Raw genomic sequence first — 57,369 nt, 5'->3', positions numbered from 1 at the left:
TCGACAAGATCTTCATCGGTTCGTGCACGAACGCGCGCATCGAAGATATCCGCGCGGCCGCCTACGTCGTGAAGAAGCTGAACCGCCGCATTGCATCGAACGTGCGGCTCGCGATGGTCGTGCCGGGCTCGGGCCTCGTGAAGGCGCAGGCCGAGCGCGAAGGCCTCGACAAGGTGTTCACCGACGCGGGCTTCGAATGGCGCGAGCCGGGCTGCTCGATGTGCCTCGCGATGAACGCCGACCGGCTCGAGCCGGGCGAGCGCTGCGCGTCGACGTCGAACCGCAACTTCGAAGGCCGGCAAGGCGCGGGCGGTCGCACGCACCTGGTGAGCCCCGCGATGGCGGCGGCGGCGGCGATCGAAGGCCATTTCGTCGACATTCGCCAGCTGGGGTAACGCGTGACGGCATCGAAGCTCATCGCGCGGCTGGTGGCCGCGCTGGCGCTCGCGGGGCTGGGCTTCGGCCTCGCGGGCTGCAATACCGTCCGAGGCTTCGGCCAGGACGTCAACGCCGCCGGCAATGCGCTGCAGCGCGCCGCGGACTGACGCCCACCGAGAATTTGTCGATGTGCGCCGGCTGAATGCCGGCCCTCCAACCGGATAGACGGATCATGGAAAAATTCACTGTACATACCGGCGTCGTGGCGCCGCTCGATCGCGAGAACGTCGACACCGACGCGATCATCCCGAAGCAGTTCCTGAAGTCGATCAAGCGCACGGGCTTCGGTCCGAACGCGTTCGACGAATGGCGTTACCTCGACCACGGCGAGCCGGGCCAGGACAACTCGAAGCGCCCGCTGAACCCGGACTTCGTGCTGAACCAGCCGCGCTACCAGGGCGCATCGGTGCTGCTGGCACGCAAGAACTTCGGCTGCGGCAGCTCGCGCGAGCACGCGCCGTGGGCGCTGCAGCAGTACGGCTTCCGCGCGATCATCGCGCCGAGCTTCGCCGACATCTTCTTCAACAACTGCTACAAGAACGGGCTGTTGCCGATCGTGCTGACCGAGCAGCAGGTCGATCACCTGTTCAACGACACGTATGCGTTCAACGGCTATCAGCTGACGATCGACCTCGATGCGCAGGTCGTGCGCACGGGCGACGGCCGCGAGTATGCGTTCGACATCACCGCGTTCCGCAAGTACTGCCTGCTGAACGGTTTCGACGACATCGGCCTGACGCTGCGTCACGCGGACAAGATCCGCCAGTTCGAAGCCGAGCGGCTCGCGAAGCAGCCGTGGCTCAACAACAAGCTGGTCGGCTGAGATTGCCTCCGGGCGGGCGCGCGTGACGTGCGCCCGCCGACCTGCCACCCATACCTATCCAGTCAGGAATAACGCATGAACATTGCAGTGCTGCCCGGCGACGGCATCGGTCCGGAAATCGTCAACGAAGCGGTCAAGGTGCTGAACGCCCTCGACGAGAAGTTCGAGCTCGAGCAGGCGCCGGTCGGCGGCGCGGGCTACGAGGCGAGCGGTCATCCGCTGCCGGACGCGACGCTGAAACTCGCGAAGGAAGCGGACGCGATCCTGTTCGGCTCGGTCGGCGACTGGAAGTACGACTCGCTCGAGCGCGCGCTGCGCCCCGAGCAGGCGATCCTCGGGCTGCGCAAGCATCTCGAGCTGTTCGCGAACTTCCGCCCCGCGATCTGCTATCCGCAGCTCGTCGATGCGTCGCCGCTGAAGCCGGAACTGGTCGCGGGCCTCGACATCCTGATCGTGCGCGAACTGAACGGCGACATCTACTTCGGCCAGCCGCGCGGCGTGCGCGCGGCACCGGACGGCCCGTTCGCCGGCGCGCGCGAAGGCTTCGACACGATGCGCTACTCGGAACCGGAAGTGCGCCGCATCGCACACGTCGCGTTCCAGGCCGCGCAAAAGCGCGCGAAGAAGCTGCTGTCGGTCGACAAGTCGAACGTGCTGGAGACGTCGCAGTTCTGGCGCGACATCATGATCGACGTGTCGAAGGAATACGCGGACGTCGAGCTGTCGCACATGTACGTCGACAACGCGGCGATGCAGCTCGCGAAGGCGCCGAAGCAGTTCGACGTGATCGTGACCGGCAACATGTTCGGCGACATCCTGTCGGATGAAGCGTCGATGCTGACGGGCTCGATCGGCATGCTGCCGTCGGCGTCGCTCGACAAGAACAACAAGGGTCTGTACGAGCCGTCGCACGGTTCGGCGCCGGACATCGCGGGCAAGGGCATCGCGAATCCGCTGGCGACGATCCTGTCGGCCGCGATGCTGCTGCGCTATTCGCTGAATCGCGCGGAGCAGGCCGATCGCATCGAGCGCGCCGTGAAAACGGTGCTCGAACAAGGCTATCGCACCGGCGACATCGCGACGCCGGGCTGCCAGCAGGTCGGCACGGCGGCGATGGGCGACGCGGTGGTCGCCGCGCTGTAAGCGCGCAGCAAGGCAACAGGCAGTCAAGATGGAAAAGGGCGCGAACCGGCCGCGAAATCGGCCGGTTCGCGCGCGGTTGGCCGTTGTGCGGGCAACCGGCTTTGTGTAGACTCGAACGATGGCGCTGATTTCCCTGATCTCCCCGGTCCTGAAACTCCACGGCAACACTGCCCGTGCGGGTGTGCGCGCCATCGTCATCACGAAAACCATTACCACGAAAACGATCATTAAACGCTGATCGCCGTCGTGCCCGCCTGTTTCCCCGCGCGGTCACGCGGGGACGGAAATGGCGGGGAAGCTCCATTCAAGCAAAGGGTTAGTCATGAACGTAGGTCTCGTAGGTTGGCGCGGCATGGTCGGCAGCGTGCTGATGCAGCGCATGCAGGAAGAAGGTGATTTCGACCTGATCGAACCGGTGTTTTTCAGCACCAGCAACACGGGCGGCAAGGCGCCGTCGTTCGCGAAAAACGAGACTACGCTCAAGGACGCGACCAACGTCGACGAGCTGAAGAAGTGCGACGTGATCATCACGTGCCAGGGCGGCGACTACACGAACGACGTGTTCCCGAAGCTGCGCGCGGCCGGCTGGAACGGCTACTGGATCGATGCAGCCTCGTCGCTGCGGATGAACGACGACGCGGTCATCATCCTCGATCCGGTCAACCTCGACGTGATCAAGGACGCGCTCGTCAAGGGCACGAAGAACTTCGTCGGCGGCAACTGCACGGTCAGCCTGATGCTGATGGCGCTCGGCGGCCTGTTCCGCGAGAACCTCGTCGACTGGATGACGGCGATGACCTACCAGGCCGCATCGGGCGCGGGCGCGCAGAACATGCGTGAACTGCTGTCGCAGATGGGCACGCTGCACGGTTCGGTGCAGGAACAACTCGCCGATCCGGCTTCCGCGATTCTCGACATCGACCGCCGCGTGCTCGCGACGATGAACAGCGACGCGATGCCGACGAGCCACTTCGGCGTGCCGCTCGCCGGCTCGCTGATCCCGTGGATCGACAAGGATCTCGGCAACGGGATGTCCAAGGAAGAGTGGAAGGGCGGCGCGGAAACCAACAAGATCCTCGGCAAGCCGGCCATGGGCGAGCCGGGTTCGATCCCGGTCGACGGCCTGTGCGTGCGGATCGGCGCGATGCGCTGCCACTCGCAGGCGCTGACGATCAAGCTGAAGAAGGACGTCCCGCTCGACGAAATCAACGGCATCCTCGCGTCGGCGAACGACTGGGTGAAGGTCGTGCCGAACGAGCGCGAAGCGTCGATGCGCGACCTGTCGCCGGCGAAGATCACCGGCACGCTGACGGTGCCGGTCGGTCGCCTGCGCAAGCTCGCGATGGGTGGCGAATACCTGTCGGCGTTCACGGTCGGCGACCAGCTGCTGTGGGGCGCAGCCGAGCCGCTGCGCCGCATGCTGCGCATCCTGCTCGACAAGTAAATCGGGCCGCGCCGCGCGCAGTGCGCGCGTGACGCGAAACGCCTGCCAGCCCTTCGCGGGGCGGCAGGCGTTTTTTTTGTCCGGCGTCAGGTCTTGTGCGGACCGCCCATTGCGCGGAAGTCCCGAACCGCTCGCGCGGCCGGGGCTTTTCCTGCATCGCCATCCTTTGGCACGAGGAATCGATGCGACGCGAAGTACAAGAAGGGGCCGAATTCGTTCCGGAACTCGATGTCGTCGTCCGTTTTTTCATCGATTGATGCCCCTCTTTTGACAAAACCGGCGCGTGCGATTCAGTGCCCGGATCGGCGATGCCTTTGCGCGATTCGCGCACCGACGGCCCGACGCGGTCGGCCGTAAGGTCGCGGCGCAGGCGTGGACGGCCGCATCCGCAGGCGACGAATTCGGCCGGAACGCGATCGTGTGAAGTAAACTATGCGGTTACGACGCGCAGAGCCGCCCAAAGCGTCGCGTTCTGCGCGACGCTTTTGCATTTCTGCGGCGACTTTATTGACGCTTCCCTACGCGAATCCGAGCCGCGCCCGCGCGCGGCGATAGAGCCTACGATGTCCCGAATTTCCTTGTTTCCGCGTCAGTCCCGTCTGGCGCGCGCCGTGCGTGGCGCGCTGGCGATCCTGGCGCTCGGCGCGGCCGCTTCGGCCTGGGCGGCCGGTTCCGGCGAGCTGCCGGCGTCCGCCGCCGGCGGTGCCGCGCCGCTCAACGTGACGGTCCAGCCGGGCCAATCGTTGAACGACCTCGCGAAAGCCGCGACGCAATCGCACGATCCGGGCGTGCTCGCGCGCGCCGGCCGCGCGCTGTTCGACGCCAATCCGCAGGCGTTCATGAAGCACGACCCGAGCCGCCTGAAAGTCGGCGCGACGCTGACGGTGCCGGCGCTCGATGCGACCGGCGCGGCGCTCGTGCCGGCTGCTGCGTCGGGGGCATCGGCTGCGTCCGCGCCGGTTGCCGTGTCGAGCACGGCGGCGGTCACGCAGCATGGCGCGTCGGCGCCGCATCCTGGGTCGGCCGTGCAAACCGCGCCGGCCGTATCGGCCGCGCATACGGCGCCGGTCAGCGGGGCGAGCGTCACGGTCGCAGCCGGGGCAGCGGCAGGCGCGTCGGCTTCGAGCGGCGCGTCCGCCGCGCACGGCGCGTCGACGGTCGAATCCGTCCAGTCGCCAGCGGCTGCGGCCGGCGCAAGCGGGCCGCACGTGTGGAACGGCGCGATCCAGTCCGCACCGTCGTCCGCGAGCGAAGCCGTGATGCAGTCCGGACCGGGCGGTGCAGCTCAAGGGATGCACGAACCGTCTGCAGCAGCGCCCGTCGCGGGTGCGTCGCAGCCGCGGCCGTCGAGCCTGCAGCAATTGCTCGCGCTGAAGAACCGCGTGCTGATGGAACTGCAGAAGCACGGGATCGGGAAGCCGGCCGCCACGAACAACGTTGCAACGGCGCCGGCGCCCGCTGCGCCGCGTCCCGCTGCGAACGGCACGAACGGCACGAATGATGCGGGGGCGTCAGCTGCCGCGTCGTCGTCGGCTGCGAGCGAAGCGGCGTCCGGCGTGGCCGCGAGTGCGGTGCAGCCGGCATCGGCGCTCGTGCAGCCGGCCGTGCCGGCGGCGACCGCTGTGCCTGCACGCGGTTCGGAACAGATCGACTGGCGTCCGGCCGCAGCGGCCGGCGCCGCCGTGGTCGTGCTGGCGGCCTGTTTTGCGTGGCGCAAGCGCCGGAAAGCGCGGCCGACCGACGAAACCGCACCGGCATCCGGCGGGACGGCTGTTGCCGACGACGATGCATCTTCGTCGCCGGTCGCATCCACCGAGCCAGTGCCGCCGATTCTCCCCGAGACGCCGTTGGCCCGCGACGCGGCCGCCGATCTGAGTCTGGTCACGGCCGCCGCCGCAGCGGCGGAGACGTTCGAGACGCACGAACCCGAAATCCCGTCGCCGTCGGAAACGGCGAAGCCGCACGACGTTCAGGCGGAAGCATCGGCCGCGCGCATCGCACCCGACAGCGACGCAACGCCGGCCCCGCACGACGAGAAGCCTGTCGCGGAACCGGCCGCGGACGAGCCGCTCATCACGCCCGCCGCACCCGCGACGAACGACGCGCAGCACGCAGCGCTGATGCAGAACGCGATCAGCGCGCTCAACAGCCTCGACATGCCGCTGCCGCCACGTACGGCCGATGAGCCGTCCGCACGGGAAGGGCAAGCCGAAGGCGAGCGAATCGCAACTAACGGTCAATCCGCCACACACCCGCCAGTTGGCGCGACCGATCCGTCCCCGGAACATCCGGCCGACCATGACGACGAGTTCGACTGGGATCCGGACGCGGCAACGCCTGCCTCTCACACGGGCGGTGCCGCCGCGCCGTCGTCGCTGCCGCCGCTCGGCGTCGCGCAGTTCGGCGCGCTGAAGCTGGATTTCGATCTCGACCTGCCGTCCGCGCCGGGTGCCGTGCTGCCCGCGCTGACGCCGGAAGAACTCGCCCGCATCGCCCGCAACAAGCTGGATCTCGCGTCGGAGTACGTGCAACTGGGCGATCTGTCCGGCGCGCGCACGCTGCTGCAGGAAGTGGTCGACGCGAACGACGCCGCCACGCGTGACGATGCGCGTGCGCTGCTCGCGAAACTCGCGGAAGAGGCGTGATGCGGATCGCGCTCGGGATTCAGTACGACGGCGCCGCGTTCTGCGGCTGGCAGGCGCAGCCGCACGGCAAGACCGTGCAGGATGCGCTCGAGCGCGCACTCGGCGCGTTCGCATGTGTGCCGCTGCACACGACGGTCGCGGGGCGGACCGACACGGGCGTGCACGGGCTCGGACAGGTCGTGCATTTCGATACGGAGCTCGATCGCGCGGATTTCTCGTGGGTGCGCGGCACCAACGCATTTCTGCCGCCGACCGTGTCCGTGCAGTGGGCGAAGCCGATGCCGGACGCGTTCCACGCGCGTTTCTCGGCGTTCGAACGCACGTACTACTATGCGCTGTACGTGCATCCCGTGCGCTCGCCGATGCTGGCCGGCCGCGCGGGCTGGATCCACACGCCGCTCGACGACGACGCGATGCGCGCGGCCGCCGCGCATCTGATCGGCGAGCACGACTTCTCGTCGTTCCGGTCGTCGGAATGCCAGTCGAAGACGCCGGTCAAACACCTGTACCAGATCGACGTGCGGCGCGCGGGCCACTTCATTCATTTCCGCTTCCGCGCGAACGCGTTCCTGCACCACATGGTGCGCAACCTGATGGGCTGCCTCGTCGCGGTGGGGCGCGGCCGCTATCCGGCCGACTGGCTCGCCGACGTGCTGGCCGGGCGCGATCGCAATCTCGCGGCGCCCACGTTCATGGCCGACGGGCTGTACCTTGCCCATGTCGGCTACCCGGCGGAATTCGCCGTCCCGCCCGCGCAGCTCGGCAGCGTGCCGTGGAGCAGCGTCTGGGCCGATCTGGATCCACAACCATGACGGATCACGCCGTGTCTTCTTCGACCTCCGCCGCGGCCGGCCTCGCGCCGCGCACGCGCATCAAGCTGTGCGGCCTGTCGCGCCCCGAGGACGTGCTGCATGCCGCCGCGCTCGGCGCCGACGCGATCGGCCTGGTGTTCTATCCGAAGAGCCCGCGCGCGGTGTCGATCGCGCAGGCGGCCGAACTCGCGAGCCTCGCGCCGCCGTTCGTGTCGGTGGTCGGGCTGTTCGTGAACGCGACCGAAGCCGAGATCGAGGCGGTCGTGCGCGACGTGCCGCTCACGATGCTGCAACTGCACGGCGACGAGACGCCCGAGCAGTGCGACGCCCTCGGCCGCGCGGCGCGCCTGCCGTGGTTGCGCGCGGTGCGCGTCGGCCCCTCGACGCAGCCGGCCGATTTGGTAGAATCGGCTCTTCATTATTCGAAAGCGCGCGGCCTCCTGTTCGACACCCTGGTGCCGGACTACGGTGGTAGCGGCAAGGTCTTCGATTGGTCTCTTATTCCCGCAGAGCTCGCGCATCGGGCCGTTTTGAGTGGTGGCTTGAACGCGCAAAACGTCGGTGATGCGATCCGCCAGTTGCGTCCGTTTGCTGTCGATGTCTCGAGTGGCATCGAAGTGGAGGGCGCGAAGGGCGTGAAGGATCATGCCCGAATGGCGGCGTTCGTACGCGCGGTGCGCGAAGCGGACGCCGGGTGATGCAAGAAGGTGCGGCCCCGACAGCGGGCGCACCGACCGATCGAGAGTGACACCATGTACAACCTTCCTGATGATCGCGGCCACTTCGGCCCGTATGGCGGCGTGTTCGTCGCCGAAACGCTGATTCACGCGCTGGACGAACTGCGCACGGCGTATGAAAAATTCCGGAACGACCCCGATTTCGTCGCCGAGTACGAGCGCGAACTGAAGTACTTCGTCGGCCGTCCGTCGCCGATCTATCACGCGCAGCGCTGGAGCGAGACGCTCGGCGGCGCACAGATCTACCTGAAGCGCGAGGACCTGAACCACACCGGCGCGCACAAGATCAACAACGTGATCGGCCAGGCACTGCTCGCGAAGCGGATGGGCAAGAAGCGCGTGATCGCCGAGACCGGCGCCGGCCAGCACGGCGTCGCGACCGCGACGATCTGCGCGCGCTTCGGCATGGAGTGCATCGTCTACATGGGCGCCGAGGACGTGCGCCGCCAGGCAGCGAACGTCTACCGGATGAAGCTGCTCGGCGCGACGGTCGTGCCGGTCGAATCGGGTTCGCGCACGCTGAAGGACGCGCTGAACGAAGCGATGCGCGACTGGGTCACGAACATCGAGAGCACGTTCTACATCATCGGCACGGTCGCGGGCCCGCACCCGTATCCGGCGATGGTGCGCGACTTCCAGCGCGTGATCGGCGACGAGTGCAAGGTGCAGATGCCGGAACTCGCCGGCCGGCAGCCGGACGCGGTGATTGCGTGCGTCGGCGGCGGCTCGAACGCGATGGGCATCTTCTATCCGTACATCGACGATGCTTCGGTGCAGCTGATCGGCGTCGAAGCGGCCGGCGACGGCCTCGACACCGGCCGTCACGCGGCGTCGCTGATCGCCGGCAGCCCCGGCGTGCTGCACGGCAACCGCACGTACCTGCTGCAGGACGACAACGGCCAGATCATCGAGACGCATTCGGTGTCGGCCGGCCTCGACTATCCGGGTGTCGGCCCCGAGCACGCATGGCTGAAGGACAGCGGCCGCGCGCAATACGTGCCGATCACCGACGACGAGGCGCTGAAGGCGTTCCACGACTGCTGCCGGATCGAGGGGATCATCCCCGCGCTCGAGTCGAGCCACGCGATCGCGTACGGCGTGAAGCTCGCGCCGACGTTGCCGAAGGACAAGATCCTGCTCGTCAACCTGTCGGGCCGCGGCGACAAGGACATGCACACGGTCGCCGAGCGATCGGGCATCGCGCTCTGACCCCGACTGATGCGTGACCTGATCGAACAACCGGGCGGCGGCGCCGCGAGCGAAGCGGAGGCGGGGCAGCCTGCCGTCGCCGTGCCGCGCGCACGGCCGTCCGGGATCGAGCTGCACAACCGCGATTTCATGACCGAAGCCGCGCGCCTGCCGGATGCGTCGATCGACCTGATCGTCGCCGATCCGCCGTACGGGCTCGGCAAGGACTACGGCAACGACTCGGACAAGCGTTCGGGCGACGATTTCCTCGCGTGGACGCGCGAGTGGCTCGAGCTCGCGATTCCGAAGCTCAAGCCGAGCGGGTCGATGTACATCTTCTGCACGTGGCAGTACGCGCCGGAAATCTTCAGCTTCCTGAAGACGAGGCTCACGATGGTCAACGAGATCATCTGGGACCGGCGCGTGCCGAGCATGGGCGGCACGACGCGCCGTTTCACGTCGGTGCACGACAACATCGGCTTTTTCGCGGTTTCCAAAGCGTATTACTTCGATCTCGATCCGGTCCGCATCCCGTACGACGCCGACACGAAGAAGGCCCGCTCGCGCAAGCTGTTCGAAGGCAGCAAGTGGCTGGAGATGGGCTACAACCCGAAGGACGTCTGGTCGGTCTCGCGCCTGCATCGGCAGCACGCGGAGCGCGTCGATCATCCGACCCAGAAGCCGCTGGAAATCATCGAGCGGATGGTGCTCGCAAGCTGCCCGCCGGGCGGCCGCGTGCTCGATCCGTTCATGGGCAGCGGCACGACCGCGGTGGCCTGCGCACGGCAGGGGCGCGACTTCGTCGGCTACGAGATCAACGAAAGTTATTGCGCGATCGCGCACGAGCGCGTGAGCGCGCTCGTCGTGCCGGCGTGCGCGTGAGTCGCGCCGCCGAGTCGCCGATCGCATCAAGGAAAATTGCCATGTCCTCCCGTATCCAGCAGACCTTCGCCGCACTCGCCGAACAAGGCCGCAAGGGCCTGATCCCGTTCATCACGGCCGGCGACCCCGATCCCGCGAAGACCGTCGAATTCATGCACGCGCTCGCCGAAGGCGGCGCCGACGTGATCGAGCTCGGCGTGCCGTTCTCGGACCCGATGGCCGACGGCCCCGTGATCCAGCGCTCGTCGGAACGCGCGCTCGCGCGCGGCGTCACGCTGAAGAGCGTGCTCGCCGACGTGAAGCGCTTCCGCGAGACCGACCCGAAAACCCCCGTCGTGCTGATGGGCTATGCGAACCCGATCGAGCGGATGGGCGTCGACGCGTTCGCGGCCGAAGCGCAGGCGGCCGGCGTCGACGGCGTGCTCGTCGTCGACTATCCGCCCGAGGAAGCGGGCGTGTTCGCCGAGAAAATGCGTGCCGCGCAGATCGATCCGATCTTCCTGCTCGCGCCGACGTCGACCGACGAACGCATCGCCGACGTGGGCAAGATCGCGAGCGGCTACGTGTACTACGTGTCGCTCAAGGGCGTGACCGGCGCCGGAAATCTGGATGTTTCGAGCATTGCGGGTAAAATCCCGGCCATCAAGTCGCGCGTGCCGGTTCCGGTGGGCGTCGGCTTCGGCATCCGCGACGCCGAAACGGCGCGCGCGGTGGCCGAAGTGTCGGACGCCGTCGTGATCGGCAGCCGCCTGGTGCAGCTGCTCGAGAGCGCCGCGCCGGAGGGCGCCGCCGCCGCGCTGAAGACGTTCATCGCCGAGCTGCGCGCCGCCCTGGACGGCGCCGGCAACACGGCGCGATAAACACAACACAGGAAGCGGGAACGGGCCGGTCGGCCCGCCCCGCCACGGAACAGGAAACCATACGATGAGCTGGCTCGACAAACTGTTGCCGCCGAAGATCAAGCAGACCGACCCGAAAAGCCGCAAGGGCATTCCGGAAGGCCTGTGGGTCAAGTGCCCGTCCTGCGAGGCCGTGCTGTACCGCAACGACGTGGACGCGAACCTGCACGTGTGCCCGAAGTGCGATCACCACATGCGCATCGGCGCTCGCGAGCGCCTCGACGGGCTGCTGGATCCGGAAGGCCGCTATGAAATCGGCCAGGAAATCGTGCCGGTCGACTCGCTGAAGTTCAAGGACAGCCGCAAGTACCCCGACCGTCTGAAGGAAGCGATGGACGAGACGGGCGAGACCGACGCGATGGTCGTGATGGGCGGCGCGATCCACACGCTGCCCGTCGTCGCGGCCTGCTTCGAGTTCTCGTTCATGGGCGGCTCGATGGGCTCGGTCGTCGGCGAGCGCTTCGCGCGCGGCGCGCAGAACGCGCTGGAGCAGCAGGTGCCGTTCATCTGCTTTACCGCTTCGGGCGGCGCCCGGATGCAGGAAAGCCTGCTGTCGCTGATGCAGATGGCCAAGACCACCGCGATGCTGACCAAGCTGGCCGAAGCCAAGCTGCCGTTCATCTCGGTGCTGACCGACCCGACGATGGGCGGCGTGTCGGCGAGCTTCGCGTTCCTCGGCGACGTCGTGATCGCCGAGCCGAAGGCGCTGATCGGCTTCGCCGGCCCGCGCGTGATCGAGCAGACGGTTCGCGAAAAGCTGCCGGAGGGCTTCCAGCGCGCGGAATTCCTGCTGAAGACGGGCGCGATCGACATGATCGTCGACCGCCGCAAGATGCGCGACGAGATCGCGCAACTGCTCGCGCTGCTGCAGCGACAGCCGGCCGACGCGCTGGCCTGATTGGCGCGGCGTTGTGAACTGCGCGCGTCGCCCGGCTGAACCGCCGGGCGGCGCGTTTCGTTTTTTGGCGTAGTGGCGGTACCGATTCAGATTTGATCCGATGAGCACTTTTCCCACTCTCGACGCGTGGCTTTCGCATCTCGAACGCGCGCACCCGGTCGGCATCGACATGGGCCTCACCCGCATCGGGCAGGTCAAGGCGGCGCTGCAGCTCGAATTCGCGTGCCCCGTGATCACGGTCGGCGGCACGAACGGCAAGGGTTCGACCTGCGCGTTCCTCGAGGCGATCCTCGTTCACGCGGGCTACAAGGTCGGCTGCCACACTTCGCCGCACCTGCTCGAATTCGGCGAGCGTGCGCGCGTGAACGGCCAGCAGGTCAGCGACGCCGAGCTGCTGCCGCACTTCGAAGCCGTCGAAGCGGCGCGCACGTCGCTGCCGGAGCCGGTGTCGCTCACGTACTTCGAATTCACGACGCTCGCGATCCTGCACCTGTTCGCGTCGCGCGGGCTCGATGCGGTGATCCTCGAAGTCGGCCTCGGCGGCCGGCTCGATGCGGTCAACATCATCGATGCCGATTGCGCGATCGTCACGAGCATCGACATCGACCATACCGAATACCTCGGCGACACGCGCGAGAAGATCGCGTTCGAGAAGGCGGGGATCTTCCGCGCGGGCAAGCCGGCGATCTGCGGCGATCCCGCGGTGCCGAACACGCTGGTCGACCATGCCGAAGCGATCGGCGCCGACCTGTGGCTGGTCGGCCGCGATTTCCGCTACGAAGCGCAGCCGGGCGCGGAGCGCCAGCAATGGAGCTACCTCGGCCGCGAGAAGCGCTATCCGGCGCTCGCTTACCCGGCGCTGCGCGGTGCGAACCAGCTGATCAATGCATCGGCCGCGCTGGCCGCGCTCGAGGCGCTGCGCCCGGTGCTGCCGGTGTCCGCGCAGGACATCCGGCTCGGGCTCGCGAACGTCGAGCTGCCGGGGCGCTTCCAGGTGCTGCCCGGCAAGCCGGCGATCGTGCTGGACGTCGCGCACAACCCGCATGCGGCGGCCGTGCTCGAGCAGAATCTGGGCAACATGGGCTTCTTCCCGTACACGTACGCGGTGTTCGGTGCGATGCACGACAAGGACATCGACGGCGTGCTGCGGCACCTGAAGGGCGAGATCGACCACTGGTGCGTGACCGACCTGCCGCTGCCGCGCGCGGCGAGCGCGGAGCAGCTCGAAGCCGCGCTGCGCAAGGCCGGCGTGGAGGACGGGGCCGATTCGAGCGTGACGCGGTACGCGTCGCCCGCCGAAGCGTTTCGCGATGCACTAAAAAGAGCATCCGAGAATGATAGAATCGTGGTTTTCGGCAGTTTCCATACGGTGGCGGGTGTGATGGCCTACCGGAAATCGCAGCAACACTGACTGAAGGGCAGTTTCGGACTCAGCCATTCATGGGAATTTTCTCGTTCGGCAAGAAAGACGACGACGCGCCCCCGCGGCGCGGCGGTCGTACCGGGGCCTCCCGGAACGTGCGCACGGAGCGCACTGAACGCGTCGAGCGGCGCACGCGCCGCACCGAGCGTCCGGAATCGGACGCGCTGCTCCTCGATCCGACCCTTCCTGAAAAGCAACGCGCCCGCCGGCGCCTCGTCGGCGCGATCGCGCTCGTCGTCGCCGCGGTGATCGTGCTGCCGATGGTGCTCGATTCGCACCCGAAGCCGGTGACGGACGACATCGCGATCGACATTCCGAACCGGCCCGCACATCAGGCGGTCGCGCCGCGTGACGACGACGCGTCCGACGTGCAGGCGGGCGTCGCGCACGACGAGCCGCCGGCCTCCGACGCCGCGGTGGCGGCCGTTCCGGCCCCCGCGGAGAAGGACACGGCCAAGCCGGCCGCGAAGCCCGAACCCTCGACGACCACGGCGAGCGTGACGCCGCCGAAGCCCGCTGCGAAGCCGGCCGCGCCCGCACTCGCGGCGAAGCCGGCGCCCGCGGCGGTCGCGAACGCCGACGCCGCGGCCGACAGCGGCGACGCTTCGTCGCCGGCCTCGCCGGCCGGTGCGCGCTTCGCGGTGCAGCTCGGCTCGTTCAAGGACGACGCAACGGCCCGTTCGTGGGCCACCAAGTTGAAATCGGCGGGCGTGCCCGCATATGTCGAGCATCGCAAGCAGGCGGACGGCAGCACGGCTAGCCAGCTGCGTGCCGGCCCGTTTGCGGATCGCGCGGCGGCGTCCGCCGCGATCGCGAAGGTGCGCGAAGCCGGACTCACGCAGTAACGTGCGATGCTGACGGCTTTCGACTACGCTGTATTGGCGGTGATCGCGTTGTCTGCGCTGCGTGGCGCGTGGCGCGGTTTCGTCTCCGAGATTTTCGGGCTGATCGGCTGGATCGCGGCGATCGCGATCGCCGCCCGCTATGTCGGACTGGTCGTGCCGTATATCCCGGCGAACTGGCCGGGCGGCGCGCTGACGCAGTGGGTGATCGCGTTCGCGCTGATCGTGATCGGCGTCGTGTTCGTCGCGGGTGTCGCGAACGCGCTGTTGTCGCGGATCGCGCAGGCGACGGGCCTCGGCGGGGTCGATCGCTCGCTGGGCATGATGTTCGGGCTCGTCCGCGGCTGCGTGCTGGTGGTGCTGCTGGTCGCGGCGGCCGGGCTGACCGAATTGCCCAAACAGGATTTCTGGCGCAATGCGCTATTGCGTCCTTTCGCCGAACAGGGCGTGCACGAGCTGAAGCAGCTCCTGCCCGACGGCATGGCCCAGTATGTACGCGTGTGACGACGCGGCCGGGCAGGACGGAACCGATTTTGTCATCTTGAAGGACATGCCATGTGCGGCATCGTAGGTGTTATCTCCCAAGCCCCCGTCAATCAGCTGATCTATGACAGCCTGCTGCTGCTGCAGCATCGCGGTCAGGACGCAGCGGGCATCGCGACGGCGGACGGCAGCAATTTCCACATGTACAAGGCGAACGGCATGGTGCGCGACGTGTTCCGCACGCGCAACATGCGCAGCCTGCCCGGCACCTTCGGCATCGGCCAGGTCCGCTATCCGACGGCCGGTTCGGCGTCGAGCGAAGCCGAGGCGCAGCCGTTCTACGTGAACGCGCCGTTCGGGATCATCCTCGCGCACAACGGCAACCTGACGAACTGGGAACAGCTCAAGGACGAGATGTTCCGGATCGACCGCCGGCACATCAACACCAATTCCGACAGCGAAGTGCTGCTCAACGTGTTCGCGCACGAGCTGCAGCTGTCGACGACGGGCCTCGAGCTCGATCCGGCCGCGCTGTTCAAGGCGGTCGAGGGCGTGCATCGCCGCCTGCAGGGCTCGTACGCGATCGTGTCGCTGATCGCCGGCTACGGCCTGGTCGCGTTCCGCGATCCGTTCGGCATCCGTCCGCTCTGCATCGGCAAGCTCGAGACCGAACACGGCACCGAATGGATGGTCGCGTCGGAGTCGGTGGCGGTCGAAGGCATCGGCTTCGAATTCGTGCGCGACGTGCAGCCGGGCGAAGCGATCTTCATCGACAAGGCCGGCAACTTCCACAGCCAGCAGTGCGCGGAGAACCCGACGCTGAATCCGTGCATGTTCGAATACGTGTATCTCGCGCGTCCGGATTCGTGCCTCGACGGCGTGCCCGTCTACAACGTGCGCCTGCGCATGGGCGACTACCTCGCCGAGAAGATCAAGCGCGAGCTGCCGAACGTGCCGATCGACGTCGTGATGCCGATTCCCGATTCGTCGCGTCCGGCTGCGATGCAGGTCGCCGCGAAGCTCGGCGTCGAGTATCGCGAAGGCTTCTTCAAGAACCGCTACGTCGGCCGTACCTTCATCATGCCGGGCCAGGCCGTGCGCAAGAAGTCGGTGCGCCAGAAGCTCAATGCGATGAGCATCGAGTTCAAGGACAAGCACGTGCTGATCGTCGACGACTCGATCGTGCGCGGCACGACCTCGCACGAAATCGTGCAGATGGCGCGCGATGCGGGCGCGAAGTCGGTGATCTTCGCGTCGGCGGCGCCGCCCGTGAAGTTCCCGAACGTGTACGGCATCGACATGCCGACGCGCGGCGAGTTGGTTGCACACGGCCGCACCGACGAGGAAGTCGCGAAGATCATCGGTGCCGACCACCTGATCTATCAGGACGTCGACGACCTGCGCCGCGCGGTGCGCGACATCAACCCGAAGCTCGAGGGCTTCGAGGCGTCGTGCTTCGACGGCAACTACATCACCGGCGCCGTGACGCCCGAGTACCTCGATGCGATCGAGCGCGCCCGTCTCGCACCGGCGTCGCAGGCCGATCGCGACACGGCAGGCGACACCGCGCGTTCGCAGATGAACCTGCAGTTGTCGGTCGAGTGATGCCGGCGCACGCTTCGGATGAAGCGTGATAGGATGTGGCCTTGCGTCGATTTGATTCAGCTTGCGGACGCGGGGCGACTTCCCAAAACAGCTAAAGCGAAGGCCGGCGGCAGTCGGCCCGAGTCGATCGCTGTCGTACCGCACCGAAGCCCGCTGATGCCGACGCATAGCGGGCTTTTTGTTTTGGCCTGATTTTGTGGCTGGGCGCGCGCCCGATGCACGACCCTCGGCGCGACCCCTCGAATACGGATAACGGAACATGGACGACTCCCTCAACTTCGACACGCTCGCCGTGCGCGCGGGCACGCTGCGCAGCAGCGACTTCAACGAGCACTCGGAAGCGCTGTTCCTCACGTCGAGCTTCTGCTTCACGAGCGCGGCCGAGGCAGCCGAGCGCTTCGCGAATTCGGAAGACTATTTCACCTATTCGCGCTTCACGAACCCGACCGTCACCATGTTCCAGGATCGTCTCGCCGCGCTCGAAGGCGGCGAGGCCTGCATCGCGACGGCGTCGGGCATGGCCGCGATCATGTCGGTCGTGATGTCCGCGCTGCAGGCGGGCGATCACCTCGTCAGCTCGCGCAGCCTGTTCGGCTCGACGCTCGGGATGTTCTCGCAGATCTTCAGCAAGTTCGGCATCACGACGACCTTCGTCGATCCGACCGACCTGAATGCATGGCAGGAAGCGGTGCGGCCCGAGACGAAGATGTTCTTCCTCGAAACGCCGTCGAACCCGCTGACCGAACTCGCCGACATCGAGGCGATCGGCAAGATCGCGAAGGCCGCGAACGCGCTGTTCGTCGTCGACAACTGTTTCTGCAGCCCGGTGCTGCAGCAGCCGCTGAAGCTCGGCGCGGACGTCGTGATGCACTCGGCGACGAAGTTCCTCGACGGCCAGGGCCGCGTGCTCGGCGGCGCGCTGGTCGGCTCGAAGGAATTCATCATGGGCAAGGTGTTCCCGTTCGTGCGCAGCGCGGGCCCGACGCTGTCGGCGTTCAACGCGTGGGTGCTGCTGAAGGGGATGGAGACGCTGTCGCTGCGCGTCGAGAAGCAGTCGGCGAACGCGCTGGAAATCGCGCGCTGGCTCGATTCGCATCCTGCGGTCAAGCGCGTGTTCTATCCGGGGCTCGAATCGCATCCGCAGCACGAACTCGCGAAGCGTCAGCAGAAGGCCGGCGGCGCGATCGTATCGTTCGAGCTGAAGGGCGACACGCCGGAGCAGCAGCGCGCGAACGCGTGGCGCGTGATCGACAGCACGAAGCTGGTCTCGATCACCGGCAACCTCGGCGACACGCGCACGACGATCACGCATCCGGCGACGACGACGCACGCGCGCATCACGCCCGAAGCGCGTGCGGCCGCGGGGATCACCGAAGGGCTGATCCGCCTCGCGGTCGGCCTGGAAAACGCGGGCGACCTGCGCAACGATCTCGCGCGCGGCCTCGAGGGCTGAGCGCGGCGGCACTGATTTCAGGGCCGGCATGACGACGGGTCGCTCAGACAGGGCGGCCCGTTTTCTTTTCAGTCGGCGACGAACGCGTGTTGCGTTGCCGGAATCAGCCGGCCCGCGCGTCGCGCATCGCGTCCATCATCCAGCGCAAGGTTTCGTCGAGCGGCGTCACGGGCAGCTCGCCCACCGCGCGCCGCAGCTTGTCGCGCGACCCGCTCAGGCTTTTTACTTCGTTATGCCGAACGAAGCGCGGATCGATCGTCACGTCGATCACGTAACCGGCGATTCGCGACAGCATCGCCAGCACTTCCTTCAGCGAATACGCGCGCTCCGAGCAGATGTTGAACGTCTCGCCGGCCGGCGCGGCTTCGAGCAGCTTCAGATAGGCGGCCGTCACGTCGCGCACGTCGGAGAAATCGCGGCTCACGTCGAGATTGCCGAGCGAGATGCGCGGCGCGTTGCGCGCATAGTGCGACACCAGCTTCGGCAGCAGATAGGCATCGTCCTGGCCGACGCCCGTGTAATTGAACGGCCGCGCGATCACGATCGGCAGGCGGTCGGCCCACAGCTTCGCCGCGTATTCCATCGCGAGCTTGCTGACCGCGTAGTCGTTCGCGGGCGCGGGCGCGACGCTTTCGTCGAGCACGCCGGCCGTCGAATTGCCGTAGATGTTCGCGCTGCTGGCGAGCAGCACCGCCGACGGGCGGCGGTCGAGGCCCGCGAGCGCGGCCAGCAGGTTGCGCGTGCCGACGATGTTGACCGCGTAGGTCTGCGACGGCTCGTCCTGCGCGACGTGCGCGCGCGCGGCGAGATGCACGACCGCATCGGGCCGCGCATCGGCGAGCGCCGCACGGGTCGCGTCCGCATCGAGCAGGTCGACCGGCAGCAGCGTGCAGTGGGCGAGCGCCGGATCGTCGGGCCGCGCCGCGCCGGGTGCCACGGTGCCCCACACGTCGTAGCCGGCCGCAGCGAGCCGCTGCGCCATGTAGCGGCCGGTGAAGCCCGCCAGGCCCGTGACGAACGCCCGGCGCGACGGGCGCCTGGCTTCAGTACGTGTCATGGTGCCGGTTCCGCGTCAGGTCCGCTTCGACCATCATCTGGCAGAGCTGTTCGAGCGTCGTCTCCGGCGCCCAGCCCAGCTTGGCTTTGGCTTTGTCGGCAGAGCCGATCAGCAGGTCGACTTCGGCAGGGCGGTAGAACTTCGGATTCACTTCGACGAGCACGTTGCCGTTCGACGCGTCGAGGCCGCGTTCCTGCTCGCCCTTGCCGGTCCATTCGATCTGGTAGCCGGCGGCCGCGAACGCCATCTGCACGAAGTCGCGCACGGTCTCGGTGCGGTTGGTCGCGAGCACGTAGGTGTCGGGCTCGTCGGCCTGCAGCATCCGCCACATCCCTTCGACGTATTCGAGCGCGAAGCCCCAGTCGCGCTTCGCGTCGAGGTTGCCGAGCTCGAGCCGGGTCGCCTTGCCGAGCTTGATCTTCGCGACGGTGTCGGTGATCTTGCGCGTGACGAACTCGCGGCCGCGCAGCGGCGATTCGTGGTTGAACAGGATGCCGCTGCAGCCGAACAGGCCGTAGGACTCGCGGTAGTTCACGGTCATCCAGTGCGCGTACAGCTTCGCGACGCCGTACGGGCTGCGCGGGTAGAACGCGGTCGTCTCCGTCTGCGGGATCGCCTGCACCTTGCCGAACATCTCGGACGTCGACGCCTGATAGAAGCGCGTCTTCGGGCTCACCACGCGGATCGCCTCGAGCAGGTTCAGCGGGCCGACGCCCGTGACCTCGGCGGTCGTCGCCGGCTGGTCGAACGACACGCCGACGAAGCTCTGCGCGGCCAGGTTGTACAGCTCGTCGGGCTGCGTGCGTTCGAGCAGCCGCAGGCTGGAGCCGGCATCCGTCAGGTCGTGCTCGACGAGCGACAGGTTCGGGTGCGTGTCGACGCCGAGCTCGGCGATGCGCCAGAAGTTGACCGAGCTGGTGCGGCGGTAGGTGCCCGTGACTTCGTAGCCCTTGTCGAGCAGCAGCTTGGTCAGGTAGGCGCCGTCCTGCCCGGTGATCCCCGTGATGATGGCCTTCTTGCGAGTTTGGCTCATGGCAATGTCCTGGTCGAAACGATGGATTGAGAAAGTCAGGCGGTCGTGCGCGCGGCGGCGGGTACCGTGCTGTGCGCGGGGCCGCGGGTCAGGCGCCGCTCGAAGCCGTACCAGCTCACGGTGGCGTATACGAGCGTGATGGCCAGCGCGAGCGCGGCCGTGACGAAGCGGTTCAGGTGCAGCGGCCACAGCGCGTACAGCACGCTCAGGTGAATCAGGTAGACGGTGTAGCTGACGGTGCCGACGTACACGAGCAGCGGGTTCGTCAGCACGCGCTGCACGGGGCCGCGTCCGCGCAGTGCGATCACGACGATCGACGTGCACAGCAGCAGCGAGATGCTGTAGAGCGCGGCGTTCGACAGCGGCGTGTTCGCGGCGCGGAAACGCGGGAACGACAGGTGCAGCCAGCCGAGGATCGCGAGCGACACGAGCGCGCCGACGATCGCGAGCGGATAGAACGGCTCCAGCGCGCGCCGGTCGCGGCGCAGCACGATCGCGAGCAGCGCGCCCGCGGCGAGCAGGTCCATCCGGAACGGCGTCAGGTAGTAGATCGGCCAGAACGAATCGAACCACGGCGTCGCGATCGCGCGCAGCACGGGCGCCGCGACGATCAGCGCGGCGGCGATCCACAGCAGCGCGCGCTCCGAACACCACAGCACGACGAACGGCCAGAAGATGTAGAACTGCTCCTCGACGGCGAGCGACCACAGCACGTTCAGGCTGTCGTGGCCGATGCTGCCGAGCGACAGCCCGATGTTGGTCGAGAAGAACGCGAACCACGGCCAGTGCGGCAGCCAGCTCGCGCCGAACAGCAGCGTCGACACGACCAGCAGCAGCACGTACGGCGGCAGGATCCGGCGCACTCGGCGCGCGTAGAAGTGGCTGAAGTACGACTGTCCGCGCGCCTTGCGCTCGAGCAGGATGCCGGTGATCAGCAGGCCGCTCAGCACGAAGAACAGGTCGACGCCCATCCACAGCGGCGCCTTCAGCGCGTGTTGCAGGAACACGGCGCCGACGGCGATCGCGCGCAGCCCGTCGAGCTGCACGATGCGGCCGTGTTGCGGCGGGGCGAGGTCGGCGGTGCGCGAGATGCCCGTCATCGCGCGACTCCTTCACGACGCGCGGCCGATGCCGACGCGCGCCGCGTATTCGATGCGTGAACGTAATGCATGCGTTTAAAGGAAATATTGATTCGAAATCGATTCTAGGGAAAAGAAATCGGCAAAAAAACGCATGTCATTTATTCGGCTGAAAACATTCAAATGCCGGTCGTTTCAATCACGAGATGAAAGATTTGCAGGCCAGGTAGCCCGTCGGACGGGCCGGAGCGGAATTTTCTACGGATCGCCGCGTGAAAGGCGGTCGTTATTTCCGCTTCGCCGGGGCTATTCCGGACGATTCCGGTTCAATATTTCAGGCGGAAACATCCCCAAATATTTCCAAATTTCTTGTGATTATTTTTGCTTGTAACCTGCATCGCGACGTTTGAAACCTATTTAGCGACAGGTCATCCAGGCACGCAGCACGCCGCGGGCGCCGGTCGCTTTTGCATCGAGTCTGGAGAGCGCATTGCGACGTCTGATTCTGGTTGGCATGACGGTATGCGCGGCGCTGTCCGCGAGCGCCGCACCGGCTGAAACCGTGTTGCCCGCGACCACGTCGTGGATCGGCAACACGTTCGGCTATGGCGACGGCAGCTGGACGCAGATCGACATTCGCGCGATCGCGGTGACGCCCGACGGCAAGGTGTATACGAACGCGCCGTGGGACGAGAGCGGCGCCGAGGCGAGCGTCTACCAGGACGGGAAGATGCTCGGCTTCGCGGGCGGCACGCATGGCTGGGGCAATCTCGGCGGCAACGCGGTCGCTGTGAACGGCAAGTATGCGTACGTCGCGATCGGCGTCGGCAACGAGCGCGGCCATCTGCAGTCGCCCGGCATCTGGCCGGACAAGGGCAAGCAGTGGTACGGCATTTCGCGGCGCACGATCGGCGACATGAAGCAGCCCGCGCCGTTCCGCGCGGCGCCGCAGGTCGCGCCCGGCGGGCGCGCCGATGCCGGCCGTGCGCGAATGGCCGCGAGCTTCATGGTGATGAACGAGGTGGCGGCGCCGGCGCGGTCGGAGGTCGGTGAGCTGAAGGCGGAAGTGGGCGGCCTCGCGGCCGACGACAAGACGTTGTTCGCGACGAATCCTTCGCATGACGAAGTCGACGTGTATGACGCCGAAACGATGCAGAAGAAGGGCACGTGGAGTGCGCATGAGCCGGGCCGCATCGCGCTCGCCGGCGACGGCACGCTGTGGCTGCTCACCGATACGCTCAATCGGCCCGCGCACCTCGTGCACGTGCGCGCGGACGGCCGCAAGCTCGACGACGCGCCCGCGCTGCCCGAGGGGACCGATGCGGTGGACGTGGCGGTCGACGCGAAAGGGCGCGTGCTGGTCGCGGACAACGGCCCGCGCCAGCAGGTGCTGATTTTCTCGAAAGGCGGCAACGGCTATGCGCCGTCCGGCACGCTCGGCGAGCGCGGCGGGATCTTCGCGGGCCCGGTGCCGGGCCGCCCCGGGCCGCAACGTTTCAACGGGCTGACGGGCGTGGGCGTCGATCGCGCGGGCAACGTGTACGTGTCGATGAACGGCATCGGGCCGCGCCACGACACGATCGGCGCGGGGCTCGGCGCGGTGCTCGAGAGCTACACGCCGGACGGCAAGCTGCGCTGGCAGGTGCAGGGGCTGCTGTTCGTCGACGGCGCGTGGCTCGATCCCGCACGGCCGAGCAGCGTATACACGGGCAACAAGCGCTTCGAGCTCGACCTGTCGAAGCCGCCCGGCCAGGACTGGAAATACGCCGGCTTCCTGTCGAACCGCTTCAAGTATCCGGACGATCCCGTGTTCCACACGGACCAGTACCCCGGCATGCCGTTCGCGCGGCGCGTCGACGGCCGCACGTTCCTGTACCTGACCGACATGTACGCCGATCACCTGAAGATCTACCGCTTCGACGCGAAGCGCGACGGCGAGGTCGCGATTCCGTCGGGCCTGATCGCGGGCCGTGCGCGGCCGGTCGACAAGGTGCCGAACAAGCCGCCGGGCGGCGACTGGATCTGGCGCGACGCGAACGGCAACGGCCGGCTCGACGAGGACGAGTTCACGACCAACACGACCGGCAAGGCGAAGGCGGGCGGCTGGGGCTGGTGGGTCGACACGAAGGGCGACATCTGGCGCACGAGCGACGTGCGCGGGATTCATCGCTTCGGCTACGGCGGCGTCGACAAGGCCGGCAACCCGATCTATTCGTACGACAAGGTCACGACCTATCCGATGCCGCAGCCGTTCACGCAGCTGCGCCGCGCGATCTACGAGCCGCAGACGGACACGCTGTACGTGACGGGCTACACGGCCGACGCGCCGCCGCAGCCCGGCATCAACAAGGAAGTCGGCCGCGTGCTGGTGCGCTTCGACAAGTGGTCGAGCGGCTCGCCGGTGGTGCGCTATACGGTCGCGCTGCCGTGGCAGCTCGACGCGAAGCCGATCCTCGACCTGATCGGCATCACGGTCGAGGGCCGCTACATCTTCACGGTGGAACCGGTCGGGAAGATCCACGTGTACGACAAGGAAACCGGCAAGGAGGTCGGCGTGATGAGCCCGGGCGCCGAGGTCGGCAAGGCGTCGGGTTGGGTCGACGTGCCGTTCGGCATCAGCGCGTTCCGGCGCGAGAACGGCGAATACCTGGTGTTCGTCGAGGAAGACGCGCGCGGCAAGGTGCTGATGTATCGCTGGAAACCGTGACGGGCGGCGCACCGTCGTTGCAGTCGCCGTCACACAAGGCAGAGGCATGGACAAAGGCATACTCAAGAACGTTTCGATCAACTTCATCGGGCTGATCCTGCCGACCTTCGTGTCGCTGGTGACGGTGCCCGCGTATATCCACACGCTGGGCGTCGAGCGCTACGGCGTCGTCAGCCTCGTGTGGACGCTGATCGGTTATTTCGGGATCCTCGATCTCGGGATGAGCATGGCCGCGCAGAACCACATCTCCAAGGCGCTCGCGAGCGGCGACGCCGACGAAAGCGCGCGCGTGTTCTGGAGCGCGTTCTGGCTGAATCTCGGCACCGGCGTCGTCGGCGGGCTGCTGATCTATTTCGGCGCGTTCATCTACACCGAGTACTTCACGAAGGTGTCGGCGGCGATGCAGCACGAGGTGTATCTCGCGCTGCCGTGGCTCGCGCTCGCGATTCCGCTCGCGAACGTGTCGTGGGTGTTCGCCGGCGCGATCAACGGCGCCGAACGGTTCGGCGTGTTCAACACGAACCAGACGATCGGCACGTTCCTGTTCCAGCTGCTGCCGCTCGGCGCCGCGTGGTGGATCGCGCCGAACCTGCAGACGGTGCTCGCCGCCGCGGTCGTCGCGCGGCTGATCGCGGCGGTGATGCTCGGTCACGCGAGCATCAAGGTGCTCGGGATCCGGCGCATCGACCCGCCGCAGTGGGGCACCGCGAAAGGGCTGTTCAACTTCGGCGGCTGGATGCTGATCGCGAGCATGGCGAGCATGGTCGCCGACACGCTCGATCGCGTGATGCTCGGCGCCGGCATGGGCGCGAAGTTCGTCACCTACTACACGGTACCGCAGAACCTCGTCACGCGGCTGAACATGCTGCCGAACGCGCTGGTGCGCACGCTGTTCCCGCGCCTGTCGGCGGTCGGCCGCGATCACGCGGACACGCTCGCGCGCCAGTCGCTCGAATTCCTGAACGGCGTGTTCACGCCGGTCGGCATCGTCGCGATCTTCGCGCTCGCGCCGTTCCTCACGCTGTGGGTCGGCGCCGATCTCGCCGCGCATTCCGCGCCGGTCGGGCGCGTGCTGGTGATCAGCGTGTGGCTCGTCGGCCAGGCGAGCGTCACGCGGATCCTGATCCAGTCGCAGGTCAACCCGGCGCGCGCCGCGTTCGCCGGGCTCATCGAGATGCCGTTCTTCGTCGGCGGCCTGTGGTTCGGTATTCATCACTTCGGGCTGATCGGCGCGGCGGTGGTCGTCGCGACCCGCGCGCTGGTCGACTACGGCGTGCTGCTTTACCTGTCGGCGATCCGGATGCGCGCGATCGTGCTCGACATGCTCGCGCATCTCGCCTTCCTGCTCGCGAGCCTGTTTCTCGCGCAAGCGTGGTCGGGGCTCGGCGAGTCGATCGGCCTCTGCGCGGTCGTGCTGGCGCTGAACCTGGCGTGGTCGTTCACGATGACGCCGGCCTTGCGCGCGCTGGTGCGTGACTTGTTCGTCCGTCTCAATGCGAGGAAAACCGTATGAATCGCGATCTGGCGGAACACGCCATCCTGAACCTCGCCACGGCCGATGCCGCCGCGGCCGAAGCCGGCGACGCCGCCACGCTGCGCCGGGCCAAACCGGCCGGGCAGGCGAGCGCACGCGATGCGTCGCGGCCGCTGCGCGTGGCGATCGTCCACGACTGGCTCGTCACGTACGCCGGCGCCGAGCGCGTGCTCGAACAGATCGTCGCGTGCTTTCCCGACGCGGACCTGTTCAGCCTCGTCGATTTTCTCGACGACCGCGCGTTCGTGCGCGGCAAGCCGGTGACGACCTCGTTCATCCAGAAGCTGCCGTTCGCACGCACCAAGTACCGCAGCTACCTGCCGCTGATGCCGCTCGCGATCGAGCAGCTCGACGTGTCGGACTACGACCTCGTGATCTCCAGCAGCCACGCGGTCGCGAAGGGCGTGCTGACCGGGCCGGACCAGATGCACATCAGCTACGTGCATTCGCCGATCCGCTACGCGTGGGACCTGCAGCACCAGTATCTGGAACAGTCGAACCTCACGCACGGGCCGAAGTCGCTGCTCGCGCGGATGATCCTGCATTACATCCGCAACTGGGACACGCGCACCGCGAACGCGGTCGACGGTTTCGTCGCGAACTCCGCGTTCATCGCGCGCCGCATCCGCAAGGTGTATCACCGCGACGCGGCGGTGATCTTCCCGCCGGTCGACGTGGACGGCTTCTCGCTGAACGAGGTGAAGGACGATTTCTACCTGACCGCGTCGCGGATGGTGCCGTACAAGAAGATCGACCTGATCGTCGAAGCGTTCTCGCGCACGCCGGAGCGCAAGCTCGTCGTGATCGGCGACGGCCCGGAGATGCAGAAGATCCGCGCGAAGGCCGGCCCGAACGTCGAGATCATGGGCTACCAGCCGTTCGCGGTGCTGCACGACCGGATGCGGCGCGCGAAGGCGTTCGTGTTCGCGGCCGAGGAGGATTTCGGGATTTCGGTGGTCGAGGCGCAGGCGTGCGGCACGCCCGTGATCGCGTACGGCAAGGGCGGCGCGCTCGAGACCGTGCTCGAGCCGCGCTCGCACGCGCAGCCGACCGGGCTGTTCTTCGACGAACAGACGCCGCATGCGATCGTCGCGGCGGTCGACGATTTCGAGCGCGCGCCGCAGCGCTTCACGGCGCACGCGTGCCGCGCGAATGCGGAGCGCTTTTCCGCCGACACGTTCCGGCGGCGCTTTCTCGATTATGTGGAGACGGCGCTGCCCGGCTCGACCGCGCAGCGCGGCACGGCCGTCGCGCCGATGCCGGCCGCGCGCGGCCCGGCGACGCTCGTGCTGGACCAGAGCGGCGTGCTCGGCGGTGCGGAGCTGTCGCTGCTGGAGATCATGAAGCACATGCGCGCGAACGCCGATGTGCTGCTGTTCGACGACGGCCCGTTCCGCGCGGCGCTCGACGAGATCGGCGCGCGCGTCGACGTGCTCGACCAGGGCGCGCTCGCCGGGGTGCGCAAGCAGGGCGGCGTGTCGGCCGGCGCGTTGAAGCAGCTGTTCGCGCTCGTGCGCGACGTCGCGCGGCGCGCTCGCCGCGCCGAGGTGATCTATGCGAACACGCAGCGCGCGATGGTGGTCGCCGCGCTGGCCGGGCGGCTCGCGCGCAAGCCGGTGGTCTGGCACCTGCGCGACATCGTCAGCGGCGACCATTTCGGCAGCAAGCAGCTGATGGCGATCAAGTACTGCGCGCGGCTCGGCGTCACGCGCGTGATCGCGAACTCCGACGCGTCCGCGCAGGCATTTCGTGCGCTGACGGGCTTCACGCCGCAGCACGTCGACGTCGTGTTCAACGGCATTTCGGCCGACCCGTTCGACGCGCTGGACGATGCGAGCCAGGCCGCGCTGCGCGCGCGCTTCGGGCTGCCCGAGCACGCATGGCTGGTCGGCTCGTTCAGCCGTCTCGCGCACTGGAAGGGGCAGCACCTGCTGCTGGAGGCCGCGGCTCGCCATCCCGGCATGCACGTGGTGCTGGTCGGCGCGCCGCTGTTCGGCGAGGACGAATACGCGGCGCAGCTGCACGAGATCGTCGCGCGTCACGGGATGGACGACCGAGTCCATTTCCTCGGCTTCCAGCGCGACGTGGCCGCGTGCATGAAGGCGGTCGACGTGGTCGCGCATACGTCGATCACGCCGGAGCCGTTCGGGCGCGTGATCGTCGAGGGCATGCTCGCGCGGCGGCCGGTGGTCGCGGCTCGCGCGGGCGGGGTCGTCGAGATCATCGAGGACGGCGAAAACGGGCTGCTCTGCGAGCCGGGCAACGCGGCCGCGCTGGCCGACGCGCTGGGCAGGCTGCAGCGCGACGCCGCGCTGCGCGAGCGGCTCGTCGTGAGCGGGCGGGCGACCGCGGTGCGCCGGTTCGGCACCGAAACCTATGTAGCGCGGGTCGAGAAGATCCTCGCGGATACGGCGAAGGCTGCGAAGGCGAAGAAGCGGTAGGTGATTGGCGGCGGCATGTGAAGCGTGTCGTCGTGAACCGGCAGAACCCGGCCCCCATGCGGCGTTGCGCTGCATGGGGGCTTTGCGCTTTGGGCGCGGCCGAGCGCTGTCGCGCACCGGGCACGCCGCACGTGACGAATCCGTAATCTGCGCAAAGCCGAGCGATTGCGTGAGCGTGAGCGGCGGAATGCGGGGCCGGCCCGGGTCGCGGGATGCGGGCTGCAACGACGATGCGCTCGGGCGGCGGAGCGATGCGTTGCAGCGGGCGTGAATCCGGCCGCCGTCCGGTTCGGAATCGCTGCGCGGGACGCCAGGAGCGGCGCCGTGCGGTCCTGCCGCGGATCGCGTGAGGGGTCGGGCGACGCGACCGCCATGCAGCCGCCCAGGCGGCGCATGACGCCGCGGCTTGTGTACTTCGGTACGTCGTGCCCGCCGCGCCCCGACGCGCAAATGCATCCTCGCGCCGTCCTGCCCGTAAAAAAGCCCCCGCCCAGCATGACGCAGGGCGGGGGCCGCGAGCGCGCGAACGGCGCCGTTCAGGCGGCCCGTTCGGGGGCCGGTGCGACGACGCGAGCGGTGCGGGTCGGCTTCAGGCTGGCCGCCCACATCATCGCCGGGCGTTCGAACAGCCGGTAGAACACGTAGGCGACCGGAATCGCGGCGGCCATGAACGCGATCGACGGCCAGATCGACAGTTGCAGTTCGGAGTGGAACAGCACCGAGCCGAGGCAGACGAACAGCGGCAGATGGATCAGGTACAGCGAGTAGCTGAAGTCGCCGAACCAGCCGAGCACGCGCAGCAGCGGCGTCGGGCGCGGCGGGCAGGCGAGCGCGCGGTACAGGAAGCACGCGAAGCCGGCCGCCCACAGCTGGAACGCGCCGTACTGGCCGAAATGGAACGCGCCGCAGCCTGCGGCCAGCAGCACGGCCGCCGCGAGGTACCACGCGCGCGACGGCACGGCGGCCGTGCCGCGCACCGGCTGCGCGCGCACGTCGGCGATCCACGCGCCGACGGTCCAGGACAGCCAGTACGACGTGAAGAACTGCAGGTCGTGCCGTTCGAGCAGCCACGCCGACGCGACGTTGACGAGCGCGACGGCCGCCACGATCGCCGGCATGCCGATGCGCCGGCGCAGCGCGAACAGCAGCGGGTAGATCGCGTAGAACTGCACTTCGAGCGACAGCGTCCACAGCGCGCCGTTCGACCCGTACGTGTAGCCGGCGACGCCTTGCAGCGAGAACAGGTTCACGAGGAACGCGGTGATGCCGACGTCGCGGATCTTGTGGCTGACCGGCGCGATCTGCAGGCTGACCGCGTCCATCGCGAGCGTGAACAGCAGCGCGGCGAGCAGCACCGGGTAGATGCGCGCGAAGCGGCGCGCCCAGAAGTTCGGCGCGTCGAGCCGGTACGCGGGGTTGGCCGCGAGCTTGAGCGCTGCATTGCGGTGGATGCAGTAGCCGCTGATCACGAAGAAGATCGGCACGCCGGCGGAGCCCCATGCGAACGGGAAGGTCAGGTAGCCGGCGATCGCGCTCGGGTTCAGCGCATGACCGTAAGCGTGATGGAAGCTCTGCATGCCGACCCAGACGACCTGGCGGCAGTGGAAATAGGCGACGAGCAGCGCCGCGAACCCGCGCATCGCGTCGATCACGTGTTCCTTGTGGTCGGCGACGGGCGGCGCAGTCAAAGACGATCCGCTGAAAGCTTGCATGCGATTCGATTCCTTGCGACGGATGAAGGGGATGGTCCAATCGTAATGCGCAAGAATTCGCTCGAATGAATAAAAAAATCGCGCCGGGAAATAGTGGTATTTCAGATGGTGGTGTTATTCCGGTCTGAAAGCGGTTTCGCCGCCGCCACAATTATTTGCCGATTTTTTTCTGATAGTTTGAAGCTCCAGTTGATTGATGCAAGGAGCGGCAAGATGGACATGCATTGGATCGCGAGCGCGGCAGTACTGCTGGTCATGGCCGTGCTGTCGGCGTACCGCGAGGCGCTGAAGAACGAGCCGATTCGCCCGGGGCTCGAGCGGGGCGGCGTCCCGTATATCGAGGAATTCGAATCGTAAGAATTTGTATCCGGAAAATCGGTAATTTGTTTCTGTATCGGCGCCGGGTTCGGCAATATCGACCGGATTTGCAGATTATCTCTTTTCCGGAAACATGGGCAATCGGTTCATATCGAAAATGAGCGGAGTGGAATTGGCCGTGCCGCCGGTTCTCGATATGCCGTTCGGAAAACAATCGCGCCGGGTCGTCCAGCGACGCGGCGCAGTCAACGCAATCAGGATGCGAACATGTTGAAAGTCACCAAGGCCGTGTTCCCCGTCGCCGGTCTCGGCACGCGGTTCCTCCCGGCAACGAAGGCGAGCCCGAAGGAAATGCTGCCCGTCGTCGACAAGCCGCTGATCCAGTACGCGGTCGAGGAAGCGATCAACGCCGGTATCACCGAGATGATCTTCGTGACCGGGCGCAGCAAGCGCGCGATCGAGGATCACTTCGACAAGTCGTACGAGATCGAGGCCGAGCTCGAGGCGCGCGGCAAGGAAAAGCTGCTCGAACTCGTGCGCGGCATCAAGCCGAGCCACGTGAACTGCTTCTACGTGCGCCAGCCGGAAGCGCTCGGCCTCGGCCATGCGGTGCTGTGCGCGGAGAAGCTCGTGCACGGCGAGCCGTTCGCGGTGATTCTCGCCGACGACCTGCTGCATGGCGAACAGCCGGTGCTCAAGCAACTCGTCGACGTGTTCGACCACTATCACAGCTCGGTGATCGGGGTCGAGACGATTCCGCGCGAGGACAGCCGCTCGTACGGCGTCATCGAAGGCCGCGAGTGGGAAGAGGACATCATCAAGCTGTCGGGCATCATCGAGAAGCCGGCGCCGGAAGACGCGCCGTCGAACCTCGGCGTGGTCGGCCGCTACGTGTTCATGCCGACGATCTTCGATCACCTGCGCAAGCTCAAGCCGGGCGCGGGCGGCGAACTGCAGCTCACCGACGCCGTCCAGTCGCTGCTCGCGAACGAACAGGTGCTCGCGTATCGCTACTACGGCACGCGTTTCGATTGCGGCAGCAAGATCGGCTACCTCAAGGCGACCGTCGAACTCGCGCTCCAGCATCCGGAAGTGAGCCGCGAATTCGAGGCATACCTGCGTACCTGCCTGCCCGCGCTGGCTGCTGTCGCATAAGCAGCCGCGCTGCTCCGCTGTTTCAGGTGGTGGTTGTTCCGTTGGCCCCGGCTGCCTTGTGCGCCGGGGCTTTTTTGCGTGCATTCGCCGCGCAGGCGTGGGGCGGCGGGTGATCGGCGGTGCTGAATCCGGGCGGCGTCGAACGGGTGCGTGCGCGACGATTCAGGTGTGCCGCCGGACGGCGATGCCGGTTCGCGTGCACGTTGCGCGGTGCGTCGGATCCCGGACACCGTGGCGATGAAACCGGTGTCGACGCACCGGTTGCTTGCGGCCTGACGAGCGGCGGTCGGGCGATTCGATAGCCGTCGGCGTGCCGGGTGAGCGCGTCGATTTGCAATGGCGTTCGATCGCGCATCCCCGTGCCGCGGGGAATCGTCTGTCCGCCGATGTCACGCGCGTCTCGAACCGATGGGCGAACCGGGCCGATGGCCACACCGTTTCGGTGCGCGGCATCGCCCGCCCCCGACGCAGATGTTCTGGTTGCGTCGCGTCCGTCGCGGTGCTCCGCTCAGCGCGGCGACGTGCCCGGCCGTGCGACGAAGTACCGGGCCAGCATCGCGGCGATCGGCTTCTTGAAGTCGAGCAGGCGCTTTTCCAGATAGCGCCACGACAGATGCGCGAGCAGCACGGCGAGCGCGAACTGCAGCAGTTCCGGCAGCACGTCCCGGGCGATTGCGGGCATCGGCACGCGCGCGAACAGCGTCGGCATCTCGCCGAGACGTGCCGGAATCAGGTTGTGGAACAGGTAGAAGCCGTAGCTGATCGTGCCGAGATAGACGAGCGGCGCCCAGTCGAGCAGTGCGACGGCCGGGTGGTCGGGTTCGGTGACGATCCACAGCATCAGCGCGCCGAGCGATGCGGACAGGCCGAGATCCGTGAGCCCCGTGACGACGTCCGGTAGCGTCGTGAGCGCGGGCAGCGCGAGGAAGAACGCGACGCCGGCGGCGCCGAGCCAGCCGGGCGGAATGCGGCGGACGACGTCCTGGCCGCGATCGGCGAGCGCCATTGCGCCGACGCCGCCCAGCGCGATCAGCGCGAAATTCCACGGGGAAAACGCGTAGATCAGCACCGGCGATGCGTCGAGCGCGTAGAGCGCGAGATGCGCGAGCGCGCACAGCGCGACGGCCGCGACGCCGAGCGCGACGTGGCGCGCGGCCGGCACCGCGAGCAGCGTGAGCGGCGCGATCAAATAGAACTGCTGCTCGACCGCGAGGCTCCAGAAGTGCGACGTGGAGCCCGGCCAGCCGTCCTTGACGACGCCGATCCAGTAGTTCGACAGGAACGTGGCGTGCCACGCGAGCCCGAGATTGACGCCGCGCTGGTAGAACAGCGCGTGCGCGATCGCGAGCGCGGCGAGCAGCAGGTAGTAGACGGGAAAGATCCGCAGCGCGCGCTTCGCGAGGAACAGCGCCAGCGCATGGCGGCGCGTCATCGTGCCGCTCTCGATTGCCTGACGGTTGCGATGCAGTTCGCCGACGATCAGGAATCCGCTGATGAAGAAGAACGTCCACACACCGAGCTTGCCCACGTCGACAGCGAGGACGTGGCCCTTGTGGGACAGGAAAACGAGGATGACGGCGAGGGCTCGCAGGCCGTCGAGTCCTTTGACGTATCTGACTTCGCGCATGAAGGCATCCGGGGCACTGAGCGAGGTCAGTATAGGTGCGCAAATATCGAACGTAATTCGCGTTCGGACGCGTTTCGACGTATACGTGAAGGCGTTTTTCGTTGCTCGAGCGTCGGCGAAGTCGGTCGCGCGCAACAAAACCTGCGGGAAACCCCGCGAAAACGCATAAAAGTACTGCACGAAGCGTCACGGCGCTTGTAGAATCCGGCGTTGAAGCGCGCGCGTTGCACGCTTCGTGTATCCAACGACCACACCTGGTAGGAGAAACATGGCGACTTCCGCAAAAAAGGTGGCCAAGAAGGCTGCCGCACCGGCCACCAAGAAAGTGGCTGCCAAAAAGGCTGCGCCCGCGAAGAAAGTAGTGGCCAAGAAGGCTGTCGCGAAGGCAGCACCGGCCGCTCCGACGCCGCTGAAGGACAAGTTCACGAAGGCATCGCTCGCAACGCACATCGCTGAGCGTGCAGCTGTCGAAGTGAAGGCGGTCAAGGCAGTGCTCGTCGCGCTCGAGAACGTCGTGCTGGGCTCGGTCCACAAGAAGGGCGCAGGCGAATTCACGCTGCCGGGTCTGCTGAAGATCACGGCGCAAGTCGTGCCGGCGAAGAAGAAGCGCTTCGGCAAGGATCCGTTCACGGGCGAAGAGCGCTGGTTCCCGGCAAAGCCGGCCAGCGTGCGCGTGAAGGCACGTGCGCTGAAGAAGCTGAAGGACGCGGCTGCGTAATGCCGCGTAATGGTCGCCGATTGCAGGTCGGCGGCCGTTGCGATGTCCGACGATCCCCGTACGCGAAAGCGTACGGGGATTTTTATTGCGCCGCGCAAATCGCGCGGCCGCCTCGCATCGCACAGCGCGGATACGGCATGACGTGATGCGCATCCTGTGTCGCGGGCCGCTTGCGCCGATGGCCGGATCGTCGTGTTCGTGCCGGCGCGCGGTCTTGCAACGCTGCGCATTGCGCGTGTGTCGCGCGAGTCTCGCGTGATGAACGCAGCGATCGTTCCCGTCGGGATCGCCGACCAGGCGACTGCCGCGTGTGCGGCGATCGAGCGGCATCCCGACGCGAGGCCGCAGGCGATGCATCCGTTCGGATTCGGCTCGGCACGCGACGGCGGGCTGACACCGCGCAGCGACATCGACCTGCGGGTGACGGTCGCCGCGTTCGTGCGCTACGCGCGACGGATTGTCGAAGCGATGCTGTCGAAGTAGCGTCGCACGAGCGCCCGCTGCCCGCGATTGCGTCGCGGCGCGATGCAATCCGGTGGGCGCACGCGGTCGTGCGCGAACCGCACGCGCTGCACGTGCGTGCCGCATGTCCGCGCAAAGGGCGCGCAGCGTCCGTGACTTCGTCAGCCCGCCGTGCCGGCGTATGCGGCCTTCAGCGCGGCGACGTCGAACTTCGTCATCTGCATCATGGCAGCGGCCACGCGCGCCGCCTTGACCTCGTCGCGGTCGGCCATCATCGGGATCAATGCGTCGGGCACGATTTGCCACGAGACGCCGAAGCGGTCACGCAGCCAGCCGCAGCCGTCGGCCGTGCCGCCGTTGTCGAGCAGCGCGCTCCAGTAGCGGTCGAGTTCCGCCTGGTCGGCGCAACTGATCATCAGCGAGATCGCATGGTTGAACGTCTCGGTGCGCGGGTGGCTCATCGCGATGAACGGCTGCCCGAACAGCTCGAACTCGACCATCCGGGTGCCGCTGGTGCCGGCGACCGCCGTGACGCGCACGACGCGCGAGTCCGGGAAAATGCCCGCATAGAAGGCCGCGGCTTCTTCGGCTTCCGTCGAGTACCAGAGGAACGGCGTGATCTTCTGAATCGTCATGGAGCGTCTCCTGTCGGGTGTGTCGGTGAGGAACGGGGCAATCTGCGTGCCGCCATCGATACGACGGACGAAGGCCGTCGAAATCGACACGTCGAAGCATAGTGCTTCGCGTCGCGGTAGCGAAATCGGCAGGGTGGACACACATGCGTTCGTTGCGACGCCGGATCCTCCAGGCGCGCGTCAGCAGGAACATGGGAGCGCGGTGGTAGCCAGTGCGGCATGCGCCTGACCGGCCGTATGCCGCGGTCCGACAATGCAGGGTATCCGCATGCCTGAGGACACGCTTCCGGCGCGCGACAGGCGGCCCAGGCGCCGCTCCCGGCCGGTCGCCGTACCCACGGTGCCGGCCACGGTCGCCGCTCGCCACAGCGGCGCCGGCAACGGACGAAAAAAAACCAGCCACGGCCGAAACCGGTGACTGGTTTTGCAGTTCGGCGGCACGGCGTCGGAGACGCCATGCACACCGGAAACGTACTTCTTAGAACTTGTGGCGAATGCCGAGTGCGACCAGTTCGGCCGAGCTCTTGCCTGCGAAGCCGTACGAAGCGATCGACGCTTGCGCGCTTTGCTGCACGCCGTCGACGAGCTGCGTGCCGCTCGCGTGCTGGTATGCGCCAACCAGGTAGATGTCCGTGCGCTTCGACAGCGAATAGTCCGCGCCGATGCCGACCTGGTGGTACTTCGCGCTCGTGTCGCCGGTTGCCTTCGTGTACGAGTAGCCGAGGCCCAGCAGCAGCGGCGGCGTGACCTGGTACGTCACGAACGCGCGGCCCGTGTTGTACTTTTCGGTCGAGCCGAAGCCCGAGAATGCGTCCGGCTTGTACTGTGCGTTGCTGTAGCCGAGACCGAACGTCACCGGGCCGAGTGCGTACTGGCCTGCGACTTGCGCGATCGCGATCGACTTCGCCGTTGCGTAACCCGAGTTGATCGGGCCGTCGAAGATCGCGTCGGACGTCGTCGAACCCCAGCCTGCGCGGCCGACAGCCGTCGTCGGCGACGGGTTGGCTGCGTAGAAGTAGCCTGCTGCAACGCCGACCGGGCCGTTGTTGTAGGCAGCTGCGACCGACCACGTCTGGCCCGAGCCCGTCTTGCCTGCAACGCCGCCGAGGGCGTACATGCCTTCGACCTGGAAGCCTGCCCAGACCGGCGACGTGTACTTGATTGCGTTGCTGACGCGCAGCGAGTTGTCGTTGTTGTCGACGTCGCCCGGCGTTGCCATCACGCTGCCGAAGTAGTTGTCAGCCGTGACTGCCTGGACCAGGTCGACCAGCGGGTCGTACTGGCGGCCGAGCGTCAGCGTACCGTACTGGGCGCTCTCGAGGCCGACGTATGCCTGACGACCGAACATGCGACCGCCCTGGTTCAGGTGGCCCGTGCCCGGATCAAAACCGTTTTCCAACTGGAAGATCGCCTTCAGGCCACCGCCGAGGTCTTCAGCACCTTTCAGGCCCCAACGGCTGCCTTGCAGGTTGCCCGACAGCATTTGCCACGAGTTGTTGGCTTGGCCGTCGTTGCCGTGGACCCATGCGATCGACGTATCGATCACGCCGTACAGCGTCACGCTCGACTGAGCGTGAGCAGCGCCAGCGGCGCCCAGCAGGGCGAGCGAGAGGGTCGAGAGTGCGAGTTTCTTCATCGTTGAGTATCTCCACGCAAATGATTCGTCATTCATTATTTGTTGCGGATTGGAGAATAGCTCAGTGCCATACCTGCAAGAAAGCTTAAAAAATAAAGTGTCTCGAAAAGGTAACAGCGAGAAAAAGTCTATATATATCAAGCACATCAAGGACTGTTCCTCTTTTTGAAATAGTTGACAATTGCTGCGCCGCGATTGTTGCAGCGGTTGGTGCGCTTGGCGGTGGAGGGGCGCGTTTGGCCGGTTGGCGCACGGAAATCGACGCGTGCAAACGTTTGCTGTTGCAGGCTGCGTCGCGCGCTGATGCAAAGAACGCATCAACGCGCGGCGGCCGGGTGGGTTGCGGAAGCGAAGGCAGTCGCGTAGGGCGACGATGCGGCGCGCGCGAAGCGCGGCCGCGCGGGAAAAAATACGCGGGGATTCAGTTGCCGCCTGAGCGATCGGCGGTGCGATCCGTCGGCGCGGCCGCAGCCGGGACGTTGCCGTTGCGGCGATGCGCATCGCCGCGCGCGGCCGCGAATTCCGCGCCGAGCAGCAGCACGGCCGCCGAGAAGTACAGCCACATCAGCAGGACCGCGAACGATCCGGCCGCGCCGAACGCACTGGCCGTGCCCGCGTGCGCGAGATACAGCGCGAACAGTTTCTTGCCGCCGGAGAACAGGATCGCGGACACGATCCCGCCGATCGTCGCGTCGTGCCATGCGACGCGCGCATCGGGCAGGAACTTCATCAGCGCGGCGAACGCGCCCGCGAGCACCGCGATGCCGACGAAGAACTGCAACAGGTTGGTGATCGCGACATACGGTGAATCGCCGAGCAGCCAGGTGCCGATGAACGTGATCGCGGTATCGAGCACGAGCGACACGATCAGCAGGAACGCGACGCCGAGCACGAGCCCGAACGAAATGAGCCGCACGCGCACGAGCCCGAGCATGCTCGACCAGCGGCTTTCCGTACTCGGCCAGATCACGGAGAGCGCGGTGTTCAGCGACGCGAACGTCGCCGACGCGCCGATCGCGAGCGCGGCGAACGAGATCAGCGTTGCGATGCCGCCGCGCTGGCCCGCGCGATGCGCGTTCTGCACGATCGTCTGGATGCTGGCCGCCGCATCGTCGCCGATCAACTGGTGGGCCTGCTCGAACACCTGGCCGCGTGCGGCATCGTCGCCGTAGAACCAGCCGGCCACGGCGATCACCATCACGAGCGTCGGCGCGAGCGAGAACGCCGAGAAGAACGCGATGCTCGCGGCCATCGCCGAGCAGCGGTCGGAGGAGAAGCGCCTGAACGCGTTGAGTGCCCAGTTGGCCTGTTGTTGCGCGAGGCGGGTCGCCTCGGACGTGATCTGTCGTTTCATGACGGTTCGGTTGTGCGTTGAACGCAGGACATCGGTGGATCGGCAAATCGGTATTGATCCGACGAATCGATCATAGTTGCCTGAACTGTCTATAATTCCTTTCAGTTTCACCCCACCCCACAAAAACGCCGAGACCATCATGCTACAAATGTCCCGGCGCCAGTTCCTGAAGGTGACGGCCACGTCGCTTGCCGGATCGAGTCTTGCCCTGCTGGGCTTTTCTCCAACGGAAGCGCTCGCCGAGGTCCGACAGTACAAGCTGGCGCGCACAGTCGAAACGCGCAACACCTGTCCTTATTGTTCAGTGGGTTGCGGCATCCTGATGTACAGCCTCGGTGACGGCGCGAAGAATGCGCAGCCGAGCATCATCCATATCGAAGGCGATCCCGACCATCCCGTCAATCGCGGCACGCTGTGCCCGAAGGGTGCGAGCCTGATCGATTTCATCCACAGCCCGAACCGCCTGACGCACCCCGAGTATCGGGCGCCCGGCTCGGACAAGTGGGAACCCATCTCTTGGAACGACGCGCTCGACCGGATCGCGAAGCTGATGAAGGCCGACCGCGACGCGAACTTCGTCGAGACGGCGGAAGACGGCGCGAAGGTCAACCGCTGGCTGACCACCGGCATGCTGGCTGCGTCGGCGGGCAGCAACGAAGTCGGTTATCTCACGCACAAGACTGTCCGCAGTCTGGGGATGCTCGCATTCGACAATCAGGCGCGTGTCTGACATGGCCCGACGGTGGCAGGTCTTGCCCCGACGTTTGGCCGTGGAGCGATGACGAACCATTGGGTCGACATCAAGAACGCGGACGTGATTCTCGTGATGGGCGGCAATGCAGCCGAGGCCCATCCGTGCGGTTTCAAGTGGGTGACGGAGGCGAAGGCGCACCGCAAGGCGCGGCTGATCGTCGTCGACCCGCGCTTCACGCGTACGGCCTCGGTGGCCGACTACTACGCGCCGATCCGCACCGGCACCGACATCGTCTTCCTGGGCGGTGTGATCAACTATCTGCTGACGAACGACAAGATCCAGCATGAGTACGTGAAGAACTACACGGACTTCTCGTTCATCGTGCGCGAGGATTTCGCGTTCAACGACGGCATCTATTCCGGCTACGACGCCGAGAAGCACGCGTATCCGGACAAATCGAGCTGGGACTACGAGCAGGGCGACGACGGCTTCGCGAAGGTCGACCCGACGCTGCAGCATCCGCGCTGCGTGTACAACTTGCTGAAGCAGCACTACGCGCGCTATACGCCGGACATGGTCCAGCAGACCTGCGGCACGCCGAAGGAGAAATTCCTGAAGGTGTGCGAGATGCTCGCGACGACGGCCGTGCCAGGCCGCGCCGGCACGATCCTGTACGCGCTCGGCTGGACCCACCATTCGGTCGGCGCGCAGATGATCCGCACCGGCGCGATGGTGCAGCTGCTGCTCGGCAACATCGGCATCGCCGGCGGCGGGATGAACGCGCTGCGCGGCCACTCGAACATCCAGGGCTTGACCGACCTCGGGCTGATGTCGAACCTGCTGCCGGGCTACATGACGCTGCCGATGCAGGCCGAGCAGGATTTCGACGCCTACATCAAGAAGCGCGTGCAGCTGCCGCTGCGGCCGAACCAGCTGAGCTACTGGAAGAACTACAAGGCGTTCCACGTCAGCTTCATGAAGTCGTGGTGGGGCGACGCCGCGACCGCCGAGAACAACTGGGCCTACGACTACCTGCCGAAGCTCGACAAGCAGTACGACCTGCTGCAGGCGATCGAACTGATGAATGCCGGCAAGATGAACGGCTACATCTGCCAGGGCTTCAACCCGCTCGCGGCGGCGCCGTCGAAGGTGAAGACGGCGGCCGGCCTCGCGAAGCTGAAGTGGCTCGTGATCATGGATCCGCTCGCGACCGAGACGTCCGAGTTCTGGAAGCATCACGGCGACTACAACGACGTCGATGCGTCGAAGATCCAGACCGAGGTGTTCCGGCTGCCGACCACGTGCTTCGCGGAGGAAAACGGCTCGCTCGTCAGTTCGAGCCGCGTGCTGCAATGGCACTGGAAGGGCGCGGAGCCGCCGGGCGAGGCGAAGAGCGACCTCGAGATCATGTCGGGGCTGTTCCTGCGCATGCGCAAGATGTACCAGGCGGACGGCGGCAAGTATCCGGACCCGATCGTGAACCTGACCTGGCCGTACGCGAACCCGGAAAGCCCGACGCCCGAAGAGCTCGCGATGGAGTTCAACGGCCGTGCGCTCGCCGACCTGCCCGACCCGAAGGATCCGGCCAAGACGCTCGTGAAGAAGGGCGAGCAGCTCGCCGCGTTCGCGCAGCTGAAGGACGACGGCACGACCGCGAGCGGCTGCTGGATCTTCTGCGGCGCCTGGACGCAGGCCGGCAACCAGATGGGGCGGCGCGACAACTCGGACCCGACCGGCATCGGCCAGACGCTGAACTGGGCGTGGGCCTGGCCGGCCAACCGGCGGATCCTGTACAACCGCGCATCGTGCGACGTCGCCGGCAAGCCGTTCGACCCGACCCGCAAGCTGATCGGCTGGAACGGCAGCGCGTGGAAGGGCCCCGACATTCCGGACTTCAAGGCGGACGAACCGCCCGAGAACGGGATGGGGCCGTTCATCATGAACCCGGAAGGCGTCGCGCGCTTCTTCGCCCGCGCGGGGATGAACGAAGGTCCGTTCCCCGAGCACTACGAGCCGTTCGAGACGCCGCTCGCGGCGAACCCGCTGCACCCTGACAACCCGCAGGCGCTGAACAACCCGGCTGCCCGCGTGTTCCCGGACGACCGCGCGTCGTTCGGCAAGGCATCGGAGTTCCCGCACGTCGCGACGACGTACCGGCTGACCGAGCATTTCCACTACTGGACCAAGCATGCGCGGCTGAACTCGATCATCCAGCCCGAGCAATTCGTCGAGATCGGCGAAGACCTCGCGAAGGAAGTCGGCGTCGCGCACGGCGATCGCGTGAAGGTGTCGTCCAAGCGCGGCTACATCGTCGCGGTCGCGCTCGTCACGAAGCGGATCAAGCCGCTGACGATCGAGGGCAAGAAGGTCCAGACGGTCGGCGTCCCGTTGCACTGGGGCTTCAAGGGTCTGACGAAGCCCGGCTATCTCGCCAATACCCTGACTCCGTCCGTAGGCGACGGCAACTCGTACACACCGGAATTCAAGTCGTTCCTGGTGAAGGTCGAAAAGGCGTAAGGGGGAAGAGATGGCATTGCAATCGCTGGATATCAAGCGCGTCTCGGCCACCACGACGCCGCCGCCCACGGCGCGCGAACCGGTGACCGGGAGCGTCGCGAAGCTGATCGACGTATCGAAGTGCATCGGCTGCAAGGCATGCCAGACGGCATGCATGGAGTGGAACGACCTGCGCGATGAGGTCGGCACCAACGTCGGCGTGTACGACAACCCGGCCGACCTGTCGGAGCACTCGTGGACGGTGATGCGCTTCGCCGAATACGAGAACCCGGCGGGCGACCTCGAGTGGCTGATCCGCAAGGACGGCTGCATGCACTGCGAGGATCCGGGCTGCCTGAAGGCGTGTCCGTCGCCGGGCGCGATCGTGCAGTACAACAACGGGATCGTCGATTTCCACGAGGAGAACTGCATCGGGTGCGGCTATTGCGTGACCGGCTGCCCGTTCAACGTGCCGCGGATCTCGAAGAAGGATCATCGCGCGTACAAGTGCACGCTCTGTTCCGACCGCGTCGCGGTCGGCCAGGAACCGGCCTGCGTGAAGACCTGCCCGACCGGCGCGATCGTGTTCGGCACCAAGGAGGACATGAAGCAGCACGCGGCCGAGCGGATCGAGGACCTGAAGGAGCGCGGCTTCGAGCATGCGGGGCTGTACGACCCGCAGGGCGTCGGCGGCACGCACGTGATGTACGTGCTGCATCATGCCGACAAACCGTCGCTGTACCACGGGCTGCCCGACAATCCGTCGATCAGCCCGATGGTGAAGCTGTGGAAGGGCATCGCGAAGCCGCTCGCGGTCGCCGGCCTCGCGCTGACCGCGCTGGCCGGGTTCTTCCACTACACGCGGGTCGGTCCGAACGAGGTCAGCGAGGAAGAGGAAGCCGCCGCCCGCGACGAGGCGCGACGCATCAAGGAGGACGCAAAATGAAGCACGACGACCCCAACCTGATCGTCCGCTACACGCCGAACGAGCGCACGAACCACTGGATCACCGCGATTACGTTCGTGCTGCTCGCGCTATCCGGGCTCGCGCTGTTCCATCCGTCGATGTTCTGGCTCACCGCGCTGTTCGGCGGCGGCCAGTGGACGCGGATCCTGCATCCGTTCGTCGGTCTCGTGATGTTCGTGTCGTTCGCGATTCTCGTGGTGCGCTTCTGGCATCACAACACGCTCGACGCGGACGACCGCCAATGGCTGAAGCAGATCGGCGACGTGCTGACCAACCAGGAAGACAAGCTGCCGCCCGTCGGGCGCTATAACGCCGGACAGAAGCTGCTATTCTTCACGTTGGTGGCGTGCCTGCTGCTGCTCCTGCTGTCGGGGATCGTGATCTGGCGGCGCTACTTCTCGTTCTACTTCCCGATCGGGGTGATCCGCGCGGCGGCCGTCGTGCATGCCGTGGCGGCCTTCGTGCTGATCGCGAGCATCATCGTGCACATTTACGCGGCGTTGTGGGTGAAGGGCTCGATCGGGGCGATGGTGCGCGGCACCGTCACGCTGGGCTGGGCCCGCAAGCATCACCCGAAGTGGTTCCGTGAAAGCGTGAAATAACGCACCGGAGCGGGGCGGCTCGCCGATCGCGGCGGGCCGTTCCGTCAGCCGTCGGAATCGCCTGAAGCGCCGACTTGTCGGCGCTTGTTTATTTGGAAGACATTTTCGTGACACAACGCATTCTCGAACCGACCGAGATTTCGGCGCTCGATCATTCGGCCATTCCGCGCTTTCGCCTGCCGGAGCGCGGCATCGCGTTCGCCGCGCGTGCCGCCCGGCTGCGCAAGCTTGCCGACCTGAACCCGATCAGCGGCTACCTGCGGCTGATGGCGACCGTTGCCGACGCGCAGCACGCGACGCTGCAGGCGCTGGAACTGCCGCTGCCGTCGCCCGAAGCGATCGCACGCGCGCAACAGCATTCGATACCCCTCGTGCCGGCGCTCGACGGCGAGCGCAACCCGCAGTGGCGGGCCGTGCTGTACGAACTGCTCGATCGCGTCGAAAGCGCCGGGCTCGTCAATCCGTCGCTCGCGAAGCTGCTCGATCGGCTGCGCCTGATGGCGCCCGCCGAACTCGACGCGCAGGCCGACGCGATCCTCGCGTTGCGCTTCGCCGAAGTCGACCCGGCCACCGCGCCGTTCCTGATGGCCGCGCTGCAGGTCGTCTGGACCGATCTCGCGAGCCGCGTGGCACCGGCCGACGTCCCGTATCTCGACCAGCCGGGGCTGTGCCCTGTGTGCGGCACGCATCCGGTCGCGAGCGTCGTGCGCGTCGGCGGCCAGTACCAGGGCTACCGTTTCCTGCAGTGCGGGCTGTGCACGACCGAGTGGCACATGGTGCGCACGAAATGTTCGCACTGCGATTCGACCAAGGGCATCGCTTACCACGGGATCGAAGGCGGCAGCGAAGCCGTCAAGGCCGAGTCGTGTGACGAATGCAAGACCTATCGCAAGATCGGCTACCAGGAGAAGGACTACGAGTTCGAGCCGCTGGCGGACGATCTCGCGAGCCTCACGCTCGACCTGCTGATGAACGAAGCCGGCTACCAGCGCAGTTCGCCGAACCCGCTGCTGTGGCCGGACATGTCGCGCGAAGCGGAATGACGGTACGGAGCCGGGGCGCGCGCGAGCGCCGGCGCCGGCTGCCTGCCGCGCATGGAATTGGAGCCACCATTACGTGACCGAACCGGGTTTGAATGAACTGAATGCCGTCCTCGCACGCGTGCCGTCGGTGGAGCGCGTGCTGACGTCGGCGCCGCTGCAGCCGCTGCTCGCCGACTATGGACGTACGCGCGTGCTGAACGCGGTGCGCGCCGAACTCGAACGCTGGCGCACCGCCGTGCAGCAGGATCCGCCGGCGGCCGGGCCGCTCGACGAGCCGCGCATCGCGGCGGCCGTCGCCCGCACGCTGGCCGCGCAGAGCGCGGGCACCGTGCGCGCGGTGTTCAACCTGACCGGCACCGTGCTGCACACGAATCTCGGGCGCGCGCTGTTGCCCGACGACGCGGTGCGCGCGGTGGTCGACGCGCTCACGCAACCCGTCAACCTCGAATTCGACCTTGCCACCGGCCGCCGCGGCGACCGCGACGACCTGATCGACGATCTGCTGTGCGAACTGACCGGCGCGGAAGCCGCGACCGTCGTCAACAACAATGCCGCGGCCGTGTTGCTCGTGTTGTCGGCGCTTGCGCCGAAACGCGAAGTGATCGTGTCGCGCGGCGAACTCGTCGAGATCGGCGGCGCGTTCCGCATTCCCGACATCATGAGCCGTGCGGGTGCGAAACTGCGCGAGGTCGGCACCACCAACCGCACCCATCTGCGCGACTACGCGGACGCGATCGGTCCGCGCACGGCGCTCCTGATGAAGGTGCACTGCAGCAACTACGCGATCAGCGGCTTCACCAAGGAAGCGACGCTGGCCGAACTCGCGCCGCTCGCGCGCGAGCACGGCCTGCCGGTGGCGGTCGACCTCGGCAGCGGCACGCTCGCCGATCTGTCGCAATGGGGCCTGCCGCACGAGACGACCGTGCAGGAAACCGTCGCGGCCGGCGCGAACCTCGTCACGTTCAGCGGCGACAAGCTGCTCGGCGGCCCGCAGGCCGGACTGATCGTCGGCGATCGCGCGCTCGTCGCGAAGATCAAGAAACATCCGCTCAAGCGCGCGCTGCGCGTCGGCAAGCTGACGCTCGCCGCGCTCGAACCCGTGCTCCGGCTGTACCAGGCGCCGGAATTCCTGCGCGAGCGGCTCACGACGCTGCGTCTGCTGACGCGGCCGCAGCGTGACATCGCCGAGGCCGCCGAGCGCGTGCGTCCGGCGTTGCAGGCCGCGCTCGGCGGCGGCTTCGACGTGCAGGTCGAGCCGATGTTCAGCCAGATCGGCAGCGGTGCGCTGCCGGTCGACCAGTTGCCGAGCGCCGGGCTCGTCGTGCGCACGCCGGACGGCAAGCGCGGCGGCCGTGCGCTCGCGCAGCTCGAGAAGCGGTTGCGCGAATGGCCGCGCCCGGTGATCGGCCGCATCGCCGACAATGCGCTGCGGCTCGACCTGCGCTGCCTCGAAGCGGCGGACGAAGCGGCATTCGTCGCGCAATGCGTGCAGGTCGCGGGGCCGGCTGCATGATCGTCGGTACCGCGGGACATATCGATCACGGCAAGACGACGCTCGTGCGCGCGCTGACCGGCGTCGACACCGACCGCTTGAAGGAAGAGAAGGCGCGCGGCATCTCGATCGAGCTCGGCTATGCGTATACGCCGCTCGAGAACGGCGACGTGCTCGGCCTGATCGACGTGCCGGGCCACGAGAAGCTGATTCATACGATGGCGGCCGGTGCGAGCGGGATCGACTTCGCGCTGCTGGTGATCGCCGCGGACGACGGCGTGATGCCGCAGACCCGCGAGCACCTCGCGATCCTGCAACTGCTCGGCGTCGCGCATGGTGCTGTCGCGCTGACGAAGTGCGATCGGGTCGACGCCGCGCGCCTGTCGGCGGTGCGCGACGAGATCGCCGCGTGGCTGCACGGCTCGACGCTCGATGGCGCGCCGATCTTCGAGACCTGCGCGACGCGCGAGGACGATCCGGGCGTCGCTGCACTGAAGCGTCATCTCGCCGATGCGGCACTCGCGTGGCGTGCGCGCCGCGACGACGGCCTGTTTCGGCTCGCGGTCGATCGCGTGTTCACGCTCGCCGGGCAGGGGACCATCGTGACGGGCACCGCGTTCGCGGGCCGCGTGGCGACCGGCGACACGCTCGCGGTCGTGCGCACCGGCGGCGCGGCGCGCGTGCGCAGCATCCATGCGCAGAACCGGCCGGTCGACGCGGGCCGCGCGGGCGAGCGCTGCGCGCTGAACCTGGCGGGCGTCGACCGTGCGGACGTCGAGCGTGGCGATACCGTCGCGGATGCGCGGCTCGTTGCGACGTCGCCGCGTCTCGACGTCGAACTGACGCTGCTGGCCGATGCGGGGCTCACGCTGACGCACTGGGCGCCGCTGCACGTGCATCTCGGCACGCTGCATCGCGTCGCGCACGTCGCGCTGCTCGACGGCGATACGCTCGCGGCGGGCCACACGATGCGCGTGCAACTGGTGTTCGACGAGCCCGTGTTCGCGCTGCCGGGCGATCGCTTCATCGTCCGCAATCCGCAGGCGACGCGCACCGTCGGCGGCGGTCGCGTGCTCGATCCGTTCGGTCCCGCCCGCAAGCGTCGCACGCCTGCGCGCCGCGCATGGCTCGACGCATTGGCCGCGTGGCTCGACGAAGGGCGGCTCGATGCGCTGCTCGCGCAGGCGCCGCTCGGGATCGCGCGCGCGATGCTCACGCACCTGACGGGCTTCGCGCCCGACGTGCTGGCGTTGCCGGACGACGCACTGGCGATCGGCCAGCGCGAGCGCGTGTCGAACGACGGCACGGTGATCGCGCGGGTGCATTGGGACGCGCTGCAGGCGCGGGCGATCGATACGCTGCGTGCGTATCACGAACGCGTGCCGGACGAGCAGGGGCTCGATGCGGCGCGCCTGCGGCGGATGGCGGCGCCGCTCGTCGGCGATGCGCTGTGGCGTGCGTTGGTCGATGCGCTGGTCGACGGCGGGGCGGTTGCGCGAAGCGGGCCGTGGCTGCATCTGCCGTCGCATTCGGTGAGTTTCGATGCGCGCGAGGAAGCGCTGGCGCAGCAATTGCTGCCGCTGATTCATGCGGGGCGTTTCGATCCGCCGTGGGTCCGCGATCTGGCGCGCGACACGGGCGCGCAGGAGGAGGCCGTGCGCACGCTGCTGCGCAAGCTCGCGCGGCGCGGCGACGTGCATCAGGTCGTGCGCGACCTGTTCTATCACGCGGATGTCGTGCGCGAGCTGGCCGGGCTGGTCGCGCATCTCGCGCCGATGCGCGGCGGCGGGCTCGACGCGGCGACGTTTCGCGATGCGACGGGGCTCGGCCGCAAGCGCGCGATCCAGATTCTCGAGTTCTTCGATCGGGTTGGGTATACTCGCTTCCACCGCGATCTTCACTTCCTGCGGCCTGACAGCGGTTGGGTGGGTGTACAGGCGTAGGCGCTCGTTGTTCTTTGGTTTTTTTCCCCACGGAAGGCATTCGTATCCGGTGGTACGGCTGGACTTCAAATCCAGTTGGGGGTGTCAGACACTCCCGGGTCGGTTCGACTCCGGCTGCCTTCCGCCAGTCAAGGCTTCCCGCGCATTCCGGCGACTTCCGTAAACGCGCCGTAGGTCGCTGATTTCAAAGCGATTTGTGGGTAACGGCATGCTTGCGACTTCCGCCACGGCTCTGCACAATCTCCCCATGAAACATGGGTAGCGGGTTGGGTTTTGTGGGTAGGAAAGGAGGACGACATGGCGGGACGACACTTGCATCGGCTTAGCGCACTGCGCGTCGCGAAGGTGGCCGATCCAGGCCATTACGCAGACGGCGGTGGCCTCTACCTGCAGATCGCCGATAGCGGCGCACGCTCATGGGTGTTTCGCTTCACGCTCGATGGGCGCGTGCGCGAAATGGGCCTCGGACCGCTGTCGCGGGTTTCGCTTGGTGAAGCGCGGAAACTGGTTAGCGGATATCGCGAGATGGTCGGAAACCAGATCGATCCCATCCTCGCCCGGCGTGAAGAGCAGCATCGGCGACGGCTCGATATCTCGGTCGATGCCAATGTAACGTTCCGTGAGGCGGCTGAAGCGTTTATCCGCGCGCGTGAACCGGAATGGCGAAACCGCAAGCATGTCCAGCAATGGGGCAACACATTAAAGACGTACGCCTATCCCATCATCGGCGATGTGCGCGTGCGCGACATCGACACAGCGATGATCGTGCGTATCCTCCAGCCGATCTGGACCAAAAAGGCAGAAACGGCACGCCGGGTGCGCGGTCGAATCAAGGCAATCCTCGACGCGGAGACCGTGATGGGTCACCGCACCGGCGGCAACCCGGCCCGATACGTTGACCATCTCCAACTGGTGTTGCCGCGCTCGAAGAAGCGTTCGCAGATCAAGCATCATCCAGCACTGCCATGGGAAGATCTGCCGACGTTTATCCGGGAACTGGAGCTTCGTCCCCGACGCGCGGCGCGGGTGCTGCATTTGCTAATCCTCACGGCGACTCGCACGAACGAGGCACGTTTTGCGCGCGTCGACGAATTTGATCTCGACAATCGGCTCTGGAGCATCCCGGGCGATCGTACAAAAAGCGGTCGGCCACTTCGCGTGCCGCTTTGTCAGCGAGCCGTCGAAGTCGTCCGTGCTGCACTACCCAAGGCCAAATATGGGTATCTTTTCCCCGGTTGCACGGAAGGGCACCCGTTGTCGAACATGGCAATGCTGGCCCTGTTGAAACGCATGTCGTACTCTGGGATCACCGTGCACGGTTTTCGGTCGACATTTCGTGACTGGGTCGCCGAATGCACCGACTATCCGGATTCCTTGGCAGAGGAAGCCTTGGCGCACATCATTACTTCGCAGACGATAGCGGCTTATCGGCGTCGCGATCAACTCGAAAGACGGCGGCTCATGATGGAAGACTGGGGGGCGTATTGTTCAAGCGGACACATGCTTGAAGCGTCAATGGCACCGGTCATGCCGCAAACGTTCGCTGCCTAAATCGACGCTGCTTCTGTTCTGGGAACGGTGCTGCGGGTCGGACGGGTTCCCACTTGCCCGGTATCGCGTGTGTGGGGCTGAGTCGTCATGTCGCTTGATCCTGATGCAATGCAGGCCGAATTCATCGACATCTGGCGGTATCGCTGCTATGTATGAAATAGAATCACCGCCGAGACGAACGGCATGGATTCCCAAGGACTGCGGAGGAGTCTTCAGCGTTGGGGCAACTGAGACGGATCGGAATCGCTTGAGCCGGAACGGCTTGATACAGAGTCAACCGGGCCTTCAGCATGAAGCTGCGGGCCCAGAGAGTGTCCGTAGGGCGACCGATCGCTACGCTACGGTGATCATTCGGCGATCAAGAAGCGATCACGTTTCTTACCCTTAATCCATGACGGTTCGCGGCCGCGCCCGCTCCACGTCTTTCCCGTTTTCGGATCCTGATACTTCGCCGTCGGGGCTTGGCTGCCATTCGCGCCACGTGCGCGCTTACGGCCGAAGAGCTGTTCCGGCGTGAGGCCATACTCTTGAATACGCGCACGAACTTCTTCGAGCACGGTCTCTAGTTCGGCCTGCCTAGCTTCTTCCGCTTGCACGAGCAGCGCATCAGCCTTGGCTTTCAACTCTTGATAGGTGGCCATTCTTCACTCCACGTGGCTAAAAGGAACAGCATTGAAATGGTCGCTTCGTAGAGTCCAATTCGGAGCGACGCATCGGGTCTGCGACGTTCTATTGTCAGCAGGGCTATTGTAACGATTGCGCGATTTTCTCATCGTTTGGACTCGGAGTCGATCATTTATCGTCTCCGAGGCCGCGAATCTGGCGGAGCAATTGAAAACCGGACATTGGACTATTGCGGTTGGATACGCAAACAGCCGACGATCATCAGCGGATTGTTGGTCGGTCGCCCGCTGTGCGCCGATGTGCGCTCAACCGCACTGATCCTACAATGCGCGTTGGGGCCGTCTCCATCGGGCTGCGTTGGAGTCACAATGAGGAGGCCTATTGTGTGATCGCCGGCTCTGCTAAGGCATGAAACGTCAGACAAGCCGCTTCATTTTTTCGGGACGTGCGTGATCTCGTGCAATTGACAGACCAATTCTGCGCCGATGTTGTGGTGGGACGTTTCGTTTTTCCATATCGTTCAACTTCGCAGATGCGCCGATCGGTACCCCCTAATTCTCACAGTTGACATTGCTGCGTGAAGGAACGAAAAAGGACGCAGCGATTCGGGCTGGAGCGATGATTCTGGTTAGCTCGGTACATCATCGGTCCGATTTCTCGCGGTGTGTGGAGTACATATCGCCATGTTCGAGGCGAGGCCTGTTATGGAGCAACGCGATAATGTTTGGCGGTCGAGTGATACAAGCGCATGCTCGGCACTGGCCTGCGATTGCGCGACCTTACAGATTCGTTTGCGAAGGGCCGAAACGCAGATTCGGCGTCTCACAAGATGCGTTCAACTGAAAGACGAGAAGCTGTGCGAGCTCGGTAAGGTCCTGGCGAACTCGGCGACCGCGCACTACTGCGTTGAAGAGCGATTGCAGCGTGAACTTGACGCGTTGCGGATAGACCTGCCGGCCGACGTGCCGAGCGATCACTACGGTCCTGTTGATGGCAATTCGATGGGAGGCGGTGTAGTCGTTCGCCTGCCTTACCTGACCACGATCCTCTCAGTTTTGTTCGACGCGATGCATGTGTTCTGGACGGACTGCGATGGCGGCCGTCTGCCAAAATCTTCGACTGTCGCTCATGCGATTGATGAACGTCTCGGACTGAGGGCACAGGCAAGCGGCGAAGGTTCACGCACCGGTCAGGCCTACGCATCCGCCATCCGGCCGGATTGGGTAAAGGATGCGGATAACCGGCATCACCACCGGCGATCCACATCCTAGTTGTAGTCGTGGAAGTCGAGCGCACTAATTGCGGCGAAGCGCGACGGTCGTCGCCGGGAGGGGACCTATTGCACGTCTGCCGCGCAACGAGCAGCGCGTGGCACCGTCTCCACCACCGAGCCACGAACATTCGGCGTGAGCGGACGATGCCACGTGATTGAAGAGCGGAGACTATCGAGATCGGATCCAAGTTTGGCGAACGCGGCGGGCGTCAGATCAATGGCACAGACGACGAACGGGGAGCTAGCGGTCTCCGGATGAGGTCCCACATACTGAAGATCGAGGCCAAAGCGGCGATACAGCCGTGCGATGGCCTGGGTGACGACACCAATGATGCGGGTCGCGCCGAGGGATGCCGCGACGGCCATAACATAGGGAAAGAGTTGCATGCCCGAGCCGGCAAACCGCGATAGCTCCCATACGGTGGGTGACGAGGGAAAATCGAGGTTCGACGATTGAGGAAGTAGTTCCCGGAGCAGGTACGGGGCGGTAGTTGGCATCAGACGTGCGCATCCATATATCTGCCCTTCGGAAGTGAGTTCAACAACCTGAATGGTGTTTTCGCCATCGAAGTGATCCCATTCTATGGTTTCATTTTCCTTAACATCGGGTAGCGGCCAGCCGAGGCGGCGCACGAACACGTCGTACCGGAATGCGCCGAGTCCATCACGAAGTTCAAGCGGTAAGTCGCTCAACCTACCCGCGATAATGAGTGGCATTTGCGTTCTCCATCATTTATTGATGGGCGCCACCGTATCAAGTCGAAACAACAACGGGAACTAGTTAGGTAGGGAGGAGGCGCAGATGAATATTGGACGCGCATCATCCGTGCGAGATTGAAGATCTCTGGTTGGTCCAGAATTATTCAATATATGGGATTCGAGAGGTGCGGCATCACGGTTAAATCATGCCAGCGACGTGCTCACAAATTATTCGGAAAACGTCGACTGAAAATAAGAGGGCTAATCAAGTAGACCGAAATTGGAGGCAATGACGGCGGCTGCTATCCTGCTATTCACGTTCAGGACCTTCATTGCTTCAGTGATATGATATTCGACGGTATGGCGGGATATTTCGAGAATCATGCAGATATCCGACGATGTTTTACCTTGCGCGACCCATGAAAGACATTGGCGCTGACGCGGAGAAAGCTGAATGAACGCCTTTGGATGGGGAGGAGCGAACCGATCCAGCTCCAAACGAAATAGATTGCTGATTACGCTCGCGAGCTGCCGGCTCGTCCCTGCATTGATACGGGATGATGGACCTGACAGATTGATGAGCAAAACACTGCCCCCGACCTCACGAATTGGAATGCTCAGCCCGTTTTTGAGTCCGGCGTCGCACGCTTCCACGAGCACATGTCGCTCAGCATGGTTCAAGTCGGTAATATCGCCCCAGCGATAAGGTCCTGAGGAAGTAAAAGCCGCTCGATGTACGGGATCAACGGAGCCATAGTTGTGCTGTAGATAGTGCTGCACCCAGTTGTTGGGATAATGCGAGCAGATTGCCTCCATAGACATGCTAGGTCTAGAGCGAATGCAAGTCAGGGAGATCCGTGTGACGGCGTAACATGGAAAACCCAATGGAAGCACCGCATTGCCAAGCAAGTCGGAAAGCGAAGAAATATCCTTTGCATCGGTAAAGAGAGACAGGATTGGCGCCATTCGGGTGGCTAATGTGACATTCCATGGTGGCGGCTTGGACGCTTTTTTGCTTGTGCGATGCCGAAATCGCGTTCTCATGACTTCTACCTCGCTTATTGCCTAGTGGCATTCAAGAAAAATTCTGGAGCAAGGCGCCGACACTCTGGCAGCGACTCGGACAAAAAGTATGGTAGTGGGGCGCTGAATGTACGCGCACCCGCTATGCTAGGGCCGACGCCGGAGGGTTACGTCGAGATGGATGTTGGGTGCGTAGCTAATGTGGAGTCTAATGGTTTGAACCGGAACGTCATCCAATAGATTGTAATAATTTAATACGCGATTTTATTTTTAAAAGTCACCGCCCGGAACGGGAACGATATTGCGACGTATTTAGCGATCGTGTGGCGCTCCGTCGGCGAAATTTCCTGAATTCAACGATCCTGTTAACGAACGAAGAGTGCTGCTGCGGAAAATCCTCCCACTCCGCGGGCGCATAGCAGGAAAGGCTTACCGGGAACCAGATCATCGCAGTCGGCGAGATTGATGAATGGATCGCTGACCGTCACATGCGCGACGCGAGCAAAGTTGTCAGTAAACAGGCATCGTGCTGGAAGACCGAGCGATGCGGTAGTTCGGCGCCAGGTTGGCAGATCAAGATGGGAAGGCAAGATGCGCTGAATTTCAGCTAGGGGCACATTCGCCTCAGCGCTCGTTTGCGTCGCGAGTCGACGCGCCGCAAAGAAGTACTGAGGTGCGAAACGCGATTCATCTTCTCCCAGTGTGCCTAGCCAACCTTCTCCACTCGCGTGAAACGCCAGCGAGATCAATCGATTGATCGAGGCATTGCGTTCGACGAGCACCGCACATGCGCCGTCGCTGAGCAATCCGGCCCCGGCTATTGACCGATCGCTTGCGAGGGGCATGACGTCTGCGCCGACCAGCAGGCCGCGGTTGATAGCTGGACGGGCGGAAAACATCGCGCGAATGATCCGTAGCGCGCCCAGTGATGAGGCGCAATGCTGTTGCGCAAACGAGAATGCCTCTGCCTGCTCGAAACCAAAGTGTTCGCATAGCAGGCGTGGCAGGGATAGCGGCGGAGGGGCGACGCTGCCCTGAAGCGTATGAACGTAGACGAGAAAGTCGATCGTGTCGGGAGCAAAATGGGTCGCACGAACGAGCGATTGGATGGCGTTCGCGGCAAGCGAAAGCGCAGTCTGTCCCCGAGCGTCATAGAACGAGCGCACCCCCGCTTCTTCGAGGCGTTTGACGGTCTCGACGGACTGCTTGGTTCGTTGGGCCCAACTGCGGACATCTTCGGCCGGCTCAGGCAGATAGTAAGCGGTATGGACGATCCCAATAGAAGCGCTCATGACGGATTGAGATATACGTGCGGCCTGCCATGCGATTCGAACAGTGCGCAACCAACGAAACCGCCCAGGCCGACGCCCCACGTCAGGATTCGATCGCACACTGACAGGTCGTGAGATTCGAGTGTGTTGGCGAGCCGCACGATAGGTTCGGCTGCGCCTAGATGGGCGCGGTGGCGGTCGGAAAATTCAACGGCACGGCGACTGAGATGTCGGCAAATAGCTTCATCGAGTCGCGGATCTATTCCTGCTCCTACGACGGTGTCGAGGTCGTTCGGCTGAAGCGCGTGTCGGAGCAGTATCGCGTCGATCGTCGATTGCAGCGCCGGAACCCAATCGGTGCGGATGTCTAGGCTTGAGAGCGGGGCGGGTGGCGCGAACCGGTGGAGGCGGCTGGCGCGTGCGTCGATCACCACCAGTCCGCAAGACGCGGGTCTGGAGCGTTCCACGAGGATGGCACCGGCTGCATCGCCCTGCACAATTCCCTGATCCGTCCATCGCGGAAACGGTGGATACCACTTTTCTGCAGCGACGATCAAGATGGTGTGGATTTCGGGCTCCGCAATCAGCAGATCACTCGCCAGCTGGAGGGCCGTGAACGTGGAGGCCCCCTGCTGTTGGGAGATGGAGAACGGGAAGCAGGGCGTGCCGATTACTGCACGCAAGCGTCCAGCGGTTGTTGTGGACACGTGCTCGTTGAGGCTACTGTGGCAGAACATTGCAATATCGATCGGCGCTGCATTGGCTGGCTGCGCAGCACATATTGTCTGCGCCACTTTGGCCGCCAGCCCGGACAGATCGATATCGCGCTCAACGGGCACACAGCGAAATTCCTCCGGCGCTGCGCTGATTGCAGCGCTTCCGGTTGAAGCCGCCTTCTTTGTGGGGTGAGGGGCGTAATCCGCTTGCCACGACGCGACCCAAGCGTGCCAACCGGACCGTATCGGAGCGTCGTGCGTCGGCTCGATTGCGCGCTCACGCTGTACAGCGGCTGTGTGCGGCACATAGCTGGCAAGTGCCGTGATCACAGGTGTATTCATGGTGCGCGTGGTAGCGCGAGGTCGTCGGGCAGCAGGTCGTAAAGGATCCGCCCGACGCGCATGCCATCGACGAGATGGCAGTCTCGTTGCTGTCCGATCAGACGAAAACCCAGGCGCGCGAGCAGACGTTGCGACGGAACATTGCAGTCGACAGCCCATGCAGTGATGCACCGCAGCCGATCACGGACGAACGCTTCATGAAGGAGGTGTGTCGCTGCGTTGAAAGCCATATTGACGCAGGTTGGCCGCAACCGATCGCGAAGGATCCAAAATGAGCCCGTCGCGAAGCGATGCGTAACATCACTGACGGCGACGATACCGCTCGGCACTGTATAGCCAACCGAACCGAATACGCGTATTCGATGCTGTCTGCTATGGACCATCGCTTGCACCGCCAATGCGGGTAGGGTTTGGCGTCCGAGCCCGAAGTCGAACCACCGGCTGATGGTCGGCTGGGCGAGCCAGGCGACGATGTCGTCGATGTCATTCAGCCCTGGTTCGCGTAGCCAGAAAGTAGAGGACGTTGCATGCGATGCAGCGTTGTCCATTGAGGGCTGAGGCGTGCCATCCGTAGGGGCGCAGCCAATCATCCGTCGACCTCCTCATTCGCCATCCGCGGCTGCGCGAGCCAGCCGAGCGCTGTGTCGATGCGCTGCAGCAGGAAGGCAAACCAGTGGCCCGTCTGGAAGCGGGCTGCCGGCGGGAGCCCTTCAACATAACCATGGCCGCCGCAAAGCTGCACGAATTCGCGACTGACGTTGACCGACTCGGCCGCGACGTGTCGCAGTAACTGACGGACCAGCGGGACCGGCGCCGACGGGCGAGTCGCAATGACAGCTTGCAGAAAAAGATGGGTGCCATGGGCGGCGATCAGCATGTCGGATAATCGCGCCGCGACGAGTTGATGATTTGACAACGGCTTTCGGAACGCTTGCCGAGTCGTCGCGTAATCGAACGCGAACCGGACGCTATGTTGCATGGCGCCCGTCAAGAGCGCAGCGAGATAGAGGCCAATTTCCGTCATGTACGTTTGCGCGGGAGGAACGCTATCGCTGTCGGCTCGCGCAATCACGGCGAGGGGCGTTTCGGCCGCGGCTTCGTCAGAATGCAATTGCTCCAACTCGAGGGCGCCGAGCGTGGCGATGCCCGTCGATCTTGAAGAGTGCTGATCACGTGGACGCTCGGTGAGGAGAAGGCGCCGCTTGTGATCTACCCGCATGGCGAGGGTCGCTGCTCCGCAGAGTGGACTGAGTTGCCATATGGTTGCGTTGTCGATGCTTGGCACGGACAACGCGATCGCTGTTGCGCCATCGAAATACGCCTGAACCGGCCGAGCCAGAACCGGACCGAGCGCATTGTGCGTCCGGAGCACCATGAGCGCGGGTGCTGCCAGCGTCAACTCCAACGCACGCTCGAGCGGTCCAGCGGCGAGCGCTTCGATAACAAGTGCCAGACCGTGACGATCGATTCCCAGGCCGCCGTGTTCCTCGGGTAGGACCATTGCTCCAAGATCAAGTGTGGCGGCTGCGAGTCTGACAGTTTCTTGCCATGCCGCTACGCTGGGTGAACCGGCATGCAAGGGCTCCAGTCGGTCGCGCGCAAAGCGTTGCCCCGCGCTATAGAGATTGCGTTGATCATCGGTCAGTGCCAACGGCGCCGGAGCGGGCCCTGGCGGGAAGGAGTCGGGGGAGAACATCACAATCCTCCACAAAGGACGAGGGTGGTCAGACGAGCATCTCGATCGCATCAGGGTGGCCGAGAAAGTCCCTGGGGCTGGCCGAGGGTCCATACGCACCCGATTGGAAGACGACCACAAAATCCCCAATGCGCGCTTCGGGAAGCAGCACGTCATCGGCGATCCGATCGAGCGGCGTGCACAGGCATCCGACGATGTGGCAACGCTCCGTAGGGGCTTGTGTCCGGCGATTTCCGATCGCGACCGGAAAATTGCGGCGCAGGATCTGCCCGAAGTTTCCTGATGCAGCCAGATGGTGGTGCAGGCCGCCATCGGTGATCAGGAACGTTCGATCTCGGGATACCTTGCGATCGATGACGCGGCACACATAGATGCCGGCTTCCCCGACCAAATATCGTCCAAACTCGAGGACCGGGCGCGTGTCCGGTAAAAGGCTGCGGAATACGCCGAGCCAATCGTGCATAGCATCGGTGACCGCAACAAGGTCAAGTGGTGTTTCCCCCGCGAAATAGGGGATGCCGAAACCGCCTCCGAAGTTCACGTATTGCGGCGCGAGCGACAGGCCAACTGCCAATCTCACGACGAGATCCGCGCTTTTCCGTTGAGCCTCGATGATGGTCGGGGCGTGCAGACACTGGGATCCCCAAAAAATGTGAAAACCGGCCAACGATACTTCTCGGGCATCGCACTCGCGAAGTAGCTCGGGTACTTGCTCCGCATCGATCCCAAAAGGGGTGGCCCCGCCACCCATGCGCATGCCGCTGTGATCGACGTGAAAGTCCGGGTTGACTCGAATGGCGACCTTGGGCTGCACGCCGAGCTCCCAGCCGAGCGCAGTCACGAGGTGCAACTGCGTGGTCGATTCGAGGTGAATGTTGACACCGCTTGCGACGGCGCGACGCAAGTCGTCGCGACTCTTTCCGGGGCCAGCGAAGCCGATCAGTTCTGCGGGCATGCCCGCGTTCAGCGCAATTGCCATCTCGTTGGCCGATGCCACGTCGAACCCATCCATCTGTGGCGCGAGGTGATGGACGACCGCGGGCATCGGGTTCGCCTTGATCGAATAATGCAGGTCGATACCGGCTGGCAGCGTATCGCGCAGCGTGCACACACGCTGGTCGAGCGTTGCGCGATCATAGGCGAAGAACGGTGTGCGCCCTGCGCGATCGGCCAGGCGATTGATCTCGACGCCGCCGACAGTGAGGATGCCTTCGCGCTCGCCAAACAGCGCGTTCATGATTGCCTCACTTCGGCGGCGGCGTTCGGACTGGAGAAGGTGGCGCGCAATGCGGCTCGATCGAATTTCCCGTTGGGGTTGCGCGGAACTGTCTCGCTGACCACGATGCGATGCGGCACCATGTAGCGCGGCAAATGCTCCACACACCAGGCCTGAAGCACTTGAGCATCGAAGCTATTGGCGACCGGCACGACCAACAGGACGATCGCTTCGCCAAGTTCATCGTCAGGGATGCCCAGGGCAAGCGCTTCCGTGACAAGGCCACTGTCGTGAACGACTTCTTCGATCTCTTCCGGGCTGATGCGATAACCAGAACTCTTGATCTGGGCGTCGTTGCGCGCGACGAAGTACAGGAATCCTTCTGCATCTCGCCGTACCAGATCACCTGACCAGACAGCACGATCTCGCGGCGCGCCACCGGGTTTCAGCTCGGGTGAAGGTCGATAGCGCTGGGCTGTGCGCGTCGCGTCATTCCAATAACCGAGCGTGACGCAGGCTCCGACATGGACGAGTTCTC

General features: G+C 65.5%; 50 protein-coding genes and 1 tRNA gene (2 of these 51 running past the window's edge). 34 read left to right on the top strand and 17 right to left on the bottom strand.

The window, feature by feature from the left end:
• From leuC to U4Z64_RS02540, 18 genes are all read left to right on the top strand, one after another.
• A protein-coding gene (gene leuC, locus U4Z64_RS02625; protein WP_044843810.1) for a 3-isopropylmalate dehydratase large subunit crosses the window boundary here: on the top strand, positions 1 to 395 show its final stretch. The gene continues 1,015 nt to the left of window position 1, outside the view; the window shows 395 of its 1,410 coding nt (coding positions 1,016-1,410); its start codon lies beyond the left edge, outside the window; the stop codon is at positions 393 to 395.
• 3 nt (positions 396 to 398) lie between these two features.
• Positions 399 to 545 carry an entericidin A/B family lipoprotein gene (locus tag U4Z64_RS02620; RefSeq protein WP_011658379.1) on the top strand — a complete coding sequence of 49 codons (147 nt, stop codon included), beginning with the start codon at positions 399 to 401 and terminating at the stop codon, positions 543 to 545.
• Positions 546 to 610: 65 nt separating this feature from the next.
• The gene (gene leuD / locus U4Z64_RS02615; protein ID WP_044843811.1) at positions 611 to 1,261 is read left to right on the top strand and encodes a 3-isopropylmalate dehydratase small subunit; all 651 of its coding nucleotides are present in this window, start codon (positions 611 to 613) and stop codon (positions 1,259 to 1,261) included.
• Between the two features lie 75 nt (positions 1,262 to 1,336).
• Positions 1,337 to 2,404: a 3-isopropylmalate dehydrogenase gene (gene leuB, locus U4Z64_RS02610; RefSeq protein WP_321819183.1), complete on the top strand. Its 1,068-nt coding sequence runs from the start codon at positions 1,337 to 1,339 to the stop codon at positions 2,402 to 2,404.
• A 118-nt stretch (positions 2,405 to 2,522) separates the two neighbouring features.
• Positions 2,523 to 2,642 (top strand): hypothetical protein, encoded by a 120-nt coding sequence (locus tag U4Z64_RS02605; RefSeq protein WP_059876093.1) that lies wholly within the window; start codon positions 2,523 to 2,525, stop codon positions 2,640 to 2,642.
• Positions 2,643 to 2,726: 84 nt separating this feature from the next.
• A complete protein-coding gene (asd, locus tag U4Z64_RS02600) occupies positions 2,727 to 3,848 on the top strand; it encodes an aspartate-semialdehyde dehydrogenase (protein WP_057923940.1) in 1,122 nt (373 codons plus the stop codon).
• A gap of 563 nt (positions 3,849 to 4,411) precedes the next feature.
• Entirely contained in the window at positions 4,412 to 6,493 is a 2,082-nt protein-coding gene (locus tag U4Z64_RS02595; RefSeq protein ID WP_321819325.1) for a FimV/HubP family polar landmark protein, read from the top strand.
• A complete protein-coding gene (truA, locus tag U4Z64_RS02590) occupies positions 6,493 to 7,305 on the top strand; it encodes a tRNA pseudouridine(38-40) synthase TruA (RefSeq protein WP_185500371.1) in 813 nt (270 codons plus the stop codon). Before U4Z64_RS02595 ends, truA begins: the two co-directional genes overlap by 1 nt.
• On the top strand, positions 7,302 to 8,003 hold the full coding sequence (locus U4Z64_RS02585; RefSeq protein WP_044843816.1) for a phosphoribosylanthranilate isomerase: 702 nt from the start codon (positions 7,302 to 7,304) through the stop codon (positions 8,001 to 8,003). Before truA ends, U4Z64_RS02585 begins: the two co-directional genes overlap by 4 nt.
• Positions 8,004 to 8,057: 54 nt before the next feature.
• A complete protein-coding gene (trpB, locus tag U4Z64_RS02580) occupies positions 8,058 to 9,251 on the top strand; it encodes a tryptophan synthase subunit beta (protein ID WP_044843817.1) in 1,194 nt (397 codons plus the stop codon).
• A 9-nt stretch (positions 9,252 to 9,260) separates the two neighbouring features.
• A complete protein-coding gene (locus U4Z64_RS02575; protein WP_321819182.1) occupies positions 9,261 to 10,112 on the top strand; it encodes a site-specific DNA-methyltransferase in 852 nt (283 codons plus the stop codon).
• A gap of 41 nt (positions 10,113 to 10,153) precedes the next feature.
• Complete coding sequence (gene trpA / locus U4Z64_RS02570; RefSeq protein WP_321819181.1) at positions 10,154 to 10,972, top strand: tryptophan synthase subunit alpha; 819 nt, start codon at positions 10,154 to 10,156, stop codon at positions 10,970 to 10,972.
• Positions 10,973 to 11,036: 64 nt separating this feature from the next.
• On the top strand, positions 11,037 to 11,909 hold the full coding sequence (gene accD, locus U4Z64_RS02565) for an acetyl-CoA carboxylase, carboxyltransferase subunit beta (RefSeq protein ID WP_044843820.1): 873 nt from the start codon (positions 11,037 to 11,039) through the stop codon (positions 11,907 to 11,909).
• A 100-nt stretch (positions 11,910 to 12,009) separates the two neighbouring features.
• A complete protein-coding gene (gene folC, locus U4Z64_RS02560) occupies positions 12,010 to 13,320 on the top strand; it encodes a bifunctional tetrahydrofolate synthase/dihydrofolate synthase (RefSeq protein ID WP_321819180.1) in 1,311 nt (436 codons plus the stop codon).
• 29 nt (positions 13,321 to 13,349) lie between these two features.
• Positions 13,350 to 14,177 (top strand): SPOR domain-containing protein, encoded by an 828-nt coding sequence (locus U4Z64_RS02555; RefSeq protein WP_321819179.1) that lies wholly within the window; start codon positions 13,350 to 13,352, stop codon positions 14,175 to 14,177.
• Positions 14,178 to 14,183: 6 nt separating this feature from the next.
• Entirely contained in the window at positions 14,184 to 14,678 is a 495-nt protein-coding gene (locus U4Z64_RS02550) for a CvpA family protein (RefSeq protein WP_044843823.1), read from the top strand.
• 51 nt (positions 14,679 to 14,729) lie between these two features.
• Entirely contained in the window at positions 14,730 to 16,262 is a 1,533-nt protein-coding gene (gene purF, locus U4Z64_RS02545) for an amidophosphoribosyltransferase (RefSeq protein WP_044843824.1), read from the top strand.
• A 259-nt stretch (positions 16,263 to 16,521) separates the two neighbouring features.
• Entirely contained in the window at positions 16,522 to 17,715 is a 1,194-nt protein-coding gene (locus U4Z64_RS02540) for an O-succinylhomoserine sulfhydrylase (RefSeq protein WP_044843825.1), read from the top strand.
• A 103-nt stretch (positions 17,716 to 17,818) separates the two neighbouring features.
• On the opposite strand, the gene U4Z64_RS02535 is transcribed toward U4Z64_RS02540, so the two are convergent.
• The 3 genes from U4Z64_RS02535 to U4Z64_RS02525 are packed head-to-tail and all read right to left on the bottom strand — an operon-like array spanning position 17,819 to position 20,905.
• Positions 17,819 to 18,772: an NAD-dependent epimerase/dehydratase family protein gene (locus tag U4Z64_RS02535; RefSeq protein ID WP_124521895.1), complete on the bottom strand. Its 954-nt coding sequence runs from the start codon at positions 18,770 to 18,772 to the stop codon at positions 17,819 to 17,821.
• Positions 18,759 to 19,805: a GDP-mannose 4,6-dehydratase gene (gene gmd, locus U4Z64_RS02530; RefSeq protein ID WP_321819178.1), complete on the bottom strand. Its 1,047-nt coding sequence runs from the start codon at positions 19,803 to 19,805 to the stop codon at positions 18,759 to 18,761. Before gmd ends, U4Z64_RS02535 begins: the two co-directional genes overlap by 14 nt.
• 35 nt (positions 19,806 to 19,840) lie before the next feature.
• Positions 19,841 to 20,905 (bottom strand): acyltransferase, encoded by a 1,065-nt coding sequence (locus U4Z64_RS02525; RefSeq protein WP_321819177.1) that lies wholly within the window; start codon positions 20,903 to 20,905, stop codon positions 19,841 to 19,843.
• 493 nt (positions 20,906 to 21,398) lie between these two features.
• Here U4Z64_RS02525 and U4Z64_RS02520 point away from each other — a divergent pair, with 493 nt between their 5' ends.
• From U4Z64_RS02520 to U4Z64_RS02510, 3 genes are read left to right on the top strand one after another with little or no spacing between them, the layout of a single operon-like run.
• Entirely contained in the window at positions 21,399 to 23,591 is a 2,193-nt protein-coding gene (locus U4Z64_RS02520) for a hypothetical protein (protein WP_321819324.1), read from the top strand.
• 46 nt (positions 23,592 to 23,637) lie between these two features.
• On the top strand, positions 23,638 to 25,104 hold the full coding sequence (locus U4Z64_RS02515) for a flippase (protein ID WP_321819176.1): 1,467 nt from the start codon (positions 23,638 to 23,640) through the stop codon (positions 25,102 to 25,104).
• The gene (locus tag U4Z64_RS02510) at positions 25,101 to 27,566 is read left to right on the top strand and encodes a glycosyltransferase family 4 protein (protein WP_044843831.1); all 2,466 of its coding nucleotides are present in this window, start codon (positions 25,101 to 25,103) and stop codon (positions 27,564 to 27,566) included. Before U4Z64_RS02515 ends, U4Z64_RS02510 begins: the two co-directional genes overlap by 4 nt.
• A gap of 536 nt (positions 27,567 to 28,102) precedes the next feature.
• Here U4Z64_RS02510 and U4Z64_RS02505 read toward each other — a convergent pair.
• Complete coding sequence (locus U4Z64_RS02505; protein ID WP_124667670.1) at positions 28,103 to 29,278, bottom strand: acyltransferase family protein; 1,176 nt, start codon at positions 29,276 to 29,278, stop codon at positions 28,103 to 28,105.
• A gap of 213 nt (positions 29,279 to 29,491) precedes the next feature.
• Between U4Z64_RS02505 and U4Z64_RS02500 the strand changes: the two genes are divergently transcribed.
• Positions 29,492 to 29,635, top strand: a complete 144-nt coding sequence (locus U4Z64_RS02500) for a hypothetical protein (protein ID WP_006479318.1) — start codon at positions 29,492 to 29,494, stop codon at positions 29,633 to 29,635.
• Positions 29,636 to 29,863: 228 nt separating this feature from the next.
• Positions 29,864 to 30,751, top strand: coding sequence for a UTP--glucose-1-phosphate uridylyltransferase GalU (galU, locus tag U4Z64_RS02495; protein ID WP_124486375.1), 888 nt, complete (start codon positions 29,864 to 29,866; stop codon positions 30,749 to 30,751).
• Positions 30,752 to 31,259: 508 nt separating this feature from the next.
• On the opposite strand, the gene U4Z64_RS02490 is transcribed toward galU, so the two are convergent.
• Positions 31,260 to 32,378 (bottom strand): acyltransferase family protein, encoded by a 1,119-nt coding sequence (locus U4Z64_RS02490; RefSeq protein ID WP_044843834.1) that lies wholly within the window; start codon positions 32,376 to 32,378, stop codon positions 31,260 to 31,262.
• Between the two features lie 268 nt (positions 32,379 to 32,646).
• On the opposite strand from U4Z64_RS02490, the gene U4Z64_RS02485 reads away from it, so the two are divergent.
• Positions 32,647 to 33,096, top strand: a complete 450-nt coding sequence (locus U4Z64_RS02485; RefSeq protein ID WP_011548077.1) for an HU family DNA-binding protein — start codon at positions 32,647 to 32,649, stop codon at positions 33,094 to 33,096.
• A 258-nt stretch (positions 33,097 to 33,354) separates the two neighbouring features.
• Positions 33,355 to 33,579 carry a hypothetical protein gene (locus U4Z64_RS02480; protein WP_321800042.1) on the top strand — a complete coding sequence of 75 codons (225 nt, stop codon included), beginning with the start codon at positions 33,355 to 33,357 and terminating at the stop codon, positions 33,577 to 33,579.
• A gap of 140 nt (positions 33,580 to 33,719) precedes the next feature.
• On the opposite strand, the gene U4Z64_RS02475 is transcribed toward U4Z64_RS02480, so the two are convergent.
• The 3 genes from U4Z64_RS02475 to U4Z64_RS02465 form a co-directional block, all read right to left on the bottom strand.
• The gene (locus tag U4Z64_RS02475) at positions 33,720 to 34,193 is read right to left on the bottom strand and encodes a VOC family protein (protein ID WP_044843835.1); all 474 of its coding nucleotides are present in this window, start codon (positions 34,191 to 34,193) and stop codon (positions 33,720 to 33,722) included.
• Between the two features lie 478 nt (positions 34,194 to 34,671).
• On the bottom strand, positions 34,672 to 35,829 hold the full coding sequence (locus U4Z64_RS02470) for a porin (protein ID WP_044843836.1): 1,158 nt from the start codon (positions 35,827 to 35,829) through the stop codon (positions 34,672 to 34,674).
• Positions 35,830 to 36,250: 421 nt separating this feature from the next.
• A complete protein-coding gene (locus tag U4Z64_RS02465; protein WP_124521365.1) occupies positions 36,251 to 37,183 on the bottom strand; it encodes a YihY/virulence factor BrkB family protein in 933 nt (310 codons plus the stop codon).
• A 139-nt stretch (positions 37,184 to 37,322) separates the two neighbouring features.
• Here U4Z64_RS02465 and fdnG point away from each other — a divergent pair, with 139 nt between their 5' ends.
• The 8 genes from fdnG to U4Z64_RS02425 all read left to right on the top strand — a co-directional run bounded on the left by fdnG (position 37,323) and on the right by U4Z64_RS02425 (position 47,971).
• On the top strand, positions 37,323 to 40,394 hold the full coding sequence (gene fdnG, locus U4Z64_RS02460) for a formate dehydrogenase-N subunit alpha (RefSeq protein ID WP_321819175.1): 3,072 nt from the start codon (positions 37,323 to 37,325) through the stop codon (positions 40,392 to 40,394).
• A gap of 10 nt (positions 40,395 to 40,404) precedes the next feature.
• Positions 40,405 to 41,319, top strand: coding sequence for a formate dehydrogenase subunit beta (gene fdxH, locus U4Z64_RS02455; protein WP_124521371.1), 915 nt, complete (start codon positions 40,405 to 40,407; stop codon positions 41,317 to 41,319).
• Positions 41,316 to 41,942 carry a formate dehydrogenase subunit gamma gene (locus U4Z64_RS02450; protein WP_044843841.1) on the top strand — a complete coding sequence of 209 codons (627 nt, stop codon included), beginning with the start codon at positions 41,316 to 41,318 and terminating at the stop codon, positions 41,940 to 41,942. Before fdxH ends, U4Z64_RS02450 begins: the two co-directional genes overlap by 4 nt.
• Positions 41,943 to 42,049: 107 nt before the next feature.
• Positions 42,050 to 42,985, top strand: coding sequence for a formate dehydrogenase accessory protein FdhE (gene fdhE / locus U4Z64_RS02445; protein WP_321819174.1), 936 nt, complete (start codon positions 42,050 to 42,052; stop codon positions 42,983 to 42,985).
• A gap of 73 nt (positions 42,986 to 43,058) precedes the next feature.
• Positions 43,059 to 44,498 carry an L-seryl-tRNA(Sec) selenium transferase gene (selA, locus tag U4Z64_RS02440; protein ID WP_321819173.1) on the top strand — a complete coding sequence of 480 codons (1,440 nt, stop codon included), beginning with the start codon at positions 43,059 to 43,061 and terminating at the stop codon, positions 44,496 to 44,498.
• Positions 44,495 to 46,420, top strand: coding sequence for a selenocysteine-specific translation elongation factor (gene selB, locus U4Z64_RS02435; protein WP_321819172.1), 1,926 nt, complete (start codon positions 44,495 to 44,497; stop codon positions 46,418 to 46,420). The genes selA and selB overlap by 4 nt, the downstream gene beginning before the upstream one ends.
• A 31-nt stretch (positions 46,421 to 46,451) precedes the next feature.
• A tRNA-Sec gene (locus U4Z64_RS02430) sits at positions 46,452 to 46,547 on the top strand.
• Positions 46,548 to 46,717: 170 nt separating this feature from the next.
• A complete protein-coding gene (locus U4Z64_RS02425) occupies positions 46,718 to 47,971 on the top strand; it encodes a tyrosine-type recombinase/integrase (protein WP_321819171.1) in 1,254 nt (417 codons plus the stop codon).
• Positions 47,972 to 48,318: 347 nt separating this feature from the next.
• Here U4Z64_RS02425 and U4Z64_RS02420 read toward each other — a convergent pair whose 3' ends face one another.
• Positions 48,319 to 48,612: an H-NS histone family protein gene (locus U4Z64_RS02420; protein WP_321819170.1), complete on the bottom strand. Its 294-nt coding sequence runs from the start codon at positions 48,610 to 48,612 to the stop codon at positions 48,319 to 48,321.
• Between the two features lie 687 nt (positions 48,613 to 49,299).
• On the opposite strand from U4Z64_RS02420, the gene U4Z64_RS02415 reads away from it, so the two are divergent.
• On the top strand, positions 49,300 to 49,866 hold the full coding sequence (locus tag U4Z64_RS02415) for a hypothetical protein (protein ID WP_321819169.1): 567 nt from the start codon (positions 49,300 to 49,302) through the stop codon (positions 49,864 to 49,866).
• A gap of 65 nt (positions 49,867 to 49,931) precedes the next feature.
• Here U4Z64_RS02415 and U4Z64_RS02410 read toward each other — a convergent pair whose 3' ends face one another.
• From U4Z64_RS02410 to U4Z64_RS02375, 8 genes are all read right to left on the bottom strand, one after another.
• Positions 49,932 to 50,585 (bottom strand): acyl-homoserine-lactone synthase, encoded by a 654-nt coding sequence (locus U4Z64_RS02410; RefSeq protein WP_321819168.1) that lies wholly within the window; start codon positions 50,583 to 50,585, stop codon positions 49,932 to 49,934.
• Between the two features lie 243 nt (positions 50,586 to 50,828).
• The gene (locus U4Z64_RS02405; RefSeq protein ID WP_321819167.1) at positions 50,829 to 51,533 is read right to left on the bottom strand and encodes an autoinducer binding domain-containing protein; all 705 of its coding nucleotides are present in this window, start codon (positions 51,531 to 51,533) and stop codon (positions 50,829 to 50,831) included.
• A gap of 422 nt (positions 51,534 to 51,955) precedes the next feature.
• On the bottom strand, positions 51,956 to 52,882 hold the full coding sequence (locus U4Z64_RS02400) for a 3-oxoacyl-ACP synthase (protein WP_321819166.1): 927 nt from the start codon (positions 52,880 to 52,882) through the stop codon (positions 51,956 to 51,958).
• On the bottom strand, positions 52,879 to 53,919 hold the full coding sequence (locus U4Z64_RS02395; RefSeq protein WP_321819165.1) for a 3-oxoacyl-ACP synthase: 1,041 nt from the start codon (positions 53,917 to 53,919) through the stop codon (positions 52,879 to 52,881). Before U4Z64_RS02395 ends, U4Z64_RS02400 begins: the two co-directional genes overlap by 4 nt.
• The gene (locus tag U4Z64_RS02390) at positions 53,916 to 54,467 is read right to left on the bottom strand and encodes a GNAT family protein (protein WP_321819164.1); all 552 of its coding nucleotides are present in this window, start codon (positions 54,465 to 54,467) and stop codon (positions 53,916 to 53,918) included. The genes U4Z64_RS02395 and U4Z64_RS02390 overlap by 4 nt, the downstream gene beginning before the upstream one ends.
• Before the next feature lie 38 nt (positions 54,468 to 54,505).
• Positions 54,506 to 55,615, bottom strand: a complete 1,110-nt coding sequence (locus tag U4Z64_RS02385; RefSeq protein ID WP_321819163.1) for an acyl-CoA dehydrogenase family protein — start codon at positions 55,613 to 55,615, stop codon at positions 54,506 to 54,508.
• A 28-nt stretch (positions 55,616 to 55,643) separates the two neighbouring features.
• On the bottom strand, positions 55,644 to 56,852 hold the full coding sequence (locus tag U4Z64_RS02380) for a pyridoxal-dependent decarboxylase, exosortase A system-associated (protein ID WP_321819162.1): 1,209 nt from the start codon (positions 56,850 to 56,852) through the stop codon (positions 55,644 to 55,646).
• Positions 56,849 to 57,369 carry the 3' end of an acyl-CoA ligase (AMP-forming), exosortase A system-associated gene (locus tag U4Z64_RS02375; protein WP_321819161.1) on the bottom strand. The gene runs 1,099 nt beyond the window's last position, so the window shows 521 of its 1,620 coding nt (coding positions 1,100-1,620); its start codon lies beyond the right edge, outside the window; the stop codon is at positions 56,849 to 56,851. The genes U4Z64_RS02380 and U4Z64_RS02375 overlap by 4 nt, the downstream gene beginning before the upstream one ends.

The sequence above is a fragment of the Burkholderia sp. BCC1996 genome (assembly GCF_905339955.1).
Lineage (GTDB): Bacteria > Pseudomonadota > Gammaproteobacteria > Burkholderiales > Burkholderiaceae > Burkholderia.
Note: the sequence above shows the minus strand (reverse complement) of the source record. Positions and strands in the feature narration are given on the sequence as shown.

Bases quoted from the DNA above. Each gene is read 5' to 3' on its own strand.
- leuD (WP_044843811.1), top strand. From the start codon at position 611: ATGGAAAAATTCACTGTACATACCGGCGTCGTGGCGCCGCTCGATCGC.
- leuB (WP_321819183.1), top strand. From the start codon at position 1,337: ATGAACATTGCAGTGCTGCCCGGCGACGGCATCGGTCCGGAAATCGTC.
- U4Z64_RS02605 (WP_059876093.1), top strand. From the start codon at position 2,523: ATGGCGCTGATTTCCCTGATCTCCCCGGTCCTGAAACTCCACGGCAAC.
- asd (WP_057923940.1), top strand. From the start codon at position 2,727: ATGAACGTAGGTCTCGTAGGTTGGCGCGGCATGGTCGGCAGCGTGCTG.
- U4Z64_RS02595 (WP_321819325.1), top strand. From the start codon at position 4,412: ATGTCCCGAATTTCCTTGTTTCCGCGTCAGTCCCGTCTGGCGCGCGCC.
- truA (WP_185500371.1), top strand. From the start codon at position 6,493: ATGCGGATCGCGCTCGGGATTCAGTACGACGGCGCCGCGTTCTGCGGC.
- U4Z64_RS02585 (WP_044843816.1), top strand. From the start codon at position 7,302: ATGACGGATCACGCCGTGTCTTCTTCGACCTCCGCCGCGGCCGGCCTC.
- trpB (WP_044843817.1), top strand. From the start codon at position 8,058: ATGTACAACCTTCCTGATGATCGCGGCCACTTCGGCCCGTATGGCGGC.
- U4Z64_RS02575 (WP_321819182.1), top strand. From the start codon at position 9,261: ATGCGTGACCTGATCGAACAACCGGGCGGCGGCGCCGCGAGCGAAGCG.
- trpA (WP_321819181.1), top strand. From the start codon at position 10,154: ATGTCCTCCCGTATCCAGCAGACCTTCGCCGCACTCGCCGAACAAGGC.
- accD (WP_044843820.1), top strand. From the start codon at position 11,037: ATGAGCTGGCTCGACAAACTGTTGCCGCCGAAGATCAAGCAGACCGAC.
- folC (WP_321819180.1), top strand. From the start codon at position 12,010: ATGAGCACTTTTCCCACTCTCGACGCGTGGCTTTCGCATCTCGAACGC.
- U4Z64_RS02555 (WP_321819179.1), top strand. From the start codon at position 13,350: ATGGGAATTTTCTCGTTCGGCAAGAAAGACGACGACGCGCCCCCGCGG.
- U4Z64_RS02550 (WP_044843823.1), top strand. From the start codon at position 14,184: ATGCTGACGGCTTTCGACTACGCTGTATTGGCGGTGATCGCGTTGTCT.
- purF (WP_044843824.1), top strand. From the start codon at position 14,730: ATGTGCGGCATCGTAGGTGTTATCTCCCAAGCCCCCGTCAATCAGCTG.
- U4Z64_RS02540 (WP_044843825.1), top strand. From the start codon at position 16,522: ATGGACGACTCCCTCAACTTCGACACGCTCGCCGTGCGCGCGGGCACG.
- U4Z64_RS02535 (WP_124521895.1), bottom strand. From the start codon at position 18,772: ATGACACGTACTGAAGCCAGGCGCCCGTCGCGCCGGGCGTTCGTCACG.
- gmd (WP_321819178.1), bottom strand. From the start codon at position 19,805: ATGAGCCAAACTCGCAAGAAGGCCATCATCACGGGGATCACCGGGCAG.
- U4Z64_RS02525 (WP_321819177.1), bottom strand. From the start codon at position 20,905: ATGACGGGCATCTCGCGCACCGCCGACCTCGCCCCGCCGCAACACGGC.
- U4Z64_RS02520 (WP_321819324.1), top strand. From the start codon at position 21,399: ATGACGGTATGCGCGGCGCTGTCCGCGAGCGCCGCACCGGCTGAAACC.
- U4Z64_RS02515 (WP_321819176.1), top strand. From the start codon at position 23,638: ATGGACAAAGGCATACTCAAGAACGTTTCGATCAACTTCATCGGGCTG.
- U4Z64_RS02510 (WP_044843831.1), top strand. From the start codon at position 25,101: ATGAATCGCGATCTGGCGGAACACGCCATCCTGAACCTCGCCACGGCC.
- U4Z64_RS02505 (WP_124667670.1), bottom strand. From the start codon at position 29,278: ATGCAAGCTTTCAGCGGATCGTCTTTGACTGCGCCGCCCGTCGCCGAC.
- U4Z64_RS02500 (WP_006479318.1), top strand. From the start codon at position 29,492: ATGGACATGCATTGGATCGCGAGCGCGGCAGTACTGCTGGTCATGGCC.
- galU (WP_124486375.1), top strand. From the start codon at position 29,864: ATGTTGAAAGTCACCAAGGCCGTGTTCCCCGTCGCCGGTCTCGGCACG.
- U4Z64_RS02490 (WP_044843834.1), bottom strand. From the start codon at position 32,378: ATGCGCGAAGTCAGATACGTCAAAGGACTCGACGGCCTGCGAGCCCTC.
- U4Z64_RS02485 (WP_011548077.1), top strand. From the start codon at position 32,647: ATGGCGACTTCCGCAAAAAAGGTGGCCAAGAAGGCTGCCGCACCGGCC.
- U4Z64_RS02480 (WP_321800042.1), top strand. From the start codon at position 33,355: ATGAACGCAGCGATCGTTCCCGTCGGGATCGCCGACCAGGCGACTGCC.
- U4Z64_RS02475 (WP_044843835.1), bottom strand. From the start codon at position 34,193: ATGACGATTCAGAAGATCACGCCGTTCCTCTGGTACTCGACGGAAGCC.
- U4Z64_RS02470 (WP_044843836.1), bottom strand. From the start codon at position 35,829: ATGAAGAAACTCGCACTCTCGACCCTCTCGCTCGCCCTGCTGGGCGCC.
- U4Z64_RS02465 (WP_124521365.1), bottom strand. From the start codon at position 37,183: ATGAAACGACAGATCACGTCCGAGGCGACCCGCCTCGCGCAACAACAG.
- fdxH (WP_124521371.1), top strand. From the start codon at position 40,405: ATGGCATTGCAATCGCTGGATATCAAGCGCGTCTCGGCCACCACGACG.
- U4Z64_RS02450 (WP_044843841.1), top strand. From the start codon at position 41,316: ATGAAGCACGACGACCCCAACCTGATCGTCCGCTACACGCCGAACGAG.
- selB (WP_321819172.1), top strand. From the start codon at position 44,495: ATGATCGTCGGTACCGCGGGACATATCGATCACGGCAAGACGACGCTC.
- U4Z64_RS02425 (WP_321819171.1), top strand. From the start codon at position 46,718: ATGGCGGGACGACACTTGCATCGGCTTAGCGCACTGCGCGTCGCGAAG.
- U4Z64_RS02420 (WP_321819170.1), bottom strand. From the start codon at position 48,612: ATGGCCACCTATCAAGAGTTGAAAGCCAAGGCTGATGCGCTGCTCGTG.
- U4Z64_RS02415 (WP_321819169.1), top strand. From the start codon at position 49,300: ATGGAGCAACGCGATAATGTTTGGCGGTCGAGTGATACAAGCGCATGC.
- U4Z64_RS02410 (WP_321819168.1), bottom strand. From the start codon at position 50,585: ATGCCACTCATTATCGCGGGTAGGTTGAGCGACTTACCGCTTGAACTT.
- U4Z64_RS02405 (WP_321819167.1), bottom strand. From the start codon at position 51,533: ATGGCGCCAATCCTGTCTCTCTTTACCGATGCAAAGGATATTTCTTCG.
- U4Z64_RS02400 (WP_321819166.1), bottom strand. From the start codon at position 52,882: ATGAGCGCTTCTATTGGGATCGTCCATACCGCTTACTATCTGCCTGAG.
- U4Z64_RS02395 (WP_321819165.1), bottom strand. From the start codon at position 53,919: ATGAATACACCTGTGATCACGGCACTTGCCAGCTATGTGCCGCACACA.
- U4Z64_RS02390 (WP_321819164.1), bottom strand. From the start codon at position 54,467: ATGGACAACGCTGCATCGCATGCAACGTCCTCTACTTTCTGGCTACGC.
- U4Z64_RS02385 (WP_321819163.1), bottom strand. From the start codon at position 55,615: ATGTTCTCCCCCGACTCCTTCCCGCCAGGGCCCGCTCCGGCGCCGTTG.
- U4Z64_RS02380 (WP_321819162.1), bottom strand. From the start codon at position 56,852: ATGAACGCGCTGTTTGGCGAGCGCGAAGGCATCCTCACTGTCGGCGGC.